This is a genomic window from Bacillus sp. FDAARGOS_235 (assembly GCF_002073415.2).
GTDB lineage: Bacteria > Bacillota > Bacilli > Bacillales > Bacillaceae_G > Bacillus_A > Bacillus_A toyonensis.
This window is the reverse complement of sequence record NZ_CP020437.2, coordinates 3490001-3547671: the sequence shown is the minus strand read 5'-3', so window position 1 is coordinate 3547671 and position 57671 is coordinate 3490001. Positions and strand designations below refer to the sequence as shown.

Sequence of the window (57671 nt, the reverse complement as noted above, 5' to 3'; positions counted from 1 at the left end):
TAATACTGTCGCAAGTAAAATATAAAGTGCAATTGCCATAAAGTCTGCATACTTAACTGCCTTCATGAACATTAATGCTAAGAAATAACCTGAACCGATTAAGAAAACTGAAATTAATGCCATAATGACTGATCCTTTTGGCATTGCTTCTCCTTCACGTTCCGCACGGAAAAGTTCAATTAATTTAAAGCGATAAATTAAACGATATCCTTGGAGCGATGTATATAAAATAATCACAAGGAAAATAATTGCTGTATCAATAATGGCCGCCATCGGTACTTCAAAATGAACGTTTAAGTTTAATCCCATCATACTTACTAATAACTCAAGGAATAATTTTGAAAGGACACTACCAATCGCAATCCCAATTACTAATGACATTAATCCCATTAACATATTTTCATAAAAGAGCATTTTACCAATTTGTCTTTTACGAATACCTAATAACGAATATAAGCCAACTTCTTTTTTACGTTTACGTGTAAAGAATCCGTTCGAATATATAATGAACACTGCTACGAAAATGATAAGCATCACACTTGAAACTTGAAACGCACCGCTAATTTTTTTAGAGGCTTCCGCTGCTTTTTCCATTTGTGAATTATATTGCAGTGCTTTAAATGTAAAGTAAATGACGATACTAAAAATCATAGATGCAAAATATACAAAGTAGTCTTTAAAGTTCCGCTGTATGTTGCGGAGGGCAATGCTAGATAAGGTCATCAGCCATACCTCCAGAAATAGAAGACATTACGTCAACAATTTTTTGGAAGAACTGTTTACGCGTCGATTCACCGCGATGCAATTCTTTATATAGTTCACCATCTTTAATGAAAATAACTCGTTTACAATAACTCGCTGCAAATGCATCATGCGTTACCATTAAAATGGTAGAGTTATCATATTCATTTAACGACTTCATACTTTCAAGTAAATCTGTCGCTGATTTAGAATCAAGCGCTCCAGTTGGCTCGTCTCCGAAAATCATACTTGGATTCGTAACGATTGCACGCGATGCGGCGCAGCGCTGCTTTTGTCCACCAGATACTTGATATGGAAACTGACTTAAAATATGATCGATACCGAACTTTTTCGCAATTTCAAGAACACGTCGATCAATTTCATTTGCCTTTACTTTCGATAAAGCAAGAGGTAACGCAATATTCTCTTTCACTGTTAACGTATCTAATAAGTTATAATCTTGGAAAATGAAACCTAAATGATCGCGGCGGAATAACGCTAGCTTATCATCATTCATCTTCACAATATCTTTTCCATCAATTAAAATTTCACCGTTCGTCGCATTATCAATTGTAGAAAGAACATTTAGTAAAGTCGTCTTACCAGAACCAGAAGGTCCCATAATTCCAACGAACTCACCTTCTTTTACTTGTAAGTTAATACCTTTTAACGCTGCAAATTTATTACCACCCGTGTCGTACACTTTTTCAATATTTTTTGCTTCTAACACTGTTTTCATCTCGACATCCCTCATTTCTTCTATTCTCTATTTTCAACTATATACACTCTCTACTCTTGCCACTATCGATGTTTCTTACACAAACATGACAGTTATGTAAGACGCATAAGTAAAGATATAAAAATTTAACCTACTGAACAAAAGTACTTTGTTACTATAACATTGGGATATCATACCATCCATTCATTCTCCTTACAGGAACATTACAATTTTGTAAGGTAAAAAATGCACCTACAAAGTTGTGCACGAAATGTCGGATGGGGTTATTTCGTTCCTGCTATTCTATGTACAGAGGAGGTCATAGTATGGATTCACTTAAAAATATGAATGCAGCAATGCACTATATTGAAGATAACCTTACGAATGAAATTGATTTTAAAGAAGTTGCGAGGCTAGCTCTCTGTTCTGAGTATCACTTTAAAAGAATGTTTTCGTTTTTAGCAGGTATATCACTATCTGATTATATTCGCTGTAGACGTCTTACTCTTGCTGCTTTTGAACTAAAAGATAGCAATGCAAAAGTCATTGATGTCGCTATAAAGTATGGGTACAACTCACCGGATTCTTTTGCACGTGCCTTTCAAAACTTGCACGGCATAACACCTTCAGAGGCCCGAAATAGTAGCCATTCTTTGAAAGCTTATTCACCAATGACCTTCCAGTTATCGATCCGAGGAGGAAATGAAATGAACTATCGAATTGAAGAAAAAGAACCATTTCAAATCATTGGTATTACAAAACGAGTACCGATTGTGTTTAACGGTGTAAATGCAGAAATCGCTTCTATGTGGAAAAGTTTAAATCCAGAGTCTATTCAAACATTAAAGTCCCTTTCAAATGTGGAACCAAATGGAATCATTAGTGCTTCTACAAATTTTTCTGAAGGAAGAATGGAGGAAAAAGGCGAACTCGATCATTATATTGGGGTAGCCACAACGAAAGATTGTCCAGAGCAATTCGCGCAACTTGAAGTCGCAACTTCAACATGGGCTATATTTGAAGCTGTCGGTCCATTTCCTGATGCATTACAAAATGTGTGGGGACGTATTTATTCTGAATGGTTCCCTTCTTCAAACTATGAACTAGCAGGAGGTCCGGAAATATTGTGGAATGAAAGTAAAGAGATATCCTCGCCGAATTTCAGAAGCGAGATATGGATACCTGTTTTAAAAAAGTAATATAAGAGTCTAAACCTTTTCAAAATAAAAAAGCTGCTCTTCCTTTTTAAAGGAAAAGCAGCTTCTTTATTTTATCCCGCTATTTGCGGGCAGTAAAACTCCCACCTCAAAATTCAGGTGAAGCAAAGAAGTTAGGTGGGAGATAAACTGCCCGTAAACGCCCAATTGGTGAGGGCTAATAATCAGTGGGGATGAACACCCCCCACTGATTAAAGTTTCACTTTATACTTCTTCTCGACTCGTTCTTATACAAGAAAATAGTAATAATCGTAAGTACTATAACAACTACAAAAGTAAATACTCTGTCGTTCAAGATAGTACCGGTACCGATTAACATGGCAGGTATAACTGCCATAATTAAGCCACCAAACATACCGATAAACGATCCTATACTTTGTTTTATTACTTGAGTTTCTGATACCCAATCATAATAACCAAATCGATTATTAATAAAAATTCCCCATACTGCCGAAAAGAGTGAGTATGTTATCGGTGTTATTACGATGAAAAGAGAACTCCAAACATCGAGTTTTAACCCGATTATTAGCAATACGGCACTAATAAGTGATGCAGGTATACTCAATGAAAGATTCATAAGAATTTTACTGTCATAAACCATCTTTGGCGCTATAGGCAATGACTTAATAATCCATACATTTTTTCCTTCTAAAGACAATGACACACATGTTGTACACGTCATTGAAATCGCTGCTGCAATAGCAAATGGAGCAATCTTTTGCAACAAGGGCTCAATTCCAGGGTACGCTATTAATTGACTTGGCCCTACTACAACTACAGCTAACGAGAAAGCTATCGCCATCACGACTCCCATTCCACTATTTATGACATACACTGTAGAAGAGAAGAAACGTTTCAGCTCTTTTTTATACAATGCGACCAATACACTTTCTTTTCTTATACTATTAATCTCATAATTTGAAAGCATATGATAAGTGGAAATCCCTGTGTTTATTTGCTTATATTTTAACGAAAGTATTTTTACAAAAAGATAATACCAACTAACTGATATCCCGACGAATAAGATGAAAGCTATAATATCAGCATGAACAATTGCTTTTTGAAACATGTTAGCTAGTGGATACACTTTAGTTAATTGCTCCGAAACAATTGCACCAATTCCGTTCATATCATTAAGGCTATATTGAGCATTTCCGTTTTTTAGCATAAAGAAACCGAATGTAATAATTACTATAAAACTTAAAATCGTAGTTATTTTATTCGCATTTTTAAATTTAGAAGCGATTGCCGTAATCGCAGCTCCAAAGATTGCTGCAATTGTTGTTGGAATTAAAGATGCTATAAACATACTGATGAACCACATAAAGTAAAAAGAAACTGATTGATTTTCATGTATGCCATAAACAACTCCCATCGGTAGCATGATTATGATTGAAAAGATTGTATTCAGCAAGTATAAATACAAAAATCTACTTGCAATAACAGTATTTACACGAATCGGCAATGACATTAAAAAGTCGTAATCCTTAAAAGCAAAAATTTCTCCATTTGCCTTAAATATAGTGAAAAACAACGTTAATACACTGCTAATAACTAGTGCATAAACGGGAATAATTTCACTCATTCCTAGTTTCACCAATCCATATGCCGAGGCTCCGCAATATAACATTAGCATGACACCAACTAGAGCAATAGATGCTGTCAGCAAAATCTTATTCTGCTTCTTTTTCTTATCTTTTTCATATTTAAAAGTGTTTAGACCGAGCTGCGTTATTAACCGGATTTTTAAAAGTCCTAAACTATTAGTATTCATTAGCAAGCTCCTTCATAAAGAGTTCTTCCAATGAACTTTCCTTTATTAAAGAATGCACTTCCCCTGAAAGTGCTAATTTCCCTCTATTTATCATCGCTATTTTATTACATAACTTCTCCGCTACATCTAAAACGTGCGTAGAAAAGAAAATCGCACTTCCTTTTTCACAAAGCTCTTTCATAATACCTTTCAAAACTACGGCTGCTTTTGGATCAAGACCAACGAAAGGTTCATCTAAAACTAATAATTTCGGTTTATGTAAAACCGCTGATATAATCGCTACTTTTTGTTTCATGCCATGCGAATAAGAAGATATTAAGTCTCCCAAGTAAGGTGTAATCTCAAAGGCATCCCCATACTTCTGGATCTGTTCTTCCCGATCCTTCGCCGGCACTTTATATACATCCGCAACAAAGTTCAAATATTGAATTCCTGTTAATTGCTCATATAAATCTGGATTATCAGGAATATACGCCATTACTCTCTTACATGCAATCGGATCCTTTTTTACTGAATGTCCATCAATAAAAATTTCGCCCTCTTCAAAATCTATAACTCCTACTAACGACTTAATTGTTGTACTTTTCCCCGCACCGTTATGTCCAATAAATCCAAAGATATCTCCTGCTTTAACAGTAATATTTAAATGATTTACCGCTTTCTTTCCACCTTTGTATGTCTTACTAAAATTTATAATTTCTAACATGTAAAATCCCCCCAAGCCATCTATTTAACTGAATTTTCAGACCTCAAAACAGAAAATTTACTCAGTGAGCTTTTCATTATCCCCACTGAGTATTAAAATCTCTTAACACATAGAAACTATAACTATAAAATTTGATTAATATAGCTCACAATTGTATTTCTTTTTTATATAAAACGTAAGAATATAAATTCGTTATAATAACAGCAACTACTATAATCCCCAGCATCATATAAGATCTCCAATCAGCCGGAGCGAAAACACTTATAATCATAATAATTCCTAAAGCCACAAATACTTTTCCACTAAATCGATGTGTTTTCCGCCACACTTCTTCATTACTTAACGTCCATGGATTACGCATCCCGACAAAAAAGTTTGGCTTACACTGTGGTAAATAATTACCCATTACTAAAAATAAAACACCCACTAATAATTCTGGAACCCGATTAATAAATAAGTTATATCCTAATCCACTTGTAATAATATCTATATTCCCTACAAATAGTAGCAGGAGTACCCCATTATTCATCATCATAAAAGCTTTAGAAAATTTCTCATAATTTGCTTTTCTTGGATCAATCTTAGGTATCACATTTAGAAATATATATAATGCAATCATAATTCCGACCATAGAAATCATTCCGTAAAATTTAGACGAATAGCCATCTACCTTACCGCCGCTCCAATGTGTCGCAATTGTATCCGGCAAATGTGGCCAAGCAAACGCCCAAGCTAAACAAGTTGTAACAATTAATATAATTGCGAAAAGATGTTTTTTCATTTCCCCTCTTCCCCCTTATTTGTAAACGTAAACACCCAAGTCAACAAATCTTGAAAGACAGTTGTGTTTAAAGAGTACACAACGAATTGCCCTCTTTTTTCATCTTGAATAAGTTCAGCATTTTTAAGTGCACTTAAGTGGTGTGAAATACTTGGTTTCGTCATATTGAAATGTTCGGCAATTTCACCAGCGGTTAGATCACCTTCTTTTAATAAGTCTAAAATTTTTCGCCTTGTTGGATCTGCTAATGCTTTGAATGCTTGATTCAATGTCTTTCTTCCTTTCGATAATTAGACATTTAGATATTTATCTAAATGTTAAAATGATTTCAGTTAATTGTCAATAATATGTAAGGCCCTTTTTACTTTTTCCACTTTTAACCTACATTAATTACTTTATAGAGTAAAACTGTAAAGATGGAAGAAATACGAGGGATACAAAATAAAAGAAGCTCTTCTAACTAAAGGAAGAGCTTCTTTTATTTAAATTTTATCATTTTATTAACAAACGAAGAAATCCAAAAGATTATCAAACTTATAATAAAGGACATACCTACTATCGTTCCGAATTCATTTAACCAATAACTAATCATGCTTTCACACATTCAGTTCAGATTCTATTAAATATAATACGAAATTATTCATTCTTTATAGATTCCTTCTGCACAGTTTTATGCGCTATGTCGACCGGAATTTTTGTTGTCCAAGTTCCTTCCGTTCCTCCAATTCTGTTAATATTAATATGTACAGATAAGAAGTCTGGGAATTTTTCACCTTCTAACGGTTCAAAAACCGCTACTCCCTCTGGTTTGTCGTGATTAGCGTATGCCGTTTCAAAGCTCTTGCCTGCTTCATCACTTAAGTAAAAAGTACTTGCCTCTGGTGCATCAGGATTACCAATACGATCTTTTTGATAATTATCGATATGAGTGTTACTAAGAAAATGCAAATATTGCACAGCATTAAATTTCTTATTTTCATAATGTGGACTCTCTACTTGTTTCCCGTCTTCTTTACCATCAGATTTAATATCAAGCCCAGTTGTATTAAATTCATATGGAACGAGCGAACCATCTTGTTGTTCAAAACGATAATAAACAAGTATTTTGGCATCTTGAATTAATATTTCTTTTATATGAAGAGTAATACCATTATCGACTATTTTTTCATTTAGCTGTATAGACTTTCCATCCGCAGCATCCTTTTTAACTTGATCGTTAATCATGTCATTTAATTTTACTTCCGGTTTTACAAAATAAGAATTGTTTAATGCCATTGTACTCGTCGGTATAACGACAGCCGCTATTAAACCCGCTATTAATAATTTCTTTTTCGTTTTCTTTTTGCTATCTTTTTTATACATTTGACTAAAGGATTGATAAGCATGCTCTTTAACTTCTTTAGGGACCTCTTGTTTCATTGCTTTTTTAAATTCATTTGAAAACGACATTTGAATTAGATTCCTCCTCATCTATTTCTATACTAGACTGATTCCGAATTTTTTCTAACGCTCTGTGAATTCTAGACCTTACTGTACCTATAGGGATTTGTAATAGTTCTGCAATTTCTTCATACGTATAATCGTGGTAAAAGCGATACACGATTACTATTCTAAATTTAAATGGAAGTTCTTGTATCACCGTTAATAACTGCTCTTCTGTTTCTTTTCTTAATAATACTTTTTCGGGAACGTCTACAACTGGATTATCACTTAATTGTTGTTTTTCAAATAAGCGCATCCTCTTCCATATATTTTTTCTCCACTGACTAATCTGTTTGTAAACAATTCCATTCAACCAAAATAGAAACGGTCTAGATTGATCATATGTTGAAATAGATTTCCAAAGTTGAAAGTAAACTTCATTTACGATTTCATTTGTATCATGCCGATTTTTAACTATAGCGAAGACAGTTTCATATATTCTCTGACTCGTTAAATCAAATATAAATTCAAAAGCCTCCTCATCACCTTTTAATAAACGTTCTATCCAGATATGTATATCCTCATTACTTGCCAAGTAGTGCCCCCTCCTTAACGATGTTCTCACTATATATTGGACAGTAAGCAAAATAAAGTTCCAAATTTCATAAAAAATATATTATTTTTTATGAAATTTCATCTATTTAAAAGGACAATACATTCAGTTATCCCTATAATACTTTTTACTTTTCTCACTTTTAACCTATACTGTTAACTAGCTTATATTTCAACATAATGAAAAGACGTGAAACACATGGTACACTATAGCTACAATTGTTTTTTTGAGGAGGAATATACATATGTATAAAATTTTAATCGTTGAAGACGATCCAAATATTTCATCATTACTGCAATCTCACATTCAAAAATACGGGTACGACGCTGTTGTTACTGAAAATTTTGATGATATTATGGAATCGTTTAACGCCGTGAAACCACACCTTGTTTTACTTGATGTGAACTTACCGAAATTCGATGGATTCTACTGGTGCCGTCAAATTCGTCATGAATCTACTTGTCCAATTATTTTCATTTCAGCGCGTGCTGGTGAGATGGAACAAATTATGGCGATTGAAAGCGGTGCGGATGATTATATTACGAAACCGTTCCACTACGACGTTGTAATGGCAAAAATTAAAGGTCAATTGCGCCGTATTTACGGTGACTATGCACCAAATATTTCTGAGCGTATCGTTGAAGTAGAAGGTTTAAAACTATTCCCTGAACGTCCAGAAATTCACTTCGGATCTGAACAAGTTCTTTTAACGAAGAAAGAAGCAATTTTAGCCGAAATGTTATTATCTAAATTCCCTCGTACAGCGAGCCGTGAAGATTTATTAGCTGCTCTTTGGGATGATGAGAGCTTCGTTGAGGAAAATACATTAAACGTAAACATCACGCGTCTTCGTAAAAAGTTCAATGAGCTTGGTATTGAAAATGCTATTGAAACAGTACGTGGACTTGGGTATCGTTTTAACGCAACTTGGAGTGAATAAGCATGAAGCTATTTTTACGTGATCATTTTACATTTTTTCTACTGTACGTATTAAACTTCGGTATCATTTTCGTTCTCTATGATGCAGTAGATGGATTTCAAAATAATAAGTTTTACTTCATCGTTTTAAGCTTATACTTATTTATTTGTTTCCTCGCTTATCGTTACGTTCGTAACCGTAGAATGTATCATAGATTAAGTGAGCAGCCGGAAAAAATGGAAGATGCGTTTATTGAAAGAGCAACCGCTCCGATGCCTCACGGTGTAAATGAACTCGTGCGTACGCAATACCGTCTCTTCCAAAAAGAACTACAATCGTATGAAGTAAAACAACAGGAACATCAATTGTTCATTAACCATTGGGTACACCAAATGAAGACACCTGTTTCTGTTATGCAGCTTATGGTACTGGAAATGGAAGACGAACATTTAATTCCGAAATTCAAAAAAGAGTTAGAGCGTCTAAACCAAGGACTTGATATGGCTTTATACATGGCTAGGTTAAATAACTTCCATGAAGATTTCCATGTTGAGACGATTTCATTAAAAGATACGGTAACAAAAAATATTAATGGATTAAAAGAACTATTTATTCGTAATGGCGTCTTCCCTGTTTTAGACGTACATTCTGATCTAAAAGTTGCTTCTGATGCGAAATGGCTAAAATTTATTATCTATCAGTTAATGACAAATGCAGTCCGTTACTCTGGTGAGCGTGGAAAGAAAGTGTCCTTATCCGCTTATCGAAATGGAAAAGACATTATTCTAGAAGTTCGCGATGAAGGCGTTGGTATTCCGCAAGAAGATATTCGAAGAGTATTTGAACCATTCTACACTGGGAAAAACGGTCGTACATTCGGAGAATCTACCGGTATGGGGCTTTATATTGTAAGTAAAATTTGTGATTATTTAGGTCACTCCGTCAAACTAGATTCTGAAGTTGGTAAAGGAACGACGATTAAAATCATCTTCCACAATGCTGCGAATAATCAAGCAGAGAATGTAGAGAAGGTGACTGAATCATGATCAGAACATATGCTAGCAAAATGTATGAGAACTCACTCTCATACATTTTTTGCAATAAAACTACATATTTCCCTGCTAACGGGAGGCACGTATTATGACATTTTGGCAATTTGCATTTAAAAATGTAACGCGCAACTCAAGAGCTTATTTTGCTTACTTTATAAGCAGTGCCTTTTCCATTGCTGTTTTCTTTTCGTTCGCTGTTTATTTGTTTCATCCGAAATTACAAAATCCCACTATGATCTCTGAAATTTCAGGATTAATGATTTTTTCAGAAGTTGTGATTGTTTTGTTCTCGTTCTTTTTTCTACTCTATTCAATCGGATCGTTTTTAAAAGTTCGTAAAAAGCAATTTGGTATTTTAACTATTTTAGGTATATCAAAAAAACAATTACATCGACTCGTTTTCACTGAAAATATGTTAATTGGTATTTTATCTATCTTTTTCGGTATGCAGTTTGGACTTGTCTTTTCGCAGTTTTTCTTATTAGTAACAGCGAAAATTACACATCTACCGGGGATATATTTATATCCCCCTACGAATGCTTTCATTTTAACAACGATTGTGTTTCTTGGTCTCTTTATCGCTGTATCTTCATTTACACCCATGCTAATTCGTACGAAAAAGACGGTAAACCTATTAAAAACGAATGGTAGGAAGCAAAAGGAAAGAAAACCATCCATATTTATCTCTCTATTTGGTGCTATCTGTTTATTAGGTGGTTATATTTTAGCTGCAAACCCTAAATATTTCTTCTCAATAAACACGCAAGTAGGCGTTATCTATATGGTTTCAAGTGTTTTTGTGATTCCAGCGCTTGTTACAATTGGGACATATTTTTTCTTTTCTCAAATTAGTTTCTTACTTATTTATATTTTAAAGAAAAGAAGAAAGTTTTATATGAAACGAATTAATATGCTTTGGATTTCGGATTTAGCAAGTCGTATTCGAACAAATATCAATATGCTTTTTATTGTAGCCATGCTTTCTACAATTGCTTTCACAATGATTACGTTCCTATATGGATTCGGAAAGTTTACAAAGCTAGATGTTGCGAGAACTTCACCTTTTCCATTTTCTTATTTTTCATATGACGCAAATCCTTTTGTTAACAAGCATTTAACTTGGCTTGAACAGCAGTTACAAAAAGAAAATTTCTCTTATAAAAAGATCAAAACTGATTTATATGAAACACCATTGAAAGAAGATGAAGGTATAACGACTTACAATGACATTTATGCAATGAAACAAAGTGACTATAATAAACTTGCAGCTTCCCTGCGAATGAAAGAACTATTCATGAGTGATAACGAAGCATATATCTTAAGCGGCGATGCTTATTTCACCTTATTCAGCCAATTTGAGCCAAGCTTCAATAGAAAATCCATTACACTTTCTAGCACAAATACGATATTACAAGTAAAGGGCTATGAACAAGCAGGGGCCATTCCCTCTGACTTTTCATATCAAACTTTAATTTTACCTGACGCTGTTGTAAACAACTTACCAAGTACAACAAAGCATGTAGCAGCGTACAATTATAACGTACAAAACTGGGAAAAGACGTATGAAATTGCTGATGATTTTATGAAAAGAATACAAAGAGATCGACAAGAATTCCAATACGAAGGACCCCTTGTACGCTCCTATGAATCAGCAGGCTCATTATATAGAATCACATCAGGAAGTGCCGCATACTTCCTAATCGGGACATTCTTAGGTGTCATTTTCTTTATTGGAGCTGGTAGCGTTCTTTACTTCAGAATGTATACAGATTTAACGAACGAACAAGAAAAATATGTAGCAATTTCAAAAATTGGTGTAACAGATGCAGAGATGAAAAGATCTGCAACCATTCAACTTAGCATTTTATTTTTTGTTCCGTACGTTATGGCGTCCATTCATACAATGTTCGCGACAAAAATGCTTCAAGACGTAATTGCTTTATCACTATTCAAAGAAATTTCAGCAGTTCTTATTATTTTTGGAGTAGTTGAATTCATCTTTTTCTTATTTATTCGTTCCTTTTACATGCAAAAGTTATCAGAGTATACGAATGGTTAAGTTTTATAAATATATTAGTACAGGAAAAGGATACCTCTTATATTCTTTTCCTCTTCACTCTATTAGGAGGTTTAGGTGAATGACTTTTTGGCAGTTTGCCTTTAAAAATGTAACAAGAAACGCCAGAGCTTATTTCGCCTATTTTGTAAGCAGTGCGTTTTCCATTGCTATTTTTTTCTCATTTGCAGTTTATTTATTTCATCCTAAATTGCATATGACAGACGTGAATTATGCTCTGAACATATTAATGACAATTTCAGAAGTTGTCATTGTGTTCTTTTCATTTTTCTTTTTACTCTATTCAATTGGTACATTTTTAAAGGTTCGTAAAAAACAATTTGGGATTTTAACAGTACTTGGTATATCTCAAAAACAATTAAAGCGACTCATATTTATAGAAAATATGCTGATTGGTGTTCTTTCTATATTTTTTGGTATTCAACTTGGACTTGTTTTTTCACAGTTCTTTTTACTAGTTACCGCCAAAATTACACATGTACCTGGTCTATATTTATATTGGCCGACAGGTGCTATCGTTTTAACTATAATCATCTTTCTTGGACTCTTCATTCTCGTATCATCTTTTACACCGATGCTAATCCGTACGAGAAAAGCTGTACGTCTTTTAAAAGAAGGAACAAAACAAAAAGAAAGAAAAGCATCCGTACTCATTTCTCTATTTGGTGCGATATGTTTAATATCTGGATATGTATTAGCAGCAAATCCTCTATATTTTATGTCGCTAGGCGACATCATTGGGCTTTTATATGCCGTCTCTAGTATATTTGTCATTCCATCGCTTATTGCAGCCGGAACATATTTTTTCTTTTCACAGATTAGTTTTTTACTTATTCGTATATTAAAAACACGAAGAAAGTTTTATATGAAACGAATTAATATGCTTTGGATTTCGGATTTAGCAACGCGCATTCGAACAAATATTAATATGCTATTTATAGTAGCAATGCTATCAACGCTCGCTTTTACAATGATTACATTCTTATATGGATTCGGGAAATTTACAAAGTTTGATGCGATTAGGCAAAACCCTTTCCCGTTTACATATTTATCACATACTGAAAATACGTTAGCTGATGAACATTTAAACTGGTTAGAACAAAAATTTAATGAAGAGCACTTTACTTATACAAAATTTAAAACAGACATATATGAAGTATCTTCAGCTGAAGGTAACGTGCAGCTCTATTATGCCATTAAACAAAGTGACTATAATGTACTTGCTAAGGCGTTAAATTGGGAAACTCTCTCGGTGAATAAGAATGAATCTTATATTCTTATGAAAGACTTAGACGATCAAGTTGTTGGAACAATTCATACTAAAGAAAAGAAAAATACTCTTACACTTGCTCAAAACAATTTACAACTACAAGTGAAAGAATATAAAAGTTATAACCCATTCCCAAACAGCTTAATATACCAATTGCTCATACTATCTGATGAAAATGTAGAAACATTATCCACCGTTTCAAAACAGATGAGTGTATATAACTTTAAAGTTAACGATTGGGAAGAAGCACATACTATCGGTTCAGCATTTATAACAAAAATTGATAACGACAATGCAGCTATTCAGGCAGAACATCCACCGTTTCATGCAAGTGAAGCAAGTGACTCTTTATACAACACGAAACTAAACGTTGCTTCATTCTTCTTAATCGGAACTTTTCTTGGTGTTATTTTCTTCATCGGTGCAGGCAGTGTTCTGTATTTCCGAATGTATACAGATTTAACAAATGAGCAAGAAAAGTATATAACGATTACAAAGATTGGATTAACAGCAGACGAAATGAAACAATCTGCTACAATCCAACTTGCGATTCTTTTCTTTGTCCCTTACATTATGGCATCCATCCATACGATGTTCGCGACAAAGATGCTACAAGAGATATTACATCTCTCGTTCTTCGCTGAAATTACAGTCGTACTTATGATTTTTGGAACGGTTGAAATTCTCTTTTTCCTTTTAATTCGTTCCTTTTATATGCAAAAATTATCACAACATATTAAGTTTTAAAAATAGAAAGGTGATTATTATGGAAGAAGTATTACACATAAAAAACGTCTCAAAAGTGTATGAAGGGAAAGTCCCTCATACCGCTTTAAAAAATATAAATTTACACGTGGATAAAGGTGAATTCGTCGCAATTATGGGGCCTTCTGGAAGTGGTAAATCTACATTTTTAAACGTTATTTCTACAATTGATTCTCCTACTTCTGGAGAAGTCGTAATTAACGGCAAACAACCTCATACATTTCGTAGAGAAAAATTAGCAATTTTCCGCCGTCAAGAATTAGGATTTGTTTTCCAAAACTTTAACCTATTAGATACGTTAACGATTGGAGAAAATATCGTATTACCTTTAACGTTAGATAATGTTCCTTTAAAAGAAATGGACGAAAAGCTCGATAACATCTCAAAGAAACTTGGAATTGATCATATTTTGGACAAACGTATTTTTGAAGTTTCAGGAGGGCAAGCACAGCGTACTGCGGTAGCACGTGCTGTCATTCATCATCCGTCTCTTTTACTTGCGGATGAACCAACAGGAAACTTAGATTCAAAAGCAGCGATTGATGTAATGGAATTATTTACGAAATTAAACAAAGAAGAAGATGCAACGATTTTAATGGTTACGCATGATCCGTTTGCAGCAAGTTATTGTAACCGTGTTATTTTCATTAAAGATGGAGAGCTTTACAATGAACTGCATCGCGGATTGTATCGTGAGAAGTTTTATCAAGAAATATTAGATGTCCTAGCATTATTAGGAGGAAGACGTGGATGACATTTTGGCAATTCGCATTTAAAAATGTCTCGCGTAATTCTAAAGCATATTTCGCTTATTTTGTAAGTAGTGCTTTTTCTATTATGGTTTTCTTTTCATTTACTGTATATGCGTATCATCCGCGCTTACAAAGTGTACAAGGCTTTCAAGATCGGGATCCTCTAATGAACTTAGCTAGTACAGCACAGCTTGTGATTGTTATGTTCTCGTTCTTTTTTCTCTTATATTCAGTTGGAACATTTTTAAATGTACGGAAGCAGCAATTCGGGATACTCACCATTCTCGGTATCTCACAGAGACAATTAAAAAGACTGTTATTTACTGAAAATATGATAATCGGGATATTATCTATCTTTATCGGCATTCAAGGTGGACTTGTATTTTCTAACTTTTTCTTATTAGTCACTTCGAAATTAACAAGTGCAAAAGGTCTCTATTTATATTGGCCAACAGAAGCGATTATCGTTACAACCGTAACGTTTATCATTTTATTTTTAATTGTTTCTACGTTTACACCAATGTTTATTCGTACTCGAAAAACAACGCAGCTTATTAAGGGAGTTAACAAAAAGAAGAGCGAAAAAAAACCATCTATACTCATTTCACTATTTGCTTTAACTTGTTTAGGACTATGCTATTATATTGCCGGTTATCCGCAAGGCTACATAACGGAAAAAAATGTACAAAATGGGTCTGTATTCTTAATTATACTATCTATTTTACCGCTCGTAGTAGTTGGGACGTATTTGTTTTTTTCACAAACATTTCTTCTCTTTATCTATATTTTAAAGAAACGAAGAAAGTTTTATTTGAAACAAATAAATATGTTATGGATTTCAGATTTAGTTTCTCGTACCCGCAGTAATATTAATGTACTCTTTATCGTTTCTATGCTATCTGCACTTGCATTTACAATTATTATCGGGTTATTTGCTGCAAACAATCATACGAAAGCATCCATACTAGAACGATATCCAATACCATTCACCTATACATCAGAAGGTGTTAATGCATTTGAACAAAAGCATATTACTACGATTGAAACTGAACTTACAAATGCTAATTTTCAATATGACAAATATAAGTTTACCGTTTTAAAAGATACAGCTTCAAAAGAATCAATTTCCATTATGAAAATGAGTGATTATAACGCAATAGCAAAGCAATTAAACAGACCAGAAATCACTCTTGATTCTACACAAGTTTATAATATTTCTCGCTATTCACCAGCGTTATTAAATCTCGTGTCTAACCCATTTGCGAAGCAGGACACGATTACACTTGGCTCTAATAAAAAAGAATTTCAAATTAAAGGTTTTATTAATAGAGGAATTGAGCCTCCCTTTGCATTACCTCACTTAATTGTGATGCAAGATGAAGTAATTGAAAATATGATTCCTCATATTGAAACAATTACAGTTTATAACTACTTCGTGGAAAATTGGGAAAATGCAATTGTCCCAACAAAAAATATATTAAAAAGCTTAGATCATGATGCAGAAACCTTGTATGAAGCACATAAGGATGAAGAAGATTTCATTAAACCATTTCATATTTATACAGCTACGGATGAACTCGTTCATAGTAAAGGAAATGCGGTTGCTCAGTTCTTTATTTGGGCATTTCTCGGCTTTATTTTCTTTATCGGTGCGGCTAGTGTTTTATACTTCCGTATGTATAACGACTTAACGAATGAAAAACAAAAATACATTACGATTACAAAGCTTGGCTTAACTGAATCAGAAATGTTTCGCTCTGCAACGATTCAATTAGGAATTTTATTTTTCGTTCCTTACATCGTTGCTGGTGTTCACACGTTATTTGCGGTTAAGTTTTTACAAAGTATGTTTTCTTTTTCATTACTAAAAGAGACATGTATTGTACTCACCTTTTTCGGGATTATCGAGATCATTTTCTTCTTCTTAATCCGTTCTCTGTACATTAATAAATTATCACAACATATTAAAACGTGAATAAAATGGCCTTGTGCAATACGCACAAGGCCATTTTCAATAGTTTTTAATTAGCAGCAATATCCACCATAGCCGCCTGCATAACCGCCGTAACCACCATAACCACAACCGCCGCCTCCGCCGAAGCAGCTAGCACCGATGATAATTAATAAAATAAACAATACGATTAGAAGCGCAAAACCGCCGCCGCACCCATGTCTGCGGTTACAATCATCATGTCTGTGTTCACACTTTTCGCTCATTACTCTATTCCTCCTTTAGTATCATTCATAACAAGTTCACCTTGCTCTAAATGAGGGGATTCCATTTATAGTATGTTTTCAGGGCGAATAGGAAGCTTGGCTTACTTAAAAACGGGCTTGTTTTGGCAATTGGGCTTCATCAAAAAAAAGATACCTATTCAGGTATCTTTTAAAGAAACATATTCAACACAAGGGCAAAACCGAATGCAATAAATGATAACAATGTTTCCAGCACCGTCCACGTTTTAAACGTTTCCTTCACCGTCAAACCTAAATACTCTTTTACAAGCCAGAAGCCTGCATCATTTACGTGAGAAAACATTAGTGAACCTGCACCGGTTGCTATAACGAGCAATTCTAAATTTACACCAGACATGTGCTGAATAACTGGTGAAACAATTCCTGCTGCTGTCGTTAATGCTACTGTAGCTGATCCGGTCGCTATTCGAATTAATCCCGCTACCATGAAAGCTAAGACGATTGGTGATAACGATATATGTTCTGCCATTTGCGCAATCGCCGTTCCAACTCCACTTTCAATTAATATTTGTTTAAACCCACCACCTGCACCAATTATTAAAATAATTGAGCCTACAGGTAGTAAACTTTCATCTGTTAATTTTTTTATCATCTTTTTATTAATTCCTTGTTTGATGCCAAGTAAATAAAATGCTGCAAAACATGAAATAAGTAAAGCGATTACTGGACTTCCTATAAAGACTAAAAATTCAGTTATTTTTATTGGTAAAGAAATATACGGTGCAACTACTGATAAAATCATTAACACAACTGGCAGTAAAATAATAAAAAACGAAACTTTACGACTTGGTAAATCGGTTGATACAGTCGTAACTCGAACAAGCTCCGGTTCATTTTCAGGTATAACCCTCTTATGTACCCACTTCGCAAATATCGGCCCTGCGATGATGGCTGTTGGTAACGCGATAATTAATGAATATAAAAGTACTTTTCCTAAGTTCGCATTATAAATCCCGATTGCAGTCATCGCACCTGGATGCGGAGGCACTAGCCCATGCACAATCGATAATCCAGCAATAACAGGTAACGCAATTAACAATATATTTTGCTTCGTCGTTTTTCGAATGGAAATAACAAGTGGTAATAAAATGACGATCCCCACTTCAAAAAAGACTGGAATCCCTATAACAAACCCTGCAAATAACATTGCCCAAGGTAATTTTTTTACGCCGAAAAATCGAATAAAGAAATCTGCAACTTGCATGCCTGCCCCTGAATCAGACATCATTTTCCCTAAGATAGTCCCAAGTGCCAAAATGCCAACTAAATGCCCTAGTACACTACCAACACCAGTTTCATAGGCAGCCACTATTTTCGTTAAGTTCAGTCCAGACATAATAGCTAAAAATAAACTAGCAACTGTTAAACTAATAAATGCATGCCATTTCCACCATGATACCCCTAAAATGACAATTGCGATCGCAAGTAACGTGACGATTAATAAGTATATATCCATCTCTCATTCCCCTTACTTTTATAAAAAAAGAGGGAAAATCCCTCTTTTTTATACGTCATAATTAACTACATAATGCTGCATTTCTGTATTGTAGTAGCCTTCGCTATATTCAATTACTTCGCCAACTTCATCGTAAGAATAGCGCATACGTTTTAATAACGCTGTCCCCTCTTTTTCACCTAACGATTCTGCAACGAAACTGGGCGCAAGTCCAACTGCGAATTCATCTCTGAAGTTTTCTAAATGTATACCTCGGTCTTCGACTAAATCATAAAGTGATTGTAAATCAAAGTCCGATAAGTCTGTACTTGCCATTTTCGCTGAGAAATAGTGCGTATAATGAATATATGGTGCATCATTTAACGTATATAAACGTTCAATACGAAAACTCTCTTTACCGAATAAGCGAAATGGCACTGTTCCTTCTTCATTATGAACGACTTCTGCCTTTAGCAATTTCTTTTGTACTTTATATCCTTCTTCCACTAACACTTCAGTAAATTTCTTACCCTTTGACAGTTTTGTCGCAGAAGTATTACGGATGACTTTCGTTCCTTTACCGCTCTTCTTTTCCAAATATCCTTCTTGAGCGAGTTCTTTAATCGCATTACGTACTGTAATTTTACTCACTTTGAACTCTTCCTCTAATTGTGGTTCTGAAGGAATATTCGTATGAATCGCATATACACCATGCAATATTCGATCACGAATAATATTTTTTATTTGTAAATATAATGGTCCTTTTTTTCTCGTTACGTTCACCGTTACACCCACTACCTTTCTACATCACCTACTGATGCCGTCATTGCCCGAAGTATATCCTTCTCTGATGACATTGGCGTATCACCGACGATTGTATGTGCAAGCATGCCAGCTGCTGACGCAAATGAAACAGCTTTCTCTGGTGCAAACTCTTCTATCTCGCCATGAATAATCCCGCTCGTATAAGCATCTCCAGCACCTATTCTATCATATACAGAAAACGTAAGTGTTTTTGCAAAAGTGAACGTTCCATCTTTACATATAAACCCGCGCAGTGAATGTGTATTATCACCGTTAATAGAGCGATGTGTACCAGCAATTGTAGCAATATGATACGTTTCAGCTACCTTTGGAATAAGATCAACAAGTTGCGCCTCTCGCTCCGTTTCTTCTGTTTTCATTCCTAAAACAAACATCGCATCTTTTTCGTTCATCATAACGATATCAGCAAGTCCTAGCATTTCTTCATAATGCGGCTTTGCCTGTTCATATCCGTCTTCTCCCCAAAGTGATGGACGATAATTGCAATCAAAAACGACGTCTCCTCCGTTTTCTTTAACTGCTCTCGCTAAAGACTTCATATGATGGCGCACCGTATCATTCATCGCAAGCGTAATACCGCAAAAATGAACGATATCAATCTCCTTAGCAATTTCTTCAAATTGGTACATCTCTTCAGATGCCGTATTGAAACTACTTTCTAATCGATTCGAATATGTAACTCGGCTTGCACGTGCTCCAAATCCATTTTCCAAAAAGTACATGCCGACATATTTGCCGCCCCTTGAAACAAGCGGGGTTTGCACACCTAACTTTTGAATGTATGATAATGCCGCATCTCCAACCGGATTTTCCGGTAAAGTTGAGATAAGAAGTCCTTCATGCCCTAGATGAGAAAGCGCCGCTGCAACATTCACACCTGTACCAGAAAATGAGTAATTTAATGTGTTTGCTTGCGACAATAATTCATATCCTGGCACTTGTAGGCGCATCATTACTTCACCGAATGCTGCAATTTTCTTACGCATATTGATCAACTAACTTCTTCACGACTGCTAATAATTCACGCACATCTTCTACTTTCGTGTTACCAGTTTCTTTATCAATAATAGAAGAGTACACGTGCGGGATAACTTGCTCTACATTTGCCTCAAGCGCAATACGTACAATTGTTTCGAAGTTTTCTTTATCAATTCCGCCTGTTGGCTCTAATGCAAATCCTTCTTCCGCACAAGCTTTCGCAACTACGCGATATTCTTCTTCATGAGCTAGCCCTTTCATCGGGAAGTACTTCAATGAATTTCCGCCCATATCACGTACAAGTGCGATCGCTGTTTTAATTGGAACGATTGCTTTTTCTTCTCCAGCCGCACTAATTGGGCCAGTAGAAATATTTACGTAACCTACTTTTCCTGTTGGCGATACTAAACTATTAATCCAGCTATCTTTTTTGCCAAGATTTGCACGTGTCGCTCCGACTGAAGGGAACACTTGGTTAATATGGCTACCAGGATAATGCTTCGCAATTTCAGCTACAACTGCCGCTTGGCGATTATCTCCTGCTCCTAGTCCGATTGATACAGCGTCCTCAATTTCTTTTCCGTATGCTTTCATCGCTGTAACAGCTTCTTCTACAGTTGGATAATCTTTTGATAATACACCAACTACTACATAACCTTCTGCTGCTTCAAAAATATCTTTTGCATTTTCGATATTGTTCGCTAATACATTTAATGCTACGCGGCCTTTATAAAAACGTTTTTGAATGTTTGTCATTTTAGTTTCCCCCTACAATTTCTCTCAATTTTTCTTCAATTACATGTATGTCATCACCTTGAAGTGGACGTGGATCAATATCAAAGAATCCTTGTCTTACTCCGTAATCACGTGTATAAATTGCGATTTCCCCTTCGCGTAATGCTGTCACAACATCTTTTGCTGATTTATTTAATTGTGTCTCGTTAATATGAATACGAGCTCTAAAGATTGCTCTTCCGGCTTCATCTTGAACGATCGTTACATTTACGCCGTTTAATTCTTTTAGTGGCATAAGTACTTGTAACAATTCTTTTTCTTGCTCGCTCTTATCTTCTTTTACCCCGTACTCATCAAGCGCTTGAAGTAAGCCAAATGTTGTTTCTTTCCCAACCTTCATACTTCTTCCGATGCAATGTAATTGCACTTTTAGCCACTCAATATACTTTCTTTTACCGCCCACAATACCAGAAGTAGGCCCTTCAATCGCCTTTGAACCACTATAAATGGCAAGGTCTGAATACTTCACATATTTTTGAATGTCTTCTTCAGCTGCCGCATCGACGATAAGCGGGATGTTATTTCGCTGCGCAACTTCCCATGCTTCTTCAACAGAAATCATATTTTTTTGTACTGCATGATGGGATTTCACATAAAGAATCGCCGCTGTATTTTCACCAATCGCATCTTCAATATGCTCTGCTTTCCCTTCATTTGCATAGCCAACTTCTACAAGTTTACCGCCGCCTAAGTAAATCATCGTTTCAACAGGGGCACCGTATTGAACGTTATGACCCTTTAACATAATCACTTCGTTTTTCGCGATTACTTCTTGATGAAGTCTTTCACTTTTACGGCGATTTCCTTCTGTAACGATACCAGCGATAGAAAGCGCAATTCCACTCGATGCTGAATTCACAACAACTGCTGCCTCTGACTCTAGAATTCTCGCAATATGGTCTCCTGCTTTATCTACTAAATCAGCAATTTCCACATAATTTTGTCCACCATGTTTCATTGCATCCATAACTGTATTTGCCGGAGCGGATACACCTAAAATACTCATTCTACCGCTCGCATTAATCACTCTTTTTAATCCATACTTAGCATTCAATGAATGACCCATTGATTACAACCCCTTTCGTATCAATCCTTCTTTCAGCAATGCGCTGATCCCCTTCTGAATCAATTAACGTAACCTTCTCATCTTTCACCGTAAATAAAGTTAAATTTGCAATATCGCCTTCTTGAATGCGGCCAAGCTCAGGTTTCTTAAGCCACTCTGCTGCATGTTTCGTAACCGCATCAACCACTTCTTCTAGCGGATAACCTAAGTAAAGGAATTTCGAAAGAACGTGAGCCATACTATACACTGGACCGTGTATACGGTTCTTCCGGTAAATATCTGTACTAATTGTATTAAGCGCAATACCGTAACGCTTCGCCGCTTCTGCTACTTTAAAAGAAAAACTAGCATTACCATGACCAACATCTAAATGTACGCCGCGATTCACTGCATCTAGTAACACAGGTAGCGGTTTGCCTTCTTCATCAAATAAATTATTTTCTTTCCCGTTTAAATAATGTGTAATGACATCATCTTTTTCTAAAAGAGGTACAACTTCCTCAATGCGAGGAGGCGCTGAACCGATATGTACCATAATTGGCAATGATGTTTCACGGGATAAATCACGCGCTATATGAAGTGGTTCAATTCCACTATCACAAACGACACTTTTACTCATTCTCGCCTTTAACCCAACGATTACATCTTTATACTTTTCTACTGCTTCTATTACTTTCTCTTTATCTATCCATTCCATATTGGATAATTCATCAATTCGTTTTAAACCGATGCGAGAAATATTTAAAAAGGCAAATAAATTCGTTTTTGCCTGCTCTCTACTTTTTACTAAATCTGCAATGCGATCAGCACCGCAGCTACCTGCATCAACAATTGTCGTTACCCCTTGCTTAACGCCAATTTCGTCCACCTCATCGCCATACGGATCAAACTCTGGAAAAGCATGAACGTGCAAATCAATCCAGCCACTTGATACGTAAGTACCTGAGTAATCAAGAACCTTTCCACCCTCACCAGCACCAGCTTTCGTCACCTGTGCGATTTTATTATTTTCAATTACAATGTCAATCTCTTCCCCGTTCACACGTTTCACATTACGTAGTACGAATCGTTCTGTCATTGTATTTCCACCCTTTTCTATAAGAAGCCATAAGAATGCGCTTACATTAAAATTTCATTTTTCTTTATCTCTTTCACACATTTAGAGTAGCACAAAAAAAGGGAGAAGTAAATATAACGTTATAATGTTTAAAAGTAAATAAAAAGATGCTCCTCAAAATGCTGATAGTACAGGAAATTATATCAACGATTTTTCGAATATATCTATCATAACTTACAATATATCAACGATTTTTCAATTATATCTATCGTAACTCAAAATATATCAACGATTCGACAAGGAATATCGATTTACCGACAAAAAACGCCAATCCCTTTCTTATATACGAAAAGGCTGCTCCAAAACGGAACAACCTCTTTATCTATTCCTGAACCGTCACAATAACCCCATCCATATTGTTCCCCGAAATTTCATACTGCTTATTTACTGGGACATTTACGTTCATATTCTCTGAAACTTTATAATAAGAAACCGTATATTTCTTGCCTTCCACCTCAGTTGAAATTTCTTTTTCCTCTTTTAAGAACTCTAAATATTCCTCTAGCGTAAAATTCTTTTTTTGCATAATTGCGCTATGAGGTAAACCGACGTAACGTATATGCCATGGCTCATATTGAATGCCTGTAATATTACTTTTATTTTTCGGGTAGCGTAATACAAAGCCATGCTTCCATACGTTCTCTTCCACCCACTTACCTTCAGGAGCCCTCTCCATTTTCTTTTGAGTAGACCCAACATCGAGTGATAATCCTAAATTATGCTCACTGTATCCTGCTGGGAGTGCATAATCTGATCCCATTTCTTTATATAATTTACTTTGTTCTTGAAAATCTCGGTACCCGCTACTCATTAGGAAATGCTGTACTCCATCTTTTCCAGCCGCATCGACAACGTTCAAAAACTTTTTTACAACACCCTTTGATAAGCGAAGGTTTCTATCAAATATTACATAACCTCTTACTAATTCACTATTATGATTTACATTTATAATATCAGACCTAATACTATCTTTCTTTACTGGGTAATCTTTATTAACTAATAGTAGATCCCCTTTATAAATTTGTTCTTTTGTAACCTCTACCTTTTCCATACTTGCAGTCTTTACTGCACTATTTTCCCCGCCGATTTTCACATCAATTTCCTTTTGAAATAACGGTGATATATAAACGCCTACACAGATTGTGCATGCTATAAAAAAAGAAATAAATACCCACTTTTTCATTTCTAGTTCCTCCTTAACGTAACTTACGTATAGAATAGAAAAAACTATTAAAATAAAAAGTGGGGTAAAGTTTAAATTTTTATTAAATTGTTACGTTCTCGTCTTTTGGCAATCTCACTTCAAATAGCGTTCTAACTACATTACTTTCAGCAGAAATCGTACCATTATGCTGCTCGACAATATTTTTTGCAATAAATAGTCCAAGGCCTGTCCCGCCACGGTTCTCGGTTCTCGCTTTATCACCTGTATAAAACATATCAAATAGATACGGTAAATCTTCTTCTGGAATGCTATCTCCGTAATTCATAACTTGCACGACAACTTCTCCATTATCGACATACCCATTCATATCAATAAATTGTCCATCATATCCGTATCGAACAGCATTTGTTAACAAGTTTTCAAATACTCTAGCTAACAATTTTCCATCACCGTGCATCGGTAAATGAGCATCAACATGCAATCTAGCTTCTAAATGATGTTTCTCTAATAACGGATATAATTCCTCTTCTAACTGTATAAGCAACTCACTTATATCAATAGGCTTTTTATCCAGCTTTAGCATGCCATAATTCATACGTGTAATTTCAAATAGCTCATCAATTAAACTTTCCAGCCTTTGTGATTTCGTATATGCAATCGTGGAAAAATGTTTAATTTGTTCCTTCGTCAAATTCTCATCTTTAAGAATTAAATCTAAATATCCTAACACGGATGTTAATGGCGTTCTTAAATCATGAGCTAAATTCACAACGAGCTGATCTTTACTACTTTCAGCAAAGTCGCCTCTTTCCACAGCTTCTTTTAACTTTTCACTCGCAACATTTATTTCGCGCGCGATATTTCCAAACTCATCATTTGATGAAACTTGAACTTTATTTGTAAAGTTACCGTTCGCAAGATGATGAATCCCATTAGAAATTTCATCAAAGTATTTTAAATACGGTTTTGTCAAAAAGAAGAAAAAGATAATAGATAACGGAATAAAGAAAATTAAAAAGAAGTTAATGTCCCCAAATTCCCTTACCATTGATCGAAATTGCGCTAAAGGCTCTTCGTAGCGAACCATCTTTTTATAATACAGCTGCAATCCTTTATAAATTATATAAGTTACAGTTGCTGCAAGCACCATACTTAACGCAAATAAGGCAATCATTTTAAAACGAAAGCTTTTCATCATGTTAGCCATTGAAAGTATAACCTACCCCCCACACTGTTTTTATTAACTTATCCTTTCTTTTATCTTCCCCAAGCTTTTTCCGTAACGTACGAATATGTACCATAACTGTATTTCCACCTTCATAATAATCATCTGCCCATACTTGCTGAAAAATATTTTCCACATTGTACACTTTCTTCGGATGACTCGCTAATAAATATAAAATGTCAAATTCTTTCGGTGTTAACTCAATTTGCTCTCCATATACATTTACCGTTCGGCGCTCAGGATCAATAATGACTCCGCCAATCTCTAAAGCAGACTTACTCTCCGCTACTTTCGGTTGATTTAACGTAAAAAACCTACGCAGTTGTGCATTTACACGTGCAACTAGTTCTATTGGTGTGAAAGGCTTTGTCATATAATCATCCGCACCTAGTACAAGACCTGTCACCTTATCGAAGTCAGATGTTTTCGCGCTTAAGAAAATAATCGGCATATGATATTTGGCGCGAATCTGTCTCGTCACTTCATACCCATCCATTTTCGGCATCATAATATCTAAAACGACTAAGTCAATTGACTGCGTTTCAATAATATGAATTGCCTCTTCCCCATCAGCTGCTTTCACAACGTGGTACCCTTCTTTTTCTAAATGTATCTCAATTAAATCAGCAATTTCTGCCTCATCATCAGCTATCAAAATTGAAATGCGCTTCATCTTACTCCCCCTTTATACGCTCGATTTTAAACTAGTCTATCCAATTTGTACAATACAAAAAAGGCTACCCGTTTGAGTAGCCTTAGTAAATGAAATTATATCGACCATAACTTGAATTATATCGGCGATTTTCCAATTATATCGACCGTAACTCGAATTATATCAGCGATTATTGAAATATATCGACTTACCGACAATTAACGACAAAACCCTCTCGCTATTTGCGGACAGCCTAACGAAACTTCCATTTACCGCTCAAACACAATCCGCTGCTTCGTGATTTCATCCAGTCTCCCACGATCTACTTCATACTCAGCTTCAACACTTTGCGGTACAATCACTTTCCCGCCCTTAAGCATCACTTCCGGCGAAATAATATCCTGCTCCCAATGTCGACTAGAAGCGGATATATCACCAGGAATCGTAAAGTTCGGCAATGAAGCAAGCGCAACGTTTTGTGCTCGTGATATCCCCATCTCTACCATACCACCGCACCAAACGGGTATGTTATGCTCCATGCAATAATTATGGATTTGAATAGATTCTGTTAATCCGCCCACTCGCCCTGGTTTAATGTTAACGATGCGGCAACTACCAAGCGTAATCGCAACGCGCGCGTCTTCTAAACTATGGATGCTTTCGTCTAAACAAATCGGCGTTTCAATTTTCTTTTGCAGCTGTGCATGATCAAGAAAATCGTAATCCGCTAGCGGTTGTTCAATCATCAGCAATTGAAATTCATCTAGTCGTTTCAGCCTCTCCGTATCCGCTAATGTATAGGCTGAATTTGCATCAGCCATTAACGGGATATTCGGAAACTCTTTACGAATTTCTTTCAATAATTCGTAATCATGCTCTGGCTTTATTTTCACTTTAAAACGCTCGTATCCTTCTTCCGCGTACTTCTCGATTTGTTTTAGCATAACCGGAATCGTATTGATCCCGATTACAACGCCGACCTCAATTTCAGACTTCGTTCCGCCAAGCAATGTCGCTAGCGGTTTCTTTTGACGCGTCGCATATAAATCCCAAACAGCCCCTTCTATTCCGGCCTTTGCCATTCGGTTTCTCTTTATATGCTGGAACAAACTCGGCACTTCATTCGGATGAGAAATTTCAGTTTCCAATAAATCCGGTATTAAAAAATCCTGAAGTACATGCAGTGCTGTCTTCAGCGTTTCTTCCGTATACCACGGTTCAGAAAAAGCAACGACTTCACCAAAACCAACGTATCCATCTTTATCTTCTAATTCAACGACGATACTCTCACGCCTTTCGTAAGTTCCGTAGCTTGCAGCAAACGGGATTACGAGTGGCATTTCCGTTATATAAAGTGTCACTTTTTTTATCTCCACCTACATCTCCTCCACTAATTGTCTTAACTCTCGTCTTAACAATTTTTTCGAAGCGTTTCGTGGTAATTCCTCTAAGAAACACACTTTCTTCGGCACTTTATATTTCGCTAATTTCTCCTCGCAAAAATGAAGAATTTCTTCTTCTGTTACCTCTCCGCTTTTTACAACAAAAGCAGCTGGCACTTGTCCCCAACTTTCGTCAGCCATACCGACAACACCGCCTTCTGCTACTGCAGGATGAGATAGTAACACTTCTTCAATTTGAGCTGGATATATATTTTCTCCCCCAGAAATAATTAAATCACTGCGGCGGTCTAATACGTATAAAAATCCTTCTTCATCTAAATAACCGAGGTCACCAGTATAAAGCCAGCCATTTTGAATTGTTTCACGCGTCGCATCTTCACGGTTAAAATAGCCACCTGTTACGTTCGGTCCTTTTACAACAATTTCTCCTTCAGCATGTGGAGGCACTACTACGCCGTCTTTTTCAATACGAAGCTGACATTGGAATAGTGGTTTTCCAGCTGATCCTACTTTCGTTAACATGTAATCTGCTGATAACGTACAAATTTGCGAAGACGTTTCTGTCATACCGTACGTTTGATACACAGGAATTCCTTTTTCTACACACGTTTCTAATAACGATTTCGGCGCTGGCCCTCCGCCTAGTAACATGCATCGTAAAGAAGAGGGATATGTCTCTTCTCCAAGTCGCTCTAAAAGATCTGTTAACATTTTAGAAACGACAGAAATAATCGTAACGCCTCTCGTTTGAAGTGCTTCATGAATAAAATTAGCATCATATTTCGGAACGAGTAAAATGCGCATACCGTACATAATATTTTTCATTAACAGAGATAGCCCGCCAACGTGGAACATCGGCATACAAGCTAACCAGCAATCATCATCACGAAGCCCTAAATTAAGCGAAGAACCGACTGCGCTTGCCCAATGATTACCGTACGTTAAAATAACGCCTTTCGGCTTCCCTGTCGTCCCAGACGTATAAATAATTGTCATCGCTTCTTCTAAAGAGAATTCTTCCTGTATAGATGCTTCTGCCTTCGATCCATTCATCACTTCAGCAAATGAATATACAGGAACATCTGTAGTCTCAAAATCTTGATCCGTCACTAAACAAACAACTTCAGCATCATCCATTTGCCAAAGTAGCTCTTCTCTTGAAAGACGCGTATTTAAAAGTACAGCTACTGCACCTACGTAAGATAGGGCGTGAATAACTGTAATCATCTCCATACCATTTTTCATCAGAACAGCCACCTTTTGTCCACGCTTCACTCCAACATGCGTGAGACGTTCACAAACAGATACTACTTTTTCATGCAGCTGCATAAAAGTAACCTTTTCATCCTCTATTTCAATTGCAGTGCGATCTGGTGTTAAAAATGCACGTTGCTTTAACCAATTTGGCATAGTTTCCATCATACATTCTCCTTTCCTGAAAGAAAGAGACTTGATATGACATCAAGTCTCTTAGTTGTTTTGTTTCCGGTTGATTCCATCTAGCTACAGCGGCTAGAACAGTCGGCTCCGCTTTTGGTTTGATCACGGGAAACGAGGGAATTGACCGAAGTCCGGACTGCGTTTTTCTTTGAACGCGTCACGACCTTCTTTTGCTTCGTCAGTTGTGTAGTACAATAACGTTGCATCTCCAGCTAATTGTTGAATACCAGCTAGACCGTCTGTATCTGCGTTGAATGCAGCTTTTAAGAAACGAAGTGCCATTGGGCTGTTTGCTAAAATTTCTTGTGCCCATTGTACTGTTTCTGCTTCAAGCTCTTCTAATGGTACTACTGTGTTTACTAAGCCCATATCAAGCGCTTCCTGTGCGCTGTATTGACGACATAAGTACCAAATTTCGCGAGCTTTCTTGTGGCCTACCATACGAGCTAAGTAACCAGCTCCGTATCCACCGTCAAAGCTTCCTACTTTAGGACCTGTTTGTCCGAATACAGCGTTGTCTGCAGCGATTGTTAAGTCACATACGATATGAAGTACGTGTCCTCCACCGATTGCATAACCTGCTACCATTGCGATAACTGGTTTAGGAATTGCGCGAATTAGACGTTGTAAGTCTAATACATTTAAACGTGGGATTTGGTCGTCACCTACATATCCGCCATGACCGCGAACTTTTTGGTCGCCACCAGAACAGAATGCACGTCCACCTTCACCTGTTAAAATGATAACGCCAACATTTGCATCATCACGAGCTTGTGCAAATGCATCGATTAACTCCATTACCGTTTTAGGACGGAATGCGTTATGTACTTCAGGGCGGTTAATCGAAATCTTTGCGATACCATTGTATGTTGAATAAATAATATCTTCGTAATTGCCTTCTTTTACCCATTCAATAGCCATTACAACTACCTCCTTGTATATTTCTGATCTCCTCTATAAGTGTAACTTCATTCTTAACTGAAAAAAGCATCACTGCATAGTTTTTAGAAATCCCTTTACTATTGTATCAAACTTTTCCGGTTGTTCCACATGAATTGCATGGCCAGCACCATCAATTTTGACAAATTTCGCGTCAGAGACGCATTTTTCGATATTTTTTAATATGCGAAAGAACTTTTCATCATGCTCACCGTTCACTAAAAGAACAGGCATTTTTAAGTTTTGTAGCTCATTCCACCATGAAGGCTGAGCCCCTGTTCCCATGCCTCGCAAGCTATTTGCAAGTCCTTTTGGATTGTTAGCAAGTCGTTCTTTTCGCACTGCTTCTTGTACCTTTTCTGCTAAACGTTTTTGCGTTTCGAACAGCGGAATATTTTCCCACATCGCTACAAAACTTTCGATTCCTTCTCGCTCAATTTTATGAGCAAGTCGCTCATCTTTTTCACGACGTTCTTTTCTAGCCTCTTCACTTTCAAGCCCAGCTGTACAATTTTCTAATAAAAGAGAACGTACATATTCTGGATATAGGCATGCCATCGTAATCGCCAGCCTACCGCCCATTGAATAGCCGAGTATGTGCGCTTTTTCAATATGAAGGTAATCTAGCAGCTCTTTCATTTGTAATACCGCATTTCTAATATCATAATGCGTCACAGCTTCAGGACTTTCCGTTTTTCCGTGCCCAACAATGTCTACTAAAATGACTTGAAATTTCTCGCTCCAAGAAGGAACGAAAGAACGCCACGTTTCCATGCTTCCCGTAAAACCATGAAGAAGTAGAAGTGGTTCACCGCTTCCGACTACTTCATATTCATACGATACACCTTGCAACGTTACTTTCATCGTGATTCACCTTGTAAAGATGTAGTAATTACGTCCATCGTTTTTGCCCATAATGTACGGTGCAATGTTAAGTTCTCATCACGATTCGTACAAATTTCCACAACGTGTAAACCTTCCGCCCTTGTTCCCTTTTGTACCTCTTCTCGGAATTGCTCCCAACCATTTACACGGCTAAATGAACCACCGTACATTTTAACAACGTGTTCATAATCAAGCCCAATCGGTGTTCCAAATAATGATTCAAAATGTTCCTTTTTCTCATACTGTGGTAAGAATGAAAAAATACCCCCGCCATCATTATTTACAACGACAATTGTTATGTTTAATTCATGTAATTTCGCTGCTAACAGTCCATTTAAATCGTGATAAAATGATAAATCACCGATGACTAATACGAGCGGATCGCAAATAATGCTCGCGCCTAAAGCTGTTGAAATGATTCCATCGATACCATTTACACCGCGATTTGCCATCACCTGAATGTTTTTATTTGATGTGAAGAAGAATGAATCTGTATCACGAATTGGCATACTATTACTCGCAAATAACGTTGCCCCATCTGGTAATACGCGTACAATATCCGTAATAACCTTTCCTTCAAATGCCGTTTCATATGTTTCCATTTCACGAAGCGTTTCCTTCGTTATTTCGTTTATATGTTGCCACATTCCGAACCAATCATTCTTTTTCATAGCTGGCATTTTTTCTATTAATGCACTACAAAATGCAATATCATTTGCCTGCACAACTTCTGTCGCAACAAGAGCTGGATCTCTCCATTGTCCGGATTCGTCGACAACGATATGAACGGCTTTCGTCTGTTTTTTAATAAACTGCGTTAATGCTTTCGAAACAGGCATACCACCAAAGCGAATCATAACTTCTGGCTTCCACGTTTCTTTTAACAACTCATTTCGTAAAAATGTATCGTAACAGTCGATTACCATCGTTTTATCGTGATTTCCGCTACGAATGTTAGAAAGTGGATCCGCTAATATTGGATATCCTGTTTTTTCAGCTAATTGTGCTGCAAACGCTGCGATTTCTGAATGACTATCATCTCCACAAATAATAAGCCCCTTTTCCATATGTGAAAGGCGCCCTACAAGAGAATCTACATATTCACTCGGCATCACCGCGTTCCCTTGCTGAACTACTCCTGTATATTCCCCGCGTCCTTTATCCCATAAACTTTCTAATGAAAAGTCCGGGATAAGCGGTTCACGCACTGGAAAATTAAGATGAACAGGTCCTTGCGGTGTTAAAAGTGCGCTTGCTATCATGCGCTGCGTCGTCATGCGAGCATAATGATACATCGCTTCACTCGCTTCTGGAATTGCCATCTCTGTAAATTGCTTCACAAACGTACCGTATAAATTAATTTGATTCATCGCTTGTGGCGCACCGACATCTCTTAATTCATGCGGTCTATCTGCCGTTAAGACGATAAGCGGCACTCGTGAATGAAAAGCTTCACATACAGCTGGGTAATAGTTCGCCGCTGCCGTTCCTGACGTACATAATAATGCAACAGGACGTTTTTTTGCTTTTGCGATACCAAGCGCAAAAAATCCTGCTGATCTTTCATCTACGTGTAAATATGTGTTCATTCCTTCATGTTGTTCCATTAGTAAAGCAATCGGCGTTGACCGTGAGCCTGGACTAATGACAACATCACATACATTTAGACGCGTCAGTTCATCCACGAACGCGCCTAAATAATATGATAATGCTTCTATATGATTGTTCATTTCATTAATTCCTCCAAAGCACCAAGCATCGGTCTAAACTTCAAACTTGTTTCTTCATATTCAAGTTGCGGTACAGAATCAATTACAATCCCACAACCGGCAAATAAGGATGCTTTCTCGCCATTTAATAATCCGCAGCGAAGCGCAACCGCAAATTCACCATTTCCTTCATCATCTATCCACCCAATCGGTGCACCGTACAATCCTCTGTCTAACAATTCCACATCACGAATGAGCTTCATCGCTTCCAAACGAGGTGTCCCGCCAAGAGCTGGTGTTGGATGTAATTCTTCTACCATTGTTAAAAGACTCACATCACCTTTTGCTTCTACAGGCGTATATAAATGAATTAAGTTTTTCGTTGTTAATAAACCCGGACTTTCCGGAATATTAACGACGTTGCAATGCTCATTTAATACACCGCGAATCATGTTCACTACATAACCATGTTCAGCTAAATTCTTTTCATCATGAAGAAGCGCATTACCATTTTGTTTACTTTCTTCTATAGAATGACCATGACCGATTGAACCAGCAAGACACATCGACGTAAACTTCTCATCTTCTTTGCGAATTAATCTCTCTGGCGTCGCTCCTAGGAAACATGCTCCTTTATAATCAAAAGAAAATACGTAACAATCCGGTTGCCCAATGCGAAGCGCTTCTAAAACAAGAGCAGAATCAATAGAATGATTCACCTCTACTTTTAACTCCCTCGCTAATACAACCTTCTGCACGTTACCCTGCTTCATCTCATCTTGCACTTTCTCAATTGCTTTCATCCAGCCTTTCGGATCAACTTCTACTTTAGAAGTAACAATTAATTTCGATCCTTCTAGCGCACATTTACTCTCCCCAAAAATTTTCTCTTCTAAAGAAATCATTTCGTTATAAAGAGTTTCTGCACAATCTGTTTCTGAAACAAATGTATTCATCGTTAACCACGCTTTTTCATTTTTTACAGTTAATAAAAATGCGGGTAGTGAAAATGTTGTATCTTTAAATTCTTTCCATAGGTCTGTTTTCTCTTTTTCTGGATCAAATGAAAACCCACCAAATAAAAGAGGACCTGTTCCAAATTCATATTCATCTCTTTGCACAAATGCATTCTCTTTTACTTTCTCCCACTCATCACGAGCAGTTTGAAAGCGCTTATGAGAAGAATTTGCTATAGTGAAAACAGAGCCAATTCCTGCAAATATTACATGCTGAGCTGGGTCTGCAAAATAACATCTATTTTCGAATGAAGTCCTTTTTCCTGCTGCATAAAACAGAAGTGGATCCACCCAGTCTATTTGTTTGACAAAACTAACTAATGTTTTTTCATTCTTTACACGCTTAATGGCCGCACTAAGAACTTCTTGCAAGCCTTTTTGTTTCGTTTGAATCACAATTGTCTCCCCCCTATGGGCGAAAAATAGTCATAATTACGCTTGATTTTAAGATACACCTCAAACGAAAGACCTGTCAACGTTTAGCATTTCTGAGAAATTCACCTTCTCTTCCTAGAAAATAAACGTTGACACTAAATGATGCTTTTTCTACACTTAATTGTGTACAATATGTGACCTAAGGAGGATTCAACATGGAAATGAACGTCGAAACGAATTCCTCTCCTACGGCGCCAAAGCCAAGTAAACAAACAGGCTGGCGCATTTGGTGGAGTTTACTACGCCCCCATACATTAACAGCAGCTTTCGTTCCTGTTTTCATCGGAACAGCATATGCGATGCAGGTCGGAGGTATAAATCAAATACATCTCCCTCTTTTCCTTATGATGCTTCTTGCTTGTCTTCTCATTCAAGCAGCAACAAACATGTTTAATGAATACTTTGATTATAAAAGAGGACTCGATCACGAAGGTTCAGTCGGTATCGGCGGCGCTATCGTTCGCGATGGCATTCAGCCAAAAACAGTGCTTAACTTAGCATTTGGATTTTTTGGCATCGCAATGCTATTAGGCGTTTATATTTGTATGAATTCTAGCTGGTGGCTTGCTGCAATCGGTCTCGTTTGTATGGCCGTTGCTTACCTTTATACAGGCGGCCCACTTCCAATTGCCTATACACCATTTGGAGAGTTAACAGCCGGATTATTTATGGGTGTCATTATTATCGGGATTTCATTCTTTATTCAAACTGGAACTGTAACATCAGAAGTCATTTTACTATCTATTCCAAGCTCCATTTTAATTGGTGCCATTTTACTAGCTAATAACATCCGTGACTTAGATGGCGATAAAGAAAACGGTCGTAAAACGTTAGCAATTCTCGTTGGACGTGAAAGAGCCGTTGGTGTACTTGCTTCTATGTTCATCGTTTCCTACATTTGGACAATTGCTTTAATTATCGTGGGCATCGTATCACCATGGATGCTGATCGTATTTTTAAGTGCACCGAAAGCATTTAAAGCGACGAAAGGTTTTATCGGCAAAAGCATTCCAATGGAAATGGTACCTGCGATGATTTCAACAGCAAAAACAAATACAATCTTCGGTCTCCTCATGGGAATCGGATTATTACTTGGATATTTCCTTTAAAAGGAGCTGCTAATGCGGCTCCTTTTTCATATACCAATTTCAGCTCATAATTCCTACTCGCAACGCTCATACTATGTAAAGAAACTGAATTGTAGGGAGGTGGATGACAATGTTAACTCCACAACAAGTAAATCAATTTAAATCCGTTTTAGAAAAACAAAAACAAGAACTAGAGCAAACAATACAAACTCATGAAAATGAAAATCGTGCCTCTGAACGCGATTCCGTCGGAGAATTGTCTAGCTATGATAACCATCCAGGTGATATGGCTACAGAGCTATATGAACGTGAAAAAGATTTCGGGCTTATTGAGCTTTGGCATAAACAGCTAGAGGATACGAAACATGCCTTGCAAAAAATAGAAGCAGGTACGTACGGTATTTGTGAAGTGTCTGGCGTGGAAATTCCATTTGAAAGATTAGAAGCAATGCCGACTGCTACAACATGCATACAGCACGCGACAAATAAATTAAATATGGAGACCCGTCCAGTTGAAGAAGAAGTATTGGCTCCTTCTTTCCATAAGCACGATGAAGATCATTCTGTTGAGTACGATACAGAAGATGCGTGGCAAGATGTCGCAAATTATGGAACGTCTGAAACACCGTCTGATTTAGAAAGACAAGATTCAAAAAATTATAATGGTATGTATGTAAATAGTGAAGAGAATGTTGGATATGTAGAGGATTTCGAAAACTTTATCGGTACAGATATGTATGGAAAAAACCCACAAGTTTTCGCCACAGAAGAACATGAAGAGTATGAACAAATGCTTGATGACTTTGAAGAGCGTACCTTCAAAGGCGAATTATCTTCAAATGAATCTAGTTCCAAAGAGTAAAGTGAAACTTTAATTAGTGTGGGGACCATCCCCCACTAATTATTAGCCCACACCCTTCGGACGTTTATGGGATAAAAAAAAGCATTCCGAAATTCGGAATGCTTTTTATCGCTAGCTAATTAGTTTTTTGTAACGTTAGCTGCTTGTGGTCCGCGGTTTCCTTCAACGATTTCGAAAGAAACTTCTTGACCTTCTTCTAAAGTTTTGAAGCCTTCGCCTTGGATAGCTGAGAAATGTACGAATACGTCTTCTCCGCCTTCAACTTCGATGAAGCCAAAACCTTTTTCGCCGTTAAACCATTTAACTTTACCTGTTTGCATGTCATGTACCTCCTAAATAAAAATGAAACTATGAATCCACATGAAAAGGTGGATATAAAGGACATGAATGTATAACAAGCTTACAGCCTTTAATACAACGTGCTTTATTTCCGTACCACATTATGTAGCTCAATAGTGCTTTCACTATATCACGCTATATGAAAAACGTCAAATGAGAACACTTTCATTCCATCATTTTTTTATAATTTTAATATAATGTTGAATTTCCATCTCCTTACTTTATTTGAAAATTAACAAAACTAGAGTATTCTAATACTATTAAATTCTGTACAATATAAATATATATTACATATGAGGTGAAAAAAATGAAGGCACATGAAATCGAATATAAGTTATACGGTGACGATATGCAGTTCGTTGAAATTGAATTAGATCCAGAAGAGAGTGTTATCGCAGAAGCTGGGGCAATGATGATGATGGAAGACTACATCGAAATGGAGACAATTTTCGGTGATGGTTCTGGACCATCTAACGGTCTATTCGGAAAATTAATGGGGGCTGGTAAGCGTCTTGTTACAGGTGAAAGCATGTTTATGACTGTATTTACAAATACAGGTCACGGCAAACGCCACGTCTCATTTGCTGCTCCTTATCCTGGTAAAATTGTTCCTGTTGATTTAACAGAATATCAAGGGAAAATAGTTTGCCAAAAAGATGCGTTTCTTTGTGCTGCAAAAGGTGTTTCTATCGGAATTGAGTTTACTAAAAAAATAGGAACTGGTTTCTTTGGTGGTGAAGGTTTCATCATGCAGAAACTTGAAGGTGATGGTCTAGCTTTCATGCATGCAGGCGGAACTGTATATAAGCGCGAATTAAAACCCGGTGAGAAACTTCGCATTGATACAGGTTGTCTCGTTGCCATGACAAAAGACGTTAACTATGATATTGAATTTGTAGGAAAAGTAAAAACAGCTCTATTTGGCGGTGAAGGTTTATTCTTCGCAACGCTAGAAGGTCCTGGAACGGTTTGGATTCAGTCCTTAACACTTAGCCGCTTAGCAGCACGCCTTACGAGTCCAGCAGCTCAAAGCACCGGTGAAGGCAGTGTTTTAGGTGGACTTGGTCGTTTATTAGATGGAAAAGAGTAAAAGTGCCCTTATGGGGCGCTTTTTATTTAGGTGGACTACGCTTCCCCTCCCCCCTCATATAACTAAATGTTCCATCCTCATTTTCAAAACCCTCAAAAAGAATGAATCAAGTCCCTCACTGCATATATTTAACCATACCTTTTCTTAAGGAGGGCTTCCTTAATGCGTACTCCTTTATCCTTTGATAAAGACACTGCCATATTGTTAGCTTCTTGTTGTGAGTTAACGTATGAACAATATAAACAAAATGGGATTTTTGAAATACCAGATGGTTTTCAATATGTACAAGGTTTTCAAGGAAAAACCATTCAAATGACAGAATGGTTTGGATTCATATTAGAATCTGAGGATACAATTATTGTAGCTTTTCGGGGCACACAAACAGATACAGACTGGATTATCGATTCACTCGTCAACCAAAAGCCATACCCATATGCTTTAAACAGCGGAAATGTCCATAACGGCTTTCTTTCTATTTATGAATCTTGCCGAGATTCTATTATGGATATGCTCGTATCATTGCCAGCCCATAAAAAACTACTAGCTACCGGACATAGTTTAGGTGGTGCGCTTGCTACATTACACATATTAGATGCACGTATCAATACTGCCTTCGCACAGTATGGCCTTTATACATTCGCTTCTCCAAAAGTAGGAGATATCGCTTTTCGAAATTATTATAAACTACAAGTAGCTAGTAGCTTTCGTTTTGTAAATTTATTCGATGTCGTTCCACTTCTCCCTCCGCGAAACATAAATTTTAATGATCGTGATTGGGAATATGCCCACGTTCATCACAATATGACATTTACAAAAAATACAAAATCTATTACGAATAATCATTCCATGACAACATACAAAACATGTCTGACTTCTCATTTTTAACCAGTAAACAATTGGAAATTACACATTCGTATACTATAATAATATATGAATTTACTTTTGGATGAGGGGACCTTACATGTTAAAGTTTATCTTTGCACTTTTTCTCATTGTAATTTTTTCGGTTACAGGTTTCTTTACATTTTCATACTTTGCGACAGGAGAATATGGTGGAACAGGCATAATCTATACCGCTATCCCATTTCTTTCTTAAGCAAAATAAGTAAACCGAGCTTAGTCTCATTTAGCTCGGTTTACTTTGCGAAGCAATCGTATTCCTGTTTTAAAAGCGAATACACTTTAGAATCACTGTACGTATTATTCATTTTTACATTTTGCCTCAATGTACCTTCATATACCATTTTTAATTTTTGCATCACACGTTCAGAAGCTACATTTTTCACACTACATCTCCCTTCAATACGATTCAAATTTAATTCTTGAAAACCAACTTTTATAACTTGTTCTAACGCTTCAACAATAACTCCTTTCCCCCAATATGTTGGGCTAATTACAGCTCCAATCGATGCACTATTATGTGGCATAAGCCACATTCCACATGTTCCAATTACCTTTTGGTTATCATTCAGCATAATAGACCATATAAGAGCCTTACCATCTCGTATCGTTGTAAACATATTTTCTAATAAACGATGAGTTTCCTCTTTCGTTTTATGTACTTCCCTCGGTACATATGTAGCTGTTTCCGCATTAGAATATACTTCAAATAAATCAGCTGCATGTGCACCATGTATCTTCGTTAAAATTAATCTATTTGTTTTTAAATCTCCTTGTTCATACATACCCTTCATATGCCATTCACCACACTTCTGTATAATGAGTAAAAGTCCCTTCAAAAGGGACTTTTACTTAATGCTGTTTAACCGTATTACCAATACCCCAAATTTCATTACTGTACTGCAAAATCGTTCGATCGCTCGCAAAATGACCTGATTGTGCAATATTTAAAATCGACATTTCTAGCCATTTCGTTCGATTTTCATAAGTACGCCCTACAGCTTCTTGCCTTTCCGCATATGGACCAAAATCTCGCAAAACGAAATATTCATCATTTTGAATAACGAGAGAATCGTAAATTGCTTCAAATTCAGCTCCCGACTGTGCAAAGAAACCATTCGTTAACTGATCTACCACTTTTTTAATATGCATATTGTGGTGATAATAATCACTTGCACGATATCCACCATTTTGATAGTAATGAAGAACCTCTTCCGCCGTTAAACCGAAAATGAAACAGTTATCATCACCGACCCTGTCTTTTATTTCAATATTAGCTCCGTCTAATGTGCCGAGTGTAATCGCACCATTCATCATAAATTTCATATTTCCTGTTCCTGATGCTTCTTTACTCGCAGTTGAAATTTGTTCACTTACATCCGCCGCTGGGAATATATCTTCCGCTACAGAAACTCGATAGTTTTCTAGAAAGATAACTTTCATATATTGGCTTACGTACGGATCGTTATTTACTTTCCTTGCGAGTTCATTAATTAATTTAATAATTTTTTTCGCATAATAATAGCCAGGTGATGCTTTCGCTCCAAAAATAAAAGTACGCGGATAAAATGTAAAACTAGTATCCTCTTTCAAACGGTTATACAAATATAAAATATGAAGAACGTTTAATAATTGTCGCTTGTAAGCATGCAGTCTTTTTACTTGCACGTCAAAAATAGAATTTGGATCAATTATAACCCCCATTTTATTATGAATACGCTCCGCTAAAATCTCTTTACGCTCTTGTTTTACCTCTGCAAATTTCTCTTGGAAACTCGCATCATATTGAACTGTTTGCAACGCCTGCAGCTTAATCGGTTCTTTCTTCCACTCTGTTCCAATCGCCTCTGAAATAAGGTTCGTCAGCTGCGGATTTGCCTTCATTAACCAACGTCTATGAGCGATTCCATTCGTCTTATTATTAAACTTATCTGGATAAAACTCATAAAACAATCGCATTTCACGTTGCTTCAAAATTTCCGTATGAATTTTTGCTACACCGTTTACGCTATGGCTACCGACAATTGCTAAATGAGCCATTTTCACAAGATCATGTGCAATAATCGCCATATCTTCAATGCGATGCCATTCGTACGGATAACGTTCCCAAAGTTCATGACAGAAACGTTCATTAATCTCTTCAATAATCATATAAATTCTCGGTAATAACGGTTTAAAAATGTGAATTGGCCACTTCTCAAGCGCTTCTGATAACGTCGTATGATTCGTATAAGAAATCGTTTGCGTCGTTATGTGCCAAGCCTCTTCCCATGCTAGTTTTTCTTCATCTAATAAAATACGCATCAGTTCTGGAATCGCTAAAACCGGATGTGTATCATTAATATGAATCGCAATTTTTTCATGTAATTGACGAAGGTCACCATATCTTTCTCTATGCGTACGAACGATATTTTGTAAACTTGCTGATACGAGGAAATACTGTTGTTTTAAGCGAAGTATTTTCCCCTCTTCATGCGTATCATCTGGATATAAAAACTCCGATACCGCCTCTGTTTCACGCTTATATTTCAAAATATCTTTGCAGTTTTGCGGGAAAGGAACTGGTTCAGCATTCCAAAGCCTAAGCGTATTTACAGTACTCGTCTCATAGCCTACTACTGGAACATCATATGGTACCGCCATAATGACTTCTGCATTCGTATGCCTGAACTCTAAACGTCCATCCATTTCTAACGGCTCCACACTGCCAAAATAGCTTACTTCTACAGCTTGATCATGCCTTCTTACTTCCCATACATTTTCATGAAGAAGCCATTGTTCTGGAAACTCAACTTGATAACCATCAACAATTTTTTGATCAAACAAGCCATGTTTGTAACGAATCCCACAGCCGTGTCCTGGTAAGTTTAAAGATGCGAGTGAATCAAGAAAACAGGCTGCTAGACGTCCAAGCCCACCATTTCCAAGACCTGCATCTGCTTCCACCTCTTCTAACTCTTGCAAAGAAATCCCAAGCTCCGAAAGGCCCTGCTCACATACATCCCTGATGCCTAAATTTAAAATGTTACTTCCAAGCAAACGTCCAAGTAAAAACTCAATGGATAAGTAATACATTTGCTTTTGCTCTCCAGACCGATAGCTTTCGTTCGTTGCAATCCATTGACTATTCATATACTCACGTACCATGTACCCAAGCGTATTATATTGATCACGAGTTGTAGAGTCTTTGAAACTTTTCCCATACATCGTCTCTAACTTTTCTAGAAAGGCTGATTTGAAACTTTCAACATGAGTAAACATTTTTTCACCACCTACATGTTATTCCATGAGACTTTTATACAATTTCTTATAAGCAAGAGCTGATTTCTCCCAACTATAATCTTCAGTCATCGCTTGTGTTACAAGCTGTTCCCATACCGGCTTCTCGTGATAAAATTCAATTGCACGGCGAACCGTATACAACATGTCATGTGCATTGAAGTTCGTAAAACTGAAACCATTTCCTTCTCCTGTTTCTTCATCATAAGATTGTACAGTATCGTTTAATCCACCTGTTTCTCTTACAATCGGAATCGTACCGTACGCTAATGCGATAAGTTGTCCAAGTCCACACGGTTCAAACAGTGACGGCATTAAAAATAGATCGCTTCCCGCATACACTTGATGCGCAAGCTCCTCATTAAATCCGATATATACCTTCACCTTCTCTGGATACTCATATGCCATCCATTCAAAGAACTGCTCGTATTCTGAATCACCGGATCCTAAAATAATACATTGTACATCTTCTTCCATTATTTCACGGAATACAGTACGTACTAAATCAAGACCTTTTTGTTTCGTTAATCTCGTGACCATTGCAATAATTGGTGTATCCTCTTTTTCTGGCAAACCAAAATAACGCTGCAATGCACGTTTATTTTCATTTTTTTCATATAATGACTCTGCATCATACTGAGCTGTAATATACGAGTCCGTTTCTGGGTTATATACGCTCGTGTCAATTCCATTTACAATGCCACTCAGCTTATCATTATATTTTCGTAGCAATCCATCTAATTTCTCACCGAAAAACTCATATTGTATTTCTTCTTTATATGTCGGGCTAACCGCTGTAATTTGATCAGAAGCGATAATACCGCCTTTCATAAAGTTCACATTTCCATAAAACTCTAGCTGCTCACTATGAAAATATTCATCACCAAGCTCTAACAGGTCGTACATCACTTCAGGAGAAAATACACCTTGGAACTGCAGGTTATGAATTGTATATACCGTTTTAATACGCTCATATAATGGGTTGTCTTGATACTTTTCGCGAAGTAAGAAATTAACCATAGCGGTATGCCAATCATGGCTATGAAGAACATCCACTTCAAAATCAAGATGCGGAATACACTCTAAAACTGCCTTCGAAAAATAAGAAAAACGCTCTCCGTCATCATAATGACCGTACAAAGAATCCCTCTTAAAATAATATTCATTGTCTATTAAATAATACGTAATCCCGTCTTGCTCACCTTTTAAAATTCCGCAATATTGATTTCTCCAGCCAAGAGGAACGTTAATTACTTTATGAAGCGTACATCCATCTCTTAATTTTTGCGGAATAAGACTATAATTCGGAAGTATAATACGTACATTCACACCTAATTTTTTAAGCTCTTTTGGGAGCGCACCTGCTACATCAGCTAATCCTCCCGATTTAACAAACGGTACACATTCTGATACTGCAAATAAAATATTCACTTGTTGTCCCACTGCTCGAAAAGCATATATTACTCTTCTTGCAGCTTCCTCCCTTCGAGTTTTCATTTAAATTAAAACTTTAATCAGTGGAGGAAAGCCCCCCACTGATTCTTCAAGAATAACTATTAATCGTACTGTTTTGAATGCTTCCTTTTTCTACAACGTACGGCTCATCGGTGTTTCCTTTTAAAACGACACCGTCACCAATTTTCACGTCTTTATCAATAATAACACCGTCTATTATACAGTTATCTCCAATTTGGCTCTTTTGCATAATAATACTATTACGAACAATTGAACCTTTTCCAATTTTAACAGAACGGGAAACAACACTGTTTTCTACTTCCCCTTCAATAATACTGCCATTTGCAATCATTGTATTTTTCACGACTGCACCCTTTAGGTAACGAGTTGGTGGCTCATCTTTTACTTTCGTAAAAATCGGTGCTTCTTTCTTAAATAATTGCTTCCAAATAGCAGGTTGCAAAATTTCTAAGCTATGTTTATAGTAACTTTCAATCGAGTCAATAATAGCTACATATCCTGTATGCTCATACGTAGCAATATGCAGTGATTTTCCGCGCTTTTCTCTCACTACATCAAATAAACTGTATTGCTCCACATCTTTATATGTCTCAAATAAATCTAACAATAATTGTTTCTTTAACACGTATGTTTGAAGCGAAACCCCTTCATGGCAAACTTCAGTAATATCAGCTGCCGTATGTATATGCCGCTCTAACACCGCCTGGAAATTTAATGCTGTTACGAGATGGCTATTCGTAATAACAACGTATTCTTCTCTGCTTCTTAGAAAATAATCAATATGTCTTCTAAAATGTGCAAAAGATCCAAACTCATCTTGGTCACATTGGCAATTTGGTGGGAATAAAAACAATCCGTCACGTTTTCTATCTAAATCCCACTGTTTCCCTGAACCAACATGGTCCATTAACGAACGGTTTTTATGGCTTGTAAAAACCGCCACACTATGAATATTAGAATTCACCATATTGGAAAGCATGAAATCAATGAGTCGATAACGGCCCCCAAACGGTAGCGCCGCTAGTGAACGATGCCCTGTTACTTTCTGTAAGGAAGTAAAACTTCCCGTTGCATTAATAATTCCTAACATTTTTTCTCCCATTCATTTCATCCCCCTTTTCTATTTCCCTTCAGCAATTAATACTACATCGTCAACATTTTTTTCTGGACGAATGATTGTTCCATCTTCAATAACCATTTCCGATCCAACAATTGCTCTTTCAATCACAACATTTTTCCCAATCTTCGCTCCTGGCATAACGACGGAATCAATAACCATACTACCTTCTTCCACCGTCACCCCTTGGAATAAGACAGAATGCTTCACGTCCCCTTCAATGACGCACCCTTCGTTAATCAGTGATTCTTCCACTTTTGCCTTTTCCGCAATATATTGAGGCGGTTCGTTTGGATTGACAGAATAAATACGCCAGTTACGATCATTTAAATTCAATGATGTTTCATCGCGAAGTAAATCCATATTCGCTTCCCATAAGCTTTTCACTGTTCCAACATCTTTCCAATATCCTTCAAACGGATACGCCATTAGCTTCTTCCCTTCATCTAATAAAAGCGGAAGTACATCTTTTCCGAAATCATTACTAGATTCAGGATTTCTTGCATCCATTTCTAAATACTCTTTCAAAATTGCCCAGTTAAAAATATAGATTCCCATTGATGCAAGATTACTTCTTGGAAATTGCGGTTTCTCTTCAAACTCAACAATTTCCATCTCTTCATTCGTATTCATAATGCCAAAGCGACTCGCTTCATCCCAAGGCACTTCAATAACAGAAATCGAAACGTCCGCTTCTTTCTCAACATGGTAATCTAGCATTTTACTGTAATCCATTTTATAAATATGATCGCCTGATAAAATAAGGACATACTCTGGTTCGTACTGACTTAAATAGTTTAAGTTTTGATAAATGGCACTTGCTGTACCTGTGTACCACTTCACACCTGAAGACTCCGCATAAGGAGGTAATACTGTGACTCCACCGTTTACTCGGTCTAAATCCCAAGCATTGCCGATTCCGATATAATTATGAAGTTCGAGCGGTTGATACTGCGTCAAAATCCCAACCGTTTCAATACCAGAATTCGCACAATTACTTAACGTAAAATCAATAATGCGATATTTACCACCAAATGGAACAGCTGGCTTGGCTAAATTTTTTGTCAATGCACTTAAACGACTACCTTTTCCCCCTGCTAGTAACATTGCTACGCACTTTTGTTTTTGAGCCATCTTGTTTTTTGCTCCCCTTTCTAGTCTTCACTGGTCGTAATATGGATACGCCAAATGGTGGAATTGTAATTTCTACATGTGCCTCTTGATTATGGTACGGTTCTAGAGTCGCCTTAAGACGTTTTTTATTCACTTGCCCCGAGCCGCCATATTGCTCCGCATCACTGTTTAAAATCTCGTTATAATACTCGAAATCTGGCACACCTACTTTATAGTTTTCATATGTAGCTTTCGTAAAATTACATACGACAACTAACGCATCTTCTTGTTTATCTCCTTGGCGAATAAACGAGAAAATACTTTGCTCATTATTATTAGCATCAATCCACTGAAATCCTTCAGGTGAATGATCAAGCTGCCAAAGTGGTTTTGAGCGCTTATACAATGCTATGAGCTCTTTAAAGTAATCATGCATATAACGATGCATTTCAAAATCATGTAAATTCCAATCTAAATCTTCAAGGTCTTTCCACTCATCAAACTGCCCAAATTCTCCTCCCATGAAAAGTAATTTCTTTCCTGGATGAGTAAATAAATATCCATATAATAAACGAAGCTGAGCAAACTTATCCCAGTAATCTCCTGGCATTTTATTTAATAACGACTTTTTCCCGTGAACGACTTCATCATGAGAAAGCGGTAATATGAAGTTTTCAGAGTAAGCATATAGTAAAGAGAATGTTATTTTCTCATGAATATACTTCCTGTATTCAGGTGCACACTCCATATATTTCAGCACGTCATTCATCCAGCCCATATTCCATTTGTAATTGAATCCAAGTCCACCTTCATAAGTTGGAGCTGTTACAAGTGGCCAAGCTGTTGAATCTTCTGCTGTCATAAGAAAGTCTTCATCCTCTGCAAATACCGCTTCATTTAACTCTCGTAAAAATGAAACAGCGTGCTCATTACTTTGCTCCTGTCCTTCTTTATTCCAGTACAACATATTCGCAACTGCATCCACCCTGAAACCGTCAATATGGAAATATCTCATCCAAAATAACGCATTTGAAATTAAGAAATTACGTACTTCCCTTTTTCCTAAATCAAAATTGACAGTTCCCCATACTTGGTTTTCTTGTACATCCTTATCTTTATATTCATAAGTCGGTGTCCCATCAAACAAATATAGACCGTGAGCATCTTTACAAAAATGCCCCGGCACCCAATCTAAAATGACACCGATTCCATATTTATGACATTCATCGACAAAATACATCAAATCATGTGGTGTGCCGAATCTACTCGTTGCTGCATAATATCCCGTCCCTTGATATCCCCAAGAACGATCATATGGATGCTCAACAAGCGGCATGATTTCAATATGTGTAAATTGATGTTCCACCACATACGGAATGAGTTCTTCTACCATTTCCCTATAAGAATACAGCGTTCCATCTTCTTTCTTCTTCCAGGAACCGAAATGTAATTCATAAACTGTCATCGCTTCTTTATAAACCGGCTTTTTCTTTTTCTTACGACTCCAGTTTTTATCATTCCATTCGTATCCCCTCATATCAAAAACTACAGATGCCGTATTCGGTCTTACTTCTGCATATACAGCGTACGGATCTGCCTTAAAAATGACGTCACCAGCCATCGTTTCAATCGCATATTTATATATTTCCCTTTCTTCAATATGCGGTATAAACAAGGACCAAATTCCCTCTTCTGTCTCTTGTAGCATCTTATGTTGCTCATAATCCCATTCATTAAAATCGCCAACAACACTCATTGCTTTCGCATGAGGAGCCCATACTGTAAATCGTACCCCTCGCATCTCATCTTCCGTCACAATATGTGCGCCAAAGATGCTATAACTCTCATAGTACTTTTCTGTATGAAACTCATCTCGTTTCACTTTTTCACAATTTATTACACTCAATATGCTCACCTCACTAAGATGACAGAATTTTTTATACTTTAACTATTTCTGCAAAAAACTGTGATATCCTTGTTAATTTATAAAAAATATTCGTTTTTTTCTTAAAAACGTTGGTTTTTCTTCACATTTCCGTGTAAAATATCGAATTTTGACGAATATTCATTGCAAACGCTTCATTTTCCCCTATCTTTTTTACTATCATTTTTTCTCAACCTCTATTTTATTAGGTTTAGCCTATTTTTCATGCTATTTTCTACTTAAAACCGCAGCAAAACAATCTGTCATAAAAAAATATTTCTCAATATTTTTTGTCATAATTTTATTGAAATGCAAAATTCATCAGCATATACTCGTTCTCAATAAAGAACATTACACTTTCGTAAATATAATTCATACTAGAATACTGTGTTTACTTTACGAACGTTTCATAAAAAATCATATTAGGGGGCTTTCTTAGGTCATTGAAACAAAAAGTAGGAATGGGAGTTGTCACAGCAACGCTTGGCTTATCACTTACATGCGGCGGTGTATTCGCCTACTTCAGTGATTCTGAAACATCTAGTAACTCATTTCAAGCTGGAACACTAGATCTTTCTATTAATCCAAGTGTAATCGTTGATGTGAAAGATTTAAAGCCAGGTGACTTTATTGAAAAAAATTTCACGCTTGAAAATAAAGGGTCATTGGATATTGCAAAAGTAGCACTTGAAACATCCTATGAAGTTACAGATGCAAAGCTAAATAATGACGGTGAAGATTTAGGCGACCACATTATCGTAAAGTTTCTAGTGAATGATGGAAAGCCATCGAATCCAAACGATGATCATGAAATTTTGTGGGAAACAAAACTATCAAAATTAAAAACTATGAAACCTGAGGATGTAGCTACATCTTTAGAACGTCATAACTTAATAGACGGTATTACATCTGGTGAAACAGATTATTTACACGTGCTCTTCTCCTTTGAAGACAACGACCAAGACCAAGATCAAAATAAATTCCAAGGTGATTCCTTACAGCTAAACTGGACATTCCATGCCGAGCAAACAAAAGGCGTGGAGAAATAATTTTTAAAATACAAATTACCGGAGGCCTATAAAGGTTTAAACATTACGCAAGAAGCGAACGGAGTTATGTATTATGACTATTCTCCATACTTGCATAAGTTTTTACCTATTAATGCAGATGGTGACTTTAAAGTTGGCATTACCCCTGAATCCTTTAAAGTAGAAGGACCAATGAACACAGGCGTATATATTTTCGATTATGCAACTGCAGGTCCTGATTATCCAAGCGGTGTAAATAACTATTGGTTTATCCCACAAGGTGCTCAATATGCGAAAACTAGTTATGATAAAAAAGAAGTATACAAAAATGATGAACTTACTGTAACACTAAACGCAAAACACGTAAAACAATTTGTTGCAGGGGAATTTAACGTAAAATTCCTAGAGAAAAATTTCAAATTTGCAAATGCGAAATTGAATCCTGCTTTTGAAAAGCTACTTTCTGAAAAAGGTGTAATCGCAAAAGTGAATGAGCCGAAATTAGAAGCCGGTTCTGTTACAATAGGCGGATCTATCGATGATAAAAACTTCGCCGGATTAGATGGTGATTTCCCGTTCATTGATGTAACTTTCAAAGTAGAAAATGATGAATTTTATGAAGCAAATGCCCAATTAGAATCACCAATTTTTGTTTACTGGAAACAAGGTGAAACAGAACCGAATAGAATGCGTGTACTTCAAGATCAAACATTCTCAGTTATGTCCTTAAACTCACTAGTAGAAGGAAATATTAAACCTGGTGCATTCTTAAATGAACGTGGATATTTAGATGAAAAGCTCGATTATACAAAGCTTGGTGTAAAAGTATATGCAACTGATTCTTACCGTCATAAATTTGAAGGCTCACTAGATAAATACGGATACTTCAAACTGAATGGACTTCCTGTTAATAATCGTGACTATAATTTATACTTAGAAGTACCAGGGCATTTAACAAGCCGTCTAACAACAAAATTAGGTACTGAAAAAGATGGTAAGCTACTTGGCCAATATTATTATGCACGACCTGATGAAAACCTTGCCGGTGATGTAAATGGTGATAAAGTCATTGATATTAAAGATGCTGAAATTATCGCTAGCAACTATGGTAAAAAAGGAGTATCTGTAAAAGGCGGCGACCTTAATAGCGACGGAATTGTCGATGAAAAAGACATTCGTTTCGTTGAAAAGAACTTCTTGAAAAAAGGACCAGATGCATCTAAAGCACAAACAGCTGTAGAAAAATCAAAAAGCGGTACACTCGCAGATATTTTAAAGAAATTGGGCTTAACGCCTAAAAAATAATAAAGTGAAACTTTAATCAGTGGGGGGTTTGTTCATCCCCACTGATTATTAGCCCACACCAATCGGGGTCTTACTGCCCGGCAAATAGCGGGATAAAAAAGAGCACTCTACGTAAAGTAGAGTGCTCTTTTTCTATAAACGACCCTTATCCAGCAAAAGGGGTATATTGGGGATATACAAGGGAAACCGGAAAAGGAATTTATATTAAATTATATAAGTTCAGAGGTAAGAAGCAGTTTCCCACCTCTGAATTATTTAGCAATTATTATAGTACTGGTGCCATTGTTTCTTTTAATACTTTTACAGAATGAGCGAATTTCACTTTTTCTTCTTCATTTAGCTCAAGTTCTACAATTTCACGTACACCTTCGCGGTTAATTACAGCTGGAACACCTACGTAAGCATCTTTCTCACCGTATTGACCTTCAAGGTATGCAGATACAGTTAATACGCTGTTCTCGTTGTTTAAGATTGCTTTAGTTACACGAAGTAGTGACATACCGATTCCGTAGTAAGTTGCACCTTTACGCTCGATGATATGATAAGCTGCATCACGTACGTTTTCGAAAATTTTATCTAAGTCTTCTTGATTGTACTGTTCGTTGTTAGCTAAGATTGTTTCTAGTTTTTGTACACCGATAGTAGCGTGGCTCCATACTGGAAGTTCAGTATCACCGTGCTCACCAACGATGTAAGCATGAACGTTACGTGGATCTACATCTAAGTAGTCACCTAACATGTAACGGAAACGAGCAGAGTCTAAAGTTGTACCAGAACCGATTACGCGCTCTTTTGGTAGACCAGATTCTTTCCAAGTTACGTAAGTTAAAATGTCAACTGGGTTAGTTGCGATTAAGAAGATTCCATCGAATCCGCTATCCATAATACCGCGAACGATTTGTTTAAAGATCTTTGTATTTTTCTCAACTAAGTCTAAACGAGTTTCACCTGGTTTTTGTGGTAATCCCGCAGTGATAACTACTAAATCTGCATCTTTACAATCTGCATAGCTACCGCTCCAAACTTTTGTTGGTGATGGAGAGAATGGTACCGCATGGCTTAAGTCCATTGCTTCCCCTTCTGCTTTTGCTTCATTAACATCTACAAGTACGAATTCTTCAGCTACACCTTGGTTGATCATTGAGTAAGCGTAACTACAACCTACAGCTCCTGTTCCTACTAATACTACACGATTGATACCTTTTTTCATGTTAATTTCCCCTCTCTATTGTTCACATATATTTTTTTATGATTGTTTAAGTAATTAATTAAAATACTAATTTAATGTTGTTTAACTTCTTTACATTCATATTGTAGCACGTATCATTGTGAATTACTTCACAATTTATGGCCTATTTGTGAACTTTTTCACATAGAGTGTAAAGTTATTGGAATAGGTGTGGAATCCATTTCAATGGAGACGTTTTCTTTAGATTGTGAAAGGGTTTTTCTTATGGTTTTTGTCGATAAGTGAAATTATATCGGCGATTATTAGAATATATCGACCGTAACTTCAAATATATCAGCGATTATTGAAATTTATCGATCGTAACTCAAATTATATCAGCGATTTTTGCAATATATCGACTTACCGACAAAACTCGACAATAATGACAACATAAAAAGCTGTCTCCAGTAGATTACTTATTGGGAGACAGCTTCTTCTATATATTATTTATTTTCCGCAGTAGCCCCTAAAACAGCAGCTTTTACGTAATTTTGACCGTTTAATTTTTGTAAATCCACAGCCGTTCCCGTCACAACAACACCGATAACTTTTACATCTTGCTCACTTGGTTTTATTTTCTTTCCTTTTAGGTAGTCATATATACGTTCATATTCCTCATAATACTTTCCCTTTTGCTCCAGTCCATTTTGAATTGCTAAAAGAAAATCTTTTTCCGTTCCATTTCCAAATTCAATATCACCTGGTTTTGCTTTAAAACCGTACACATTATAAGCACTTTCGGTCATATCATCAATAGAATATGATTTTTTATCATCATACGTATCTACCCAATACCAAACAGGATGCACCCCTTCTGGAAGTATCTCTTTTATTTCAGACACTTTATACGGTTTATCAAAAGATATAGCCAATTCAGCTACTTTCTTTTCATCTTTTATTTTCTCTATATCATTTATATAACGATTATATGAAGCAAATGGGAGATAAAACTGCATCTCTCTTTCCATCGTTTGATTATTATACAATTCACTTGTCTTATTAATACGTTCATTCCCCATTACAACATTATCTGATATTGTTAATGGATTTACATTCGATAATCGGCGAAATGTATTCCAAACTTTATACTCATACACTTCATCTTCCCACTTAACAGGTTTCCCTTCAATAACCTTATATGTTTTATACTCTACTGTGCTTTTAAATAAACCGTTAGAAGTAATTGCTACGCCTCTTTCCGTATTAGGTCTTGTAATTTGTCTTATCATATTTAAGTCACGATCCATAGTTAAGTAAGCTCTATTGTTCAATTGTGAAATTACTATTATAAAACCAAAGAATAGAACAATAAAAAGTGAAATCGAAATTACTGTAATTTTTAATAATTGTCTTCGCTTCGCCTTCTTCAACATTTTTGATACTTTACTTGAATCTATATCAAAATCGAAATCATCTCTGCTCATCTTCAAACCTCCCATACAGCTTTTTAAACTCATTGCGAGCCCTATACAAAGAAACACGTACGGTCTCTTCTTTCATCTCTAATACGGTTGCTATCTCCTTATATGAGAGTTCATAGTCATACTTTAATAAAAGAATATGTTTATATACTGGATTCATCTTTCCAAGTATGCTTTGTATTTCTACTTGAAGCTCTTTTCTTAAAAGTGGTTCATCTAATCCTTTTGCTCCAATTAATTGAACAGATTCAATCGGGATTTGTTCAATACGCTGTTGCCTTCTTGCTAGATCACGATGCCTATTAATCGCAACTTGAAATAACCATGTTTTTATATACGTAATTTTCATATTCGGTATAGATACTAATGCCTTATGTATCGTGTCTTGAACGATATCTTCTGCTTCTACTGGTGGTACTCCAATTTTAAGTAAATACCTATAAATGCTTTTAGATGTTTCTATAATGATTTTTTCATACTCCATCGCTCTCTCCTTTCTATTAGTTAGACGATTCAAATAGAAAAAAGTATACAAGAAATCCATAAAAAAAAGCAGACTATCCAAAGCCCACTTTTACACAACAAAAAAGAGATAGCAGATTATGCTATCTCTTTTAGTATGACCCGTACGGGATTCGAACCCGTGTTACCGCCGTGAAAGGGCGGTGTCTTAACCACTTGACCAACGGGCCAATTCTGGCAGAGAAGAAGGGATTCGAACCCTCGCACCGCGTTCGCGATCTACTCCCTTAGCAGGGGAGCCCCTTGAGCCACTTGGGTACTTCTCTATAATATGGCTCCGCAGGTAGGACTCGAACCTACGACCGATCGGTTAACAGCCGATAGCTCTACCACTGAGCTACTGCGGAACAATTATGGTGGGCCTAAATGGACTCGAACCATCGACCTCACGCTTATCAGGCGTGCGCTCTAACCAGCTGAGCTATAGGCCCATAATTGAAAAGCGGGTGAAGAGAATCGAACTCTCGACCAGAGCTTGGAAGGCTCTTGTTTTACCACTAAACTACACCCGCATTAAATTGTAAATGGTGAGCCATGAAGGATTCGAACCTTCGACCCTCTGATTAAAAGTCAGATGCTCTACCAACTGAGCTAATGGCTCATTTTGAAAGTGGTGCCGGCTAGAGGACTTGAACCCCCAACCTACTGATTACAAGTCAGTTGCTCTACCAATTGAGCTAAGCCGGCTTGCGATTTCAAAATGGTGGCTCGGGACGGAATCGAACCGCCGACACGAGGATTTTCAGTCCTCTGCTCTACCGACTGAGCTACCGAGCCTTTATGTAAAAAAATGGCGGTCCCGACCGGGGTCGAACCGGCGATCTCCTGCGTGACAGGCAGGCATGTTAACCACTACACCACGGGACCATTTGGTTGCGGGGACAGGATTTGAACCTGCGACCTTCGGGTTATGAGCCCGACGAGCTACCGTGCTGCTCCACCCCGCGATGATAAAATATTTAATTTAGAAAAAATGGAGGAGGTAGAGGGATTCGAACCCCCGCGCGACTCTCGCCGCCTGTCGGTTTTCAAGACCGATCCCTTCAGCCGAACTTGGGTATACCTCCGAGATATAAACTTTGAGTGGTGGACCTTGTAGGACTCGAACCTACGACCGGACGGTTATGAGCCGTCTGCTCTAACCAGCTGAGCTAAAGGTCCTTATGGTAGCGGCGGAGGGGATCGAACCCCCGACCTCACGGGTATGAACCGTACGCTCTAGCCAGCTGAGCTACACCGCCATAAGTAATATAAAAATAAGTGGAGCCTAGCGGGATCGAACCGCTGACCTCCTGCGTGCAAGGCAGGCGCTCTCCCAGCTGAGCTAAGGCCCCATGTTTTTGGGAATATCGGGAAGACAGGATTTGAACCTGCGACCCCCTGGTCCCAAACCAGGTGCTCTACCAAGCTGAGCCACTTCCCGTTAATAAAAGCGCGCCCGAGAGGAGTCGAACCCCTAACCTCTTGATCCGTAGTCAAACGCTCTATCCAATTGAGCTACGGGCGCATATGGTGCCGAGGGCGGGGGTCGAACCCGCACGGTGGTCACCCACCGCAGGATTTTAAGTCCTGTGCGTCTGCCTGTTCCGCCACCCCGGCATGTCATATTGAAAATTGGAGCGGAAGACGGGATTCGAACCCGCGACCCCAACCTTGGCAAGGTTGTATTCTACCACTGAACTACTTCCGCAAGACATGTTATGAGATATTTTATTAAAAGTGCGGGTGAAGGGAGTCGAACCCCCACGCCAAAGGCGCCAGATCCTAAGTCTGGTGCGTCTGCCAATTCCGCCACACCCGCATATTAATTTATTTAAGAAAAAATGGGGCGACTGATGGGAATCGAACCCACGAATGCCGGAGCCACAATCCGGTGCGTTAACCACTTCGCCACAACCGCCATAGTTACTGGTGCCGACTAGAGGACTTGAACCCCCAACCTACTGATTACAAGTCAGTTGCTCTACCAATTGAGCTAAGTCGGCTAAATGGTGGAGGATGACGGGATCGAACCGCCGACCCCCTGCTTGTAAGGCAGGTGCTCTCCCAGCTGAGCTAATCCTCCATTTGCCTGGCAACGTCCTACTCTCACAGGGACAAGGTCCCAACTACCATCGGCGCTAGAGAGCTTAACTTCCGTGTTCGGTATGGGAACGGGTGTGACCTCTCTGCCATCATTACCAGACTGTATTCATTTAAGACAAGAATTATTGTAACTTATTTAACTTTTAAAGTCAACAAGTTTTTTATATTCTTTCAAAACTAGATAACATTGCTTCATATTATATGGTTAAGTCCTCGATCTATTAGTATTCGTCAGCTCCACATGTCACCATGCTTCCACCTCGAACCTATCAACCTGATCATCTTTCAGGGATCTTACTAGCTTACGCTATGGGAAATCTCATCTTGAGGGGGGCTTCATGCTTAGATGCTTTCAGCACTTATCCCTTCCGCACATAGCTACCCAGCTATGCCCTTGGCAGAACAACTGGTACACCAGCGGTGCGTCCATCCCGGTCCTCTCGTACTAAGGACAGCTCCTCTCAAATTTCCTACGCCCACGACGGATAGGGACCGAACTGTCTCACGACGTTCTGAACCCAGCTCGCGTACCGCTTTAATGGGCGAACAGCCCAACCCTTGGGACCGACTACAGCCCCAGGATGCGATGAGCCGACATCGAGGTGCCAAACCTCCCCGTCGATGTGGACTCTTGGGGGAGATAAGCCTGTTATCCCCGGGGTAGCTTTTATCCGTTGAGCGATGGCCCTTCCATGCGGAACCACCGGATCACTAAGCCCGACTTTCGTCCCTGCTCGACTTGTAGGTCTCGCAGTCAAGCTCCCTTATGCCTTTGCACTCTACGAATGATTTCCAACCATTCTGAGGGAACCTTTGGGCGCCTCCGTTACACTTTAGGAGGCGACCGCCCCAGTCAAACTGCCCACCTGACACTGTCTCCCGGGTCGATAAGACCCGTAGGTTAGAATTTCAATACAGTCAGGGCGGTATCCCACCAGCGCCTCCACCGAAGCTAGCGCTCCGGTTTCAATGGCTCCCGCCTATCCTGTACAAACTGTACCAAAATTCAATATCAGGCTACAGTAAAGCTCCACGGGGTCTTTCCGTCCTGTCGCGGGTAACCTGCATCTTCACAGGTACTATAATTTCACCGAGTCTCTGGTTGAGACAGTGCCCAAATCGTTACACCTTTCGTGCGGGTCGGAACTTACCCGACAAGGAATTTCGCTACCTTAGGACCGTTATAGTTACGGCCGCCGTTTACTGGGGCTTCAGTTCAGAGCTTCGCTTACGCTAACCCCTCTCCTTAACCTTCCAGCACCGGGCAGGTGTCAGCCCCTATACTTCGCCTTACGGCTTCGCAGAGACCTGTGTTTTTGCTAAACAGTCGCTTGGGCCTATTCACTGCGGCTTTCCGTTAAGAAAGCACCCCTTCTCCCGAAGTTACGGGGTCATTTTGCCGAGTTCCTTAACCAGAGTTCTCTCGCACACCTTAGGATTCTCTCCTCGCCTACCTGTGTCGGTTTGCGGTACAGGCACCTTTTATCTCGCTAGAAGCTTTTCTTGGCAGCGGGGAATCAAAGACTTCGCTCCATAAGGAGCTTCCCCATCACAGCTCAGCCTTCACGATAAGCGGATTTACCTACTTATCAGCCTAACTGCTTGGACGTGCACAACCAATCGCACGCTTCTTCTATCCTTCTGCGTCCCTCCATTGCTCAAACGATAAAGAGGTGGTACAGGAATATCAACCTGTTGTCCATCGCCTACGCCTGTCGGCCTCGGCTTAGGTCCTGACTAACCCTGAGCGGACGAGCCTTCCTCAGGAAACCTTAGGCATTCGGTGGACGGGATTCTCACCCGTCTTTCGCTACTCATACCGGCATTCTCACTTCTAAGCGCTCCACCAGTCCTTCCGGTCTGACTTCACTGCACTTAGAACGCTCCCCTACCACTGATACCATTGGTATCAATTCGCAGCTTCGGTGGTGTATTTAGCCCCGGTACATTTTCGGCGCAGAGTCACTCGACTAGTGAGCTATTACGCACTCTTTAAATGGTGGCTGCTTCTAAGCCAACATCCTAGTTGTCTAAGCAACTCCACATCCTTTTCCACTTAATACACACTTTGGGACCTTAGCTGGCGATCTGGGCTGTTTCCCTCTTGACTACGGATCTTATCACTCGCAGTCTGACTCCTAAGGATAAGTCATTGGCATTCGGAGTTTGACTGAATTCGGTAATCCGATGAGGACCCCTAGTTCAATCAGTGCTCTACCTCCAAGACTCTTACACTTAAGGCTAGCCCTAAAGCTATTTCGGGGAGAACCAGCTATCTCCAGGTTCGATTGGAATTTCTCCGCTACCCACACCTCATCCCCGCACTTTTCAACGTGCGTGGGTTCGGGCCTCCATTCAGTGTTACCTGAACTTCACCCTGGACATGGGTAGATCACCTGGTTTCGGGTCTACGACCACGTACTAAACGCCCTATTCAGACTCGCTTTCGCTGCGGCTCCGTCTCTTCAACTTAACCTCGCACGGGATCGTAACTCGCCGGTTCATTCTACAAAAGGCACGCCATCACCCATTAACGGGCTCTGACTATTTGTAGGCACACGGTTTCAGGATCTCTTTCACTCCCCTTCCGGGGTGCTTTTCACCTTTCCCTCACGGTACTGGTTCACTATCGATCACTAGGGAGTATTTAGCCTTGGGAGATGGTCCTCCCAGATTCCGACGGAATTTCACGTGTTCCGCCGTACTCAGGATACATTCAAGAGAGAACGAAGTTTCGACTACGGGG

At 37.7% G+C, this 57671-nt stretch carries 47 protein-coding genes, 22 tRNA genes, 2 rRNA genes and 1 pseudogene (2 of these 72 running past the window's edge); 14 read left to right on the top strand and 58 right to left on the bottom strand.

Going from position 1 to position 57671, the window contains the following annotated elements; genetic code table 11:
* Together A6J74_RS20320 and A6J74_RS20315 are read right to left on the bottom strand one after the other, a co-directional pair.
* Window positions 1-723 carry the 5' end (the start) of an ABC transporter permease gene (locus A6J74_RS20320; protein ID WP_000176171.1) on the bottom strand. The gene continues 1227 nt to the left of window position 1, outside the view, so the window shows 723 of its 1950 coding nt (coding positions 1-723); its start codon is at window positions 721-723; its stop codon lies beyond the left edge, outside the window.
* A complete protein-coding gene (locus A6J74_RS20315) occupies window positions 710-1480 on the bottom strand; it encodes an ABC transporter ATP-binding protein (protein WP_000859652.1) in 771 nt (256 codons plus the stop codon). Before A6J74_RS20315 ends, A6J74_RS20320 begins: the two co-directional genes overlap by 14 nt.
* Window positions 1481-1785: 305 nt before the next feature.
* On the opposite strand from A6J74_RS20315, the gene A6J74_RS20310 reads away from it, so the two are divergent.
* Complete coding sequence (locus A6J74_RS20310; RefSeq protein ID WP_000377674.1) at window positions 1786-2658, top strand: AraC family transcriptional regulator; 873 nt, start codon at window positions 1786-1788, stop codon at window positions 2656-2658.
* 217 nt (window positions 2659-2875) lie between these two features.
* Here A6J74_RS20310 and A6J74_RS20305 read toward each other — a convergent pair whose 3' ends face one another.
* The 6 genes from A6J74_RS20305 to A6J74_RS20275 form a co-directional block, all read right to left on the bottom strand.
* Window positions 2876-4450: a putative ABC transporter permease subunit gene (locus A6J74_RS20305; protein ID WP_001095675.1), complete on the bottom strand. Its 1575-nt coding sequence runs from the start codon at window positions 4448-4450 to the stop codon at window positions 2876-2878.
* Window positions 4440-5156 (bottom strand): ABC transporter ATP-binding protein, encoded by a 717-nt coding sequence (locus A6J74_RS20300; protein WP_000889768.1) that lies wholly within the window; start codon window positions 5154-5156, stop codon window positions 4440-4442. Before A6J74_RS20300 ends, A6J74_RS20305 begins: the two co-directional genes overlap by 11 nt.
* A gap of 145 nt (window positions 5157-5301) precedes the next feature.
* Window positions 5302-5937 (bottom strand): SdpI family protein, encoded by a 636-nt coding sequence (locus A6J74_RS20295; protein WP_000716342.1) that lies wholly within the window; start codon window positions 5935-5937, stop codon window positions 5302-5304.
* A complete protein-coding gene (locus A6J74_RS20290) occupies window positions 5934-6206 on the bottom strand; it encodes an autorepressor SdpR family transcription factor (RefSeq protein ID WP_001070532.1) in 273 nt (90 codons plus the stop codon). The genes A6J74_RS20295 and A6J74_RS20290 overlap by 4 nt, the downstream gene beginning before the upstream one ends.
* Window positions 6207-6573: 367 nt before the next feature.
* On the bottom strand, window positions 6574-7386 hold the full coding sequence (locus A6J74_RS20280) for a DUF4179 domain-containing protein (RefSeq protein WP_000010523.1): 813 nt from the start codon (window positions 7384-7386) through the stop codon (window positions 6574-6576).
* Entirely contained in the window at window positions 7370-7954 is a 585-nt protein-coding gene (locus tag A6J74_RS20275) for a sigma-70 family RNA polymerase sigma factor (RefSeq protein WP_000157856.1), read from the bottom strand. The genes A6J74_RS20280 and A6J74_RS20275 overlap by 17 nt, the downstream gene beginning before the upstream one ends.
* Window positions 7955-8216: 262 nt before the next feature.
* Here A6J74_RS20275 and A6J74_RS20270 point away from each other — a divergent pair, with 262 nt between their 5' ends.
* From A6J74_RS20270 to A6J74_RS20245, 6 genes are all read left to right on the top strand, one after another.
* Window positions 8217-8912: a response regulator transcription factor gene (locus A6J74_RS20270; protein ID WP_000276732.1), complete on the top strand. Its 696-nt coding sequence runs from the start codon at window positions 8217-8219 to the stop codon at window positions 8910-8912.
* Between the two features lie 2 nt (window positions 8913-8914).
* The gene (locus A6J74_RS20265) at window positions 8915-9937 is read left to right on the top strand and encodes a sensor histidine kinase (protein WP_000765355.1); all 1023 of its coding nucleotides are present in this window, start codon (window positions 8915-8917) and stop codon (window positions 9935-9937) included.
* Between the two features lie 94 nt (window positions 9938-10031).
* Window positions 10032-12002: an FtsX-like permease family protein gene (locus tag A6J74_RS20260; RefSeq protein WP_000145026.1), complete on the top strand. Its 1971-nt coding sequence runs from the start codon at window positions 10032-10034 to the stop codon at window positions 12000-12002.
* A gap of 79 nt (window positions 12003-12081) precedes the next feature.
* Entirely contained in the window at window positions 12082-14037 is a 1956-nt protein-coding gene (locus A6J74_RS20255) for an FtsX-like permease family protein (RefSeq protein WP_000144988.1), read from the top strand.
* A 19-nt stretch (window positions 14038-14056) separates the two neighbouring features.
* Window positions 14057-14809, top strand: coding sequence for an ABC transporter ATP-binding protein (locus A6J74_RS20250; protein WP_000393256.1), 753 nt, complete (start codon window positions 14057-14059; stop codon window positions 14807-14809).
* Window positions 14806-16782, top strand: coding sequence for an FtsX-like permease family protein (locus A6J74_RS20245; RefSeq protein WP_000144933.1), 1977 nt, complete (start codon window positions 14806-14808; stop codon window positions 16780-16782). The genes A6J74_RS20250 and A6J74_RS20245 overlap by 4 nt, the downstream gene beginning before the upstream one ends.
* Window positions 16783-16832: 50 nt before the next feature.
* On the opposite strand, the gene A6J74_RS20240 is transcribed toward A6J74_RS20245, so the two are convergent.
* The 16 genes from A6J74_RS20240 to A6J74_RS20160 all read right to left on the bottom strand — a co-directional run bounded on the left by A6J74_RS20240 (window position 16833) and on the right by A6J74_RS20160 (window position 34109).
* Window positions 16833-17024 carry a YjcZ family sporulation protein gene (locus tag A6J74_RS20240; protein ID WP_001290392.1) on the bottom strand — a complete coding sequence of 64 codons (192 nt, stop codon included), beginning with the start codon at window positions 17022-17024 and terminating at the stop codon, window positions 16833-16835.
* A gap of 169 nt (window positions 17025-17193) precedes the next feature.
* Window positions 17194-18519 carry a gluconate permease GntP gene (gene gntP, locus A6J74_RS20235; RefSeq protein WP_000356142.1) on the bottom strand — a complete coding sequence of 442 codons (1326 nt, stop codon included), beginning with the start codon at window positions 18517-18519 and terminating at the stop codon, window positions 17194-17196.
* 48 nt (window positions 18520-18567) lie between these two features.
* Complete coding sequence (locus tag A6J74_RS20230; protein ID WP_000539290.1) at window positions 18568-19293, bottom strand: GntR family transcriptional regulator; 726 nt, start codon at window positions 19291-19293, stop codon at window positions 18568-18570.
* Entirely contained in the window at window positions 19293-20309 is a 1017-nt protein-coding gene (locus A6J74_RS20225) for a sugar kinase (RefSeq protein WP_001227498.1), read from the bottom strand. The genes A6J74_RS20230 and A6J74_RS20225 overlap by 1 nt, the downstream gene beginning before the upstream one ends.
* Complete coding sequence (gene dagF / locus A6J74_RS20220) at window positions 20302-21057, bottom strand: 2-dehydro-3-deoxy-phosphogluconate aldolase (protein ID WP_000181928.1); 756 nt, start codon at window positions 21055-21057, stop codon at window positions 20302-20304. The genes A6J74_RS20225 and dagF overlap by 8 nt, the downstream gene beginning before the upstream one ends.
* A 1-nt stretch (window position 21058) precedes the next feature.
* Window positions 21059-22162 (bottom strand): DgaE family pyridoxal phosphate-dependent ammonia lyase, encoded by a 1104-nt coding sequence (locus A6J74_RS20215; protein WP_000510082.1) that lies wholly within the window; start codon window positions 22160-22162, stop codon window positions 21059-21061.
* The gene (locus tag A6J74_RS20210; protein WP_000139942.1) at window positions 22140-23240 is read right to left on the bottom strand and encodes an amidohydrolase/deacetylase family metallohydrolase; all 1101 of its coding nucleotides are present in this window, start codon (window positions 23238-23240) and stop codon (window positions 22140-22142) included. The genes A6J74_RS20215 and A6J74_RS20210 overlap by 23 nt, the downstream gene beginning before the upstream one ends.
* Window positions 23241-23601: 361 nt before the next feature.
* Window positions 23602-24462, bottom strand: coding sequence for a D-Ala-D-Ala carboxypeptidase VanY (locus A6J74_RS20200; protein ID WP_000759391.1), 861 nt, complete (start codon window positions 24460-24462; stop codon window positions 23602-23604).
* A gap of 82 nt (window positions 24463-24544) precedes the next feature.
* A complete protein-coding gene (locus A6J74_RS20195) occupies window positions 24545-25651 on the bottom strand; it encodes a sensor histidine kinase (protein WP_000002591.1) in 1107 nt (368 codons plus the stop codon).
* Window positions 25644-26342: a response regulator transcription factor gene (locus A6J74_RS20190; RefSeq protein WP_000822496.1), complete on the bottom strand. Its 699-nt coding sequence runs from the start codon at window positions 26340-26342 to the stop codon at window positions 25644-25646. Before A6J74_RS20190 ends, A6J74_RS20195 begins: the two co-directional genes overlap by 8 nt.
* Window positions 26343-26590: 248 nt before the next feature.
* Window positions 26591-27697, bottom strand: coding sequence for an o-succinylbenzoate synthase (gene menC / locus A6J74_RS20185; RefSeq protein WP_000403448.1), 1107 nt, complete (start codon window positions 27695-27697; stop codon window positions 26591-26593).
* Window positions 27698-29143 (bottom strand): o-succinylbenzoate--CoA ligase, encoded by a 1446-nt coding sequence (locus A6J74_RS20180; RefSeq protein WP_000449538.1) that lies wholly within the window; start codon window positions 29141-29143, stop codon window positions 27698-27700.
* Window positions 29144-29266: 123 nt separating this feature from the next.
* A complete protein-coding gene (gene menB, locus A6J74_RS20175; protein WP_000963885.1) occupies window positions 29267-30085 on the bottom strand; it encodes a 1,4-dihydroxy-2-naphthoyl-CoA synthase in 819 nt (272 codons plus the stop codon).
* A gap of 69 nt (window positions 30086-30154) precedes the next feature.
* Window positions 30155-30967: a 2-succinyl-6-hydroxy-2,4-cyclohexadiene-1-carboxylate synthase gene (gene menH / locus A6J74_RS20170; protein WP_000869223.1), complete on the bottom strand. Its 813-nt coding sequence runs from the start codon at window positions 30965-30967 to the stop codon at window positions 30155-30157.
* Window positions 30964-32718 carry a 2-succinyl-5-enolpyruvyl-6-hydroxy-3-cyclohexene-1-carboxylic-acid synthase gene (gene menD, locus A6J74_RS20165; protein ID WP_001059229.1) on the bottom strand — a complete coding sequence of 585 codons (1755 nt, stop codon included), beginning with the start codon at window positions 32716-32718 and terminating at the stop codon, window positions 30964-30966. The genes menH and menD overlap by 4 nt, the downstream gene beginning before the upstream one ends.
* Window positions 32715-34109, bottom strand: a complete 1395-nt coding sequence (locus A6J74_RS20160; protein WP_000616758.1) for an isochorismate synthase — start codon at window positions 34107-34109, stop codon at window positions 32715-32717. Before A6J74_RS20160 ends, menD begins: the two co-directional genes overlap by 4 nt.
* A 194-nt stretch (window positions 34110-34303) precedes the next feature.
* Between A6J74_RS20160 and A6J74_RS20155 the strand changes: the two genes are divergently transcribed.
* Window positions 34304-35257, top strand: coding sequence for a 1,4-dihydroxy-2-naphthoate polyprenyltransferase (locus A6J74_RS20155; RefSeq protein ID WP_000425759.1), 954 nt, complete (start codon window positions 34304-34306; stop codon window positions 35255-35257).
* A 109-nt stretch (window positions 35258-35366) separates the two neighbouring features.
* Window positions 35367-36098: a yteA family sporulation protein gene (locus tag A6J74_RS20150; RefSeq protein ID WP_000957401.1), complete on the top strand. Its 732-nt coding sequence runs from the start codon at window positions 35367-35369 to the stop codon at window positions 36096-36098.
* 119 nt (window positions 36099-36217) lie between these two features.
* On the opposite strand, the gene cspD is transcribed toward A6J74_RS20150, so the two are convergent.
* Window positions 36218-36418, bottom strand: coding sequence for a cold-shock protein CspD (gene cspD / locus A6J74_RS20145; protein WP_001193053.1), 201 nt, complete (start codon window positions 36416-36418; stop codon window positions 36218-36220).
* Between the two features lie 326 nt (window positions 36419-36744).
* On the opposite strand from cspD, the gene A6J74_RS20140 reads away from it, so the two are divergent.
* The 3 genes from A6J74_RS20140 (at window position 36745) to A6J74_RS30495 (ending at window position 38623) form a co-directional block, all read left to right on the top strand.
* Window positions 36745-37527 carry a TIGR00266 family protein gene (locus A6J74_RS20140; RefSeq protein ID WP_000643604.1) on the top strand — a complete coding sequence of 261 codons (783 nt, stop codon included), beginning with the start codon at window positions 36745-36747 and terminating at the stop codon, window positions 37525-37527.
* Window positions 37528-37689: 162 nt separating this feature from the next.
* A complete protein-coding gene (locus A6J74_RS20135) occupies window positions 37690-38412 on the top strand; it encodes a lipase family protein (protein ID WP_001260116.1) in 723 nt (240 codons plus the stop codon).
* A gap of 76 nt (window positions 38413-38488) precedes the next feature.
* Window positions 38489-38623: a hypothetical protein gene (locus A6J74_RS30495; RefSeq protein ID WP_000911069.1), complete on the top strand. Its 135-nt coding sequence runs from the start codon at window positions 38489-38491 to the stop codon at window positions 38621-38623.
* 40 nt (window positions 38624-38663) lie between these two features.
* Here the strand turns inward: A6J74_RS30495 and A6J74_RS20125 are convergent, their stop codons facing one another.
* The 6 genes from A6J74_RS20125 to glgB all read right to left on the bottom strand — a co-directional run bounded on the left by A6J74_RS20125 (window position 38664) and on the right by glgB (window position 47318).
* Complete coding sequence (locus A6J74_RS20125) at window positions 38664-39221, bottom strand: GNAT family N-acetyltransferase (protein WP_000677947.1); 558 nt, start codon at window positions 39219-39221, stop codon at window positions 38664-38666.
* 58 nt (window positions 39222-39279) lie between these two features.
* Entirely contained in the window at window positions 39280-41688 is a 2409-nt protein-coding gene (gene glgP / locus A6J74_RS20120) for a glycogen phosphorylase (RefSeq protein ID WP_000494072.1), read from the bottom strand.
* Window positions 41689-41706: 18 nt separating this feature from the next.
* Entirely contained in the window at window positions 41707-43137 is a 1431-nt protein-coding gene (gene glgA / locus A6J74_RS20115) for a glycogen synthase GlgA (protein WP_002104449.1), read from the bottom strand.
* A gap of 112 nt (window positions 43138-43249) precedes the next feature.
* The gene (glgD, locus tag A6J74_RS20110; RefSeq protein ID WP_000504178.1) at window positions 43250-44284 is read right to left on the bottom strand and encodes a glucose-1-phosphate adenylyltransferase subunit GlgD; all 1035 of its coding nucleotides are present in this window, start codon (window positions 44282-44284) and stop codon (window positions 43250-43252) included.
* A gap of 18 nt (window positions 44285-44302) precedes the next feature.
* Window positions 44303-45433 (bottom strand): glucose-1-phosphate adenylyltransferase, encoded by a 1131-nt coding sequence (glgC, locus tag A6J74_RS20105; RefSeq protein ID WP_000057608.1) that lies wholly within the window; start codon window positions 45431-45433, stop codon window positions 44303-44305.
* Complete coding sequence (glgB, locus tag A6J74_RS20100) at window positions 45381-47318, bottom strand: 1,4-alpha-glucan branching protein GlgB (RefSeq protein ID WP_000111418.1); 1938 nt, start codon at window positions 47316-47318, stop codon at window positions 45381-45383. The genes glgC and glgB overlap by 53 nt, the downstream gene beginning before the upstream one ends.
* Window positions 47319-47797: 479 nt before the next feature.
* Here glgB and A6J74_RS20095 point away from each other — a divergent pair, with 479 nt between their 5' ends.
* Entirely contained in the window at window positions 47798-48385 is a 588-nt protein-coding gene (locus A6J74_RS20095; RefSeq protein WP_033659261.1) for a TasA family protein, read from the top strand.
* Window positions 48386-48415: 30 nt separating this feature from the next.
* Window positions 48416-49669, top strand: a pseudogene (locus tag A6J74_RS30490) (dockerin type I domain-containing protein); the annotation flags it as partial.
* A 265-nt stretch (window positions 49670-49934) separates the two neighbouring features.
* Here A6J74_RS30490 and A6J74_RS20075 read toward each other — a convergent pair.
* From A6J74_RS20075 to A6J74_RS19945, 27 genes are all read right to left on the bottom strand, one after another.
* A complete protein-coding gene (locus A6J74_RS20075) occupies window positions 49935-50879 on the bottom strand; it encodes an L-lactate dehydrogenase (protein WP_000715347.1) in 945 nt (314 codons plus the stop codon).
* Window positions 50880-51340: 461 nt separating this feature from the next.
* A complete protein-coding gene (locus A6J74_RS20070) occupies window positions 51341-52321 on the bottom strand; it encodes an anti sigma factor C-terminal domain-containing protein (RefSeq protein ID WP_000085634.1) in 981 nt (326 codons plus the stop codon).
* Window positions 52308-52802, bottom strand: coding sequence for an RNA polymerase sigma factor (locus A6J74_RS20065; RefSeq protein ID WP_000455498.1), 495 nt, complete (start codon window positions 52800-52802; stop codon window positions 52308-52310). Before A6J74_RS20065 ends, A6J74_RS20070 begins: the two co-directional genes overlap by 14 nt.
* Window positions 52803-52938: 136 nt before the next feature.
* Window positions 52939-53010: transfer RNA gene (locus A6J74_RS20060), tRNA-Glu, on the bottom strand.
* A gap of 5 nt (window positions 53011-53015) precedes the next feature.
* Window positions 53016-53106: transfer RNA gene (locus tag A6J74_RS20055), tRNA-Ser, on the bottom strand.
* A gap of 6 nt (window positions 53107-53112) precedes the next feature.
* A tRNA-Asn gene (locus tag A6J74_RS20050) sits at window positions 53113-53187 on the bottom strand.
* A 7-nt stretch (window positions 53188-53194) separates the two neighbouring features.
* Window positions 53195-53271, bottom strand: a tRNA-Ile gene (locus A6J74_RS20045).
* Between the two features lie 10 nt (window positions 53272-53281).
* Window positions 53282-53352, bottom strand: a tRNA-Gly gene (locus tag A6J74_RS20040).
* 13 nt (window positions 53353-53365) lie between these two features.
* Window positions 53366-53441 (bottom strand) — tRNA-Lys (locus A6J74_RS20035).
* Window positions 53442-53451: 10 nt separating this feature from the next.
* Window positions 53452-53527, bottom strand: a tRNA-Thr gene (locus A6J74_RS20030).
* Window positions 53528-53541: 14 nt separating this feature from the next.
* Window positions 53542-53617: transfer RNA gene (locus A6J74_RS20025), tRNA-Phe, on the bottom strand.
* A 14-nt stretch (window positions 53618-53631) separates the two neighbouring features.
* Window positions 53632-53707: transfer RNA gene (locus tag A6J74_RS20020), tRNA-Asp, on the bottom strand.
* Window positions 53708-53710: 3 nt separating this feature from the next.
* Window positions 53711-53787: transfer RNA gene (locus A6J74_RS20015), tRNA-Met, on the bottom strand.
* Window positions 53788-53814: 27 nt separating this feature from the next.
* Window positions 53815-53907: transfer RNA gene (locus A6J74_RS20010), tRNA-Ser, on the bottom strand.
* 17 nt (window positions 53908-53924) lie between these two features.
* Window positions 53925-54001, bottom strand: a tRNA-Ile gene (locus A6J74_RS20005).
* Between the two features lie 3 nt (window positions 54002-54004).
* A tRNA-Met gene (locus A6J74_RS20000) sits at window positions 54005-54081 on the bottom strand.
* A 20-nt stretch (window positions 54082-54101) separates the two neighbouring features.
* Window positions 54102-54174, bottom strand: a tRNA-Ala gene (locus A6J74_RS19995).
* A 15-nt stretch (window positions 54175-54189) separates the two neighbouring features.
* Window positions 54190-54263, bottom strand: a tRNA-Pro gene (locus A6J74_RS19990).
* A 10-nt stretch (window positions 54264-54273) separates the two neighbouring features.
* A tRNA-Arg gene (locus tag A6J74_RS19985) sits at window positions 54274-54347 on the bottom strand.
* Between the two features lie 3 nt (window positions 54348-54350).
* Window positions 54351-54439: transfer RNA gene (locus A6J74_RS19980), tRNA-Leu, on the bottom strand.
* A gap of 16 nt (window positions 54440-54455) precedes the next feature.
* A tRNA-Gly gene (locus tag A6J74_RS19975) sits at window positions 54456-54530 on the bottom strand.
* A 30-nt stretch (window positions 54531-54560) separates the two neighbouring features.
* A tRNA-Leu gene (locus A6J74_RS19970) sits at window positions 54561-54641 on the bottom strand.
* 23 nt (window positions 54642-54664) lie between these two features.
* Window positions 54665-54740: transfer RNA gene (locus A6J74_RS19965), tRNA-His, on the bottom strand.
* A 9-nt stretch (window positions 54741-54749) separates the two neighbouring features.
* Window positions 54750-54825, bottom strand: a tRNA-Thr gene (locus A6J74_RS19960).
* A 4-nt stretch (window positions 54826-54829) separates the two neighbouring features.
* Window positions 54830-54905: transfer RNA gene (locus tag A6J74_RS19955), tRNA-Val, on the bottom strand.
* A 4-nt stretch (window positions 54906-54909) separates the two neighbouring features.
* Window positions 54910-55025: ribosomal RNA gene (gene rrf / locus A6J74_RS19950) — 5S ribosomal RNA — on the bottom strand.
* A gap of 101 nt (window positions 55026-55126) precedes the next feature.
* A 23S ribosomal RNA gene (locus A6J74_RS19945) occupies window positions 55127-57671 on the bottom strand; it runs 377 nt beyond the window's last position.

Bases quoted from the DNA above. Each gene is read 5' to 3' on its own strand.
- A6J74_RS20315 (WP_000859652.1), bottom strand. From the start codon at position 1,480: ATGAAAACAGTGTTAGAAGCAAAAAATATTGAAAAAGTGTACGACACG.
- A6J74_RS20310 (WP_000377674.1), top strand. From the start codon at position 1,786: ATGGATTCACTTAAAAATATGAATGCAGCAATGCACTATATTGAAGAT.
- A6J74_RS20305 (WP_001095675.1), bottom strand. From the start codon at position 4,450: ATGAATACTAATAGTTTAGGACTTTTAAAAATCCGGTTAATAACGCAG.
- A6J74_RS20300 (WP_000889768.1), bottom strand. From the start codon at position 5,156: ATGTTAGAAATTATAAATTTTAGTAAGACATACAAAGGTGGAAAGAAA.
- A6J74_RS20295 (WP_000716342.1), bottom strand. From the start codon at position 5,937: ATGAAAAAACATCTTTTCGCAATTATATTAATTGTTACAACTTGTTTA.
- A6J74_RS20280 (WP_000010523.1), bottom strand. From the start codon at position 7,386: ATGTCGTTTTCAAATGAATTTAAAAAAGCAATGAAACAAGAGGTCCCT.
- A6J74_RS20270 (WP_000276732.1), top strand. From the start codon at position 8,217: ATGTATAAAATTTTAATCGTTGAAGACGATCCAAATATTTCATCATTA.
- A6J74_RS20265 (WP_000765355.1), top strand. From the start codon at position 8,915: ATGAAGCTATTTTTACGTGATCATTTTACATTTTTTCTACTGTACGTA.
- A6J74_RS20260 (WP_000145026.1), top strand. From the start codon at position 10,032: ATGACATTTTGGCAATTTGCATTTAAAAATGTAACGCGCAACTCAAGA.
- A6J74_RS20255 (WP_000144988.1), top strand. From the start codon at position 12,082: ATGACTTTTTGGCAGTTTGCCTTTAAAAATGTAACAAGAAACGCCAGA.
- A6J74_RS20250 (WP_000393256.1), top strand. From the start codon at position 14,057: ATGGAAGAAGTATTACACATAAAAAACGTCTCAAAAGTGTATGAAGGG.
- A6J74_RS20245 (WP_000144933.1), top strand. From the start codon at position 14,806: ATGACATTTTGGCAATTCGCATTTAAAAATGTCTCGCGTAATTCTAAA.
- A6J74_RS20240 (WP_001290392.1), bottom strand. From the start codon at position 17,024: ATGAGCGAAAAGTGTGAACACAGACATGATGATTGTAACCGCAGACAT.
- gntP (WP_000356142.1), bottom strand. From the start codon at position 18,519: ATGGATATATACTTATTAATCGTCACGTTACTTGCGATCGCAATTGTC.
- A6J74_RS20225 (WP_001227498.1), bottom strand. From the start codon at position 20,309: ATGCGTAAGAAAATTGCAGCATTCGGTGAAGTAATGATGCGCCTACAA.
- dagF (WP_000181928.1), bottom strand. From the start codon at position 21,057: ATGACAAACATTCAAAAACGTTTTTATAAAGGCCGCGTAGCATTAAAT.
- A6J74_RS20215 (WP_000510082.1), bottom strand. From the start codon at position 22,162: ATGGGTCATTCATTGAATGCTAAGTATGGATTAAAAAGAGTGATTAAT.
- A6J74_RS20210 (WP_000139942.1), bottom strand. From the start codon at position 23,240: ATGACAGAACGATTCGTACTACGTAATGTGAAACGTGTGAACGGGGAA.
- A6J74_RS20200 (WP_000759391.1), bottom strand. From the start codon at position 24,462: ATGAAAAAGTGGGTATTTATTTCTTTTTTTATAGCATGCACAATCTGT.
- A6J74_RS20195 (WP_000002591.1), bottom strand. From the start codon at position 25,651: ATGGCTAACATGATGAAAAGCTTTCGTTTTAAAATGATTGCCTTATTT.
- A6J74_RS20190 (WP_000822496.1), bottom strand. From the start codon at position 26,342: ATGAAGCGCATTTCAATTTTGATAGCTGATGATGAGGCAGAAATTGCT.
- A6J74_RS20180 (WP_000449538.1), bottom strand. From the start codon at position 29,143: ATGGAAACTATGCCAAATTGGTTAAAGCAACGTGCATTTTTAACACCA.
- menB (WP_000963885.1), bottom strand. From the start codon at position 30,085: ATGGCTATTGAATGGGTAAAAGAAGGCAATTACGAAGATATTATTTAT.
- menH (WP_000869223.1), bottom strand. From the start codon at position 30,967: ATGAAAGTAACGTTGCAAGGTGTATCGTATGAATATGAAGTAGTCGGA.
- menD (WP_001059229.1), bottom strand. From the start codon at position 32,718: ATGAACAATCATATAGAAGCATTATCATATTATTTAGGCGCGTTCGTG.
- A6J74_RS20155 (WP_000425759.1), top strand. From the start codon at position 34,304: ATGGAAATGAACGTCGAAACGAATTCCTCTCCTACGGCGCCAAAGCCA.
- A6J74_RS20150 (WP_000957401.1), top strand. From the start codon at position 35,367: ATGTTAACTCCACAACAAGTAAATCAATTTAAATCCGTTTTAGAAAAA.
- cspD (WP_001193053.1), bottom strand. From the start codon at position 36,418: ATGCAAACAGGTAAAGTTAAATGGTTTAACGGCGAAAAAGGTTTTGGC.
- A6J74_RS20140 (WP_000643604.1), top strand. From the start codon at position 36,745: ATGAAGGCACATGAAATCGAATATAAGTTATACGGTGACGATATGCAG.
- A6J74_RS20135 (WP_001260116.1), top strand. From the start codon at position 37,690: ATGCGTACTCCTTTATCCTTTGATAAAGACACTGCCATATTGTTAGCT.
- A6J74_RS30495 (WP_000911069.1), top strand. From the start codon at position 38,489: ATGTTAAAGTTTATCTTTGCACTTTTTCTCATTGTAATTTTTTCGGTT.
- A6J74_RS20125 (WP_000677947.1), bottom strand. From the start codon at position 39,221: ATGAAGGGTATGTATGAACAAGGAGATTTAAAAACAAATAGATTAATT.
- glgP (WP_000494072.1), bottom strand. From the start codon at position 41,688: ATGTTTACTCATGTTGAAAGTTTCAAATCAGCCTTTCTAGAAAAGTTA.
- glgD (WP_000504178.1), bottom strand. From the start codon at position 44,284: ATGGGAGAAAAAATGTTAGGAATTATTAATGCAACGGGAAGTTTTACT.
- glgC (WP_000057608.1), bottom strand. From the start codon at position 45,433: ATGGCTCAAAAACAAAAGTGCGTAGCAATGTTACTAGCAGGGGGAAAA.
- A6J74_RS20095 (WP_033659261.1), top strand. From the start codon at position 47,798: ATGGGAGTTGTCACAGCAACGCTTGGCTTATCACTTACATGCGGCGGT.
- A6J74_RS20075 (WP_000715347.1), bottom strand. From the start codon at position 50,879: ATGAAAAAAGGTATCAATCGTGTAGTATTAGTAGGAACAGGAGCTGTA.
- A6J74_RS20070 (WP_000085634.1), bottom strand. From the start codon at position 52,321: ATGAGCAGAGATGATTTCGATTTTGATATAGATTCAAGTAAAGTATCA.
- A6J74_RS20065 (WP_000455498.1), bottom strand. From the start codon at position 52,802: ATGGAGTATGAAAAAATCATTATAGAAACATCTAAAAGCATTTATAGG.